A 57671-nucleotide genomic window follows, 5' to 3' on the forward strand; every position below is an offset into this window, starting at 1 on the left:
CCTGCTCAAGTTCCTGCTGTCGTGCCTCCAGGGCCGCCAGCCGGGCCATGATGTCTTCCGTCGCCGGCGCTTCGTCGGCCGCGGCGGTGCCGAAGGCCAGGGCAGCGGCAAGGCCGATCGCCAGGCGATGTGAGCGTGACGGGCTAGGGCGACGGCGTGGCGCGGCCGGATGAGCTGCGTTCATGGGGTTCTCCAGGGTGTAGCGATGGGCGCCGGGCCGCGCGCTGCGACCCGGCGCCCTCCAGTGAAGCGGATCAGCGTCGTGTCGGCTGGACCGGCTCGACCTCGTAGGGGTTGCCGCCGAGGGCATTGGAGACGTACTCGATGGCGCGCTGCGCCTTGACGCTGTTGCCGGCCTCGTCGAGCGGCGGCGCGATCGCGGCAATGCCGAATCGGCCCGGTGAGACGGCGACGATGCCGCCACCGACGCCGCTCTTGGCCGGCAGTCCGGTGCGGTAGAGCCACTTGCCGGCGTCGTCATAAAGGCCTGCAGTCGACATGATGGCCAGGGTTTCGGGAACGTTGGCGGCCGACATGACCGCTTCGCCGGTGACCGGGTTGAGGCCGGCGTTGGCCAGCGTGCCGGCCATGACCGCCAGATCGCGTGCATTGACGTTGATCGAGCACTGCTCGGTATAAATGTCGGTGGCCTGGTCGGGATTGGAATCGATGTGACCGTAGGCGTACATCAGTCGACCGATGGCCACGTTGCGCTGATTGGTGGCAGCCTCCGACTCGTACACCGGCTGGTTGACCTCCAGCGTGCGCCCGGCGAATCGAGAGTGGAACTCGAGAATTCGATTCCAGATCTCTTCGCGCGACTCACCCGCGACCCGGCTGGTGGTGGCAATCGCACCGGGATTGACCATCGGGTTCATTTCCGCGCCCTTGTACTGCTCGATGGCGACGATGGAGTTGAAGACCTGGCCGGTTGCATCGACGCCGACGCCGTCCGGCGCGAAATCCGCACCTTGTTGCTCCATGACCAGCGCCATGGTGAAGACCTTGGAAATCGACTGTATGGAGACTTCCGATTCCACGTCGCCGGCGGTGAACACGCGTCCGTCCGGCGTGACCAGGGCGATGCCGAAGATATCGGAATCGACTTCCGCCAGGGCCGGGATGTAGTCGGCGTTGGCGCCTTCTTCGAGATCACTGAATTGCTGCAGGGCGTCGTTCAGCACCCTCTGGATCTGACGATCGGGCATCGCCGCGATATCGGCGGCGTGCAGCGGAGCCAGGAAGACCAGGCCGAGGAAAACGGCCGCGGTGGTTTGCCTGATCAAGGCAATAAGGTTTTGATGATGCATGTGCTTTTCTCCAGCAGGATGAGCGGATCAGAAACTGAACTTGAAAGAAAACTGGACGCGGGTATCGGTGCCGTCGGACCCGTCGTTCAACTCGAGCTTGCCGTGCAGAAATTCGGCCCCGACCATGACCCGCTCGGTGGGGTAATGGAGCAGGTTGACCAGGCCATAGTTCGACTTGTCGAAGGCCTCGGGTCGCTGACCGTCGGCGTTGTCGAGGTCGGCGCTGCTCCAGCCGATCGATGAACTCCAGCGCTCGCTCCACCAGCGGTTGTAGAACAGCAGCCAGCCGACGATGGGCACGGCGGTAGCCTGCAGTTGAGCATCGGGTGCCAGGTCGACGCCGCCGTCGTTGAAGTAGTTGGCAATGCCTCGGCCGTAGACGATCTGCCACAGCACCTGATCGCGGCCCACGGTATTGACGGCACCGGAGAGGTTGAGGCCATAGCCGAGTTCATCACCGGAGAAGTTTTCCTCGGTTTCGTCGTCCAGGGCCTCATAGCCCACCTGGCGGAGAATGCCCGCGGCCTGGAAATGGCCCCAGTCTTTCTGGAGGCGCCACTGCGCGGTCAGGTCAGGGAGTTCGTCCTTGCCGCGTACGTTCAGCCCCGGCGCGATGTCGGGCACCTTGCCGGAGTCGACCCCGGCAGACGGCGACTCCAGCGCGATGGCGAAGCGCTGATCGTCGGTGTTGAGGGGTGTCCAGCGCAGCTGAACGTTGCGGAAGAAGATCATCCCCGGCGGCCCCCAGTAATCGATCGAGTTGGGGAACACGTCCGGGTTCATGAACACGCTGTTGGTCTGCCCGGCGCCGAACTGGTTGAGTTCGGCCCAGGCGTGGCGCAGCCGGGGCGTGACCTTGCCCGCATCCGGTCCGACCCCGTAGAGTTCGAACTCGAGCTGGGTCTTGATTTCGCCGATGTCGGTCGGGATGCCGGCGCGCATGCCGAAGCGGGTCTGGCGGACGCTGAAGATGGTCTCGCCATCAGAGCCGCATCCAGCGTCGCCCGGGCAGTTGACCGGAATCTGCGAGGGCCGCAGCGTGTCGTTCCAGTCCGGTGCGACTCGATCGAAGTCGTAGATCGCATCGAGCATGATGTATCCGTAGAAATCGAAATCGATTTCCTGTGCCGAAGCCGGCAGTGCGGTAAGCGCCAGCAATGCGCCAGCGATGATCCGGTTTCGTGCTTGTGTGAACTTGTTTGCCGTATCCATAGCCTTGTCCTGATTGGTCAAACGCGAATCCCTGGCAGCGAGCCCCACGGATCCGTCCTGGCGCCCTTGCGCCGACGGCAATGCTACGGACCCCGGCAACCCGTTGGAAGCCGATAAAGCGTGAGTTGACAAACCTTTGCATTCACTTGGGCGGGCAGGCGAGTAGGGGTGGACGACAGCGCGTCGCGCCGTTCGCGTGCGGCTGAGAGTGTCGAGACGGAAAAAGCGAGGCAGCGGCACTTGGCGCGTCCGCAAGGCGGGCGTGGAACGGCAGGGAGGCCGGGTTGACTTTGGCGGGTGGCTCAGGTCCGGCTCAGCCAGTCCGCGTAGGCCTGCCGGGTGGCTTCGATGGTCTGCTCGATGTCGGTCAGGCGCTGGCGCTCAATGGGCGTTTCACGACCGGCATCGATTTCCAGCCGTTCCGCCTTTTGCCGAAGTTCCAATGCGCCGAAGCTCGCGGCTGTTCCTTTCAGGCGATGGGCAAAAGACTGGAGTTGGGGGCCATCTTCGCTCAGCCAGGCGCCGAAGCAACCGTCCAGCGACTCCCGTGCCGCCTCGCCAAACAAGGCCAGCATCTGCTCAGGAAAGCCGGGTCGGACTTTTTCCAGCGCCCGAATCTCAGCCAGCTGGCTCGGGCAGAGCAGCGGCTTGGTCACGCCTCGGAGTCCTTCGGATCGGTGATGCGCCGCAGGCAGTAGCCTTTCTGATAGACGCCCTCCAGCTGCCAGCCGCTGGAGCCGTCGAGACCAAATGTCTTGCGCAGTCGACTGACGTGCGTATCGATGGAGCGGGTCTCGACATTGCCGTTCAGACGCCAGACGTGGGTGAGCAGAGATTCACGGCTCAGGACTCGACCATTTCTGCGAAACATGAACAACATCAGTTCGAATTCGCGGTTGGTCGCCCGACAGGGGGTACCGTCGATACGGATCTGGCGCTGCCTGAGATCGAACTCGAATGGCGGCCAGTGTTCCAGCGTTCCCTTGTGCGGGTGCAGACGCCGCATGACCGACTCGATGCGTGCAATCAAAACCGTGGCTTCGACCGGCTTGGTCACGTAATCATCGGCCCCGGAATTGAGGCCGAGCGCGACCTGCTCGTCGCGATCGAAGTGGGTCACGAAGATCACCGGCGTCGTGACGTGGTCATGCTCGCGGATGGCGCGCAGGAACTCCAGTCCGTTCTCGTCGGGCATGTCCCAATCCAGGAGGATGAGGTCGACTGAATCCGGGCCCGATCGGCGCCGGAACTCGGCCGTTGAATGAAACGCCAAGCCCGTATATCCAGCCCGCGTCAGCATCGCTTCGAGCAGCGCAGCGTTGACCGGGTCGTCGTCGATCACCCCGATCACCCAGTCCTGGATCTTGTCCGTCATCGTCTCGATCGGCTCTGTCATCGTGGAGCTAATCCTTGTTCCTCAGCTATCGAGGATCTTAAAAAACAGGCCCGACGGCAAGGCCAAAGGGGCTTTTGGACCTGAACGTGAATGTTATCGACGCTTCGACCGTATATCATAAAAGTCGGGCACATCTTGGCGTTAAGCCCACGCGCATGATCATCGATAAATCCTGTTCGGGTGGAAACGTGTGCACGGGAATGTTGTACGAATTCCCGATTTCTCAATATCCTACTCCGCGGATAGCGATTCGACCAGTTCGTGCTGGCGTGGTTTACGTTTGTTTACGCTTGTTGGTTTGTCTGCGAGCTGCAGGCTGCATTCTGATCCTGCTCTCGACGATGCCCGCTGGGGCACAGGAGCCGCCGGAAAGCCCGGTTCCCGGCGACGATGCCTACGTCGAACGGGCGACCCGCCTGCTGCAGCAGGCGGTGGAGGCAGGCGACAGCCTTGCAACCGCCCGCGCCCAGCTGGCCCTGACGGAGCACATGTATTCGCGCGGCCTGTGGGCCGAAGCGGCCGCCCATGCAGATCTTGGGCGAAACGCGGCGCGCCTGGCCGGCGATGAAACGCTGCTGCCGGAACTGGAGCATTTCATGGCGCGGGCGCTGCTGAGGATGGAGCGCTCGGCCGAGGCGACGCGCTTGTATCTTTCGCTGCTCGATCGCGCCGAACAAACCGGCGACCAGGCGCTTGCCGCAAGGGCGAGTCTGTCGCTGTCGTCGTTGCAGGGACGCGCGGGGGATCTCGAGTCGGCGCAAAGATTCGCTGAATCGGCCCTGCAGCTGACTGGTGTCGTTGATCTGCCCGATCTGCGCGCCCGCGTTCTGATCAACCTGGCGCGTATTGCGCTTCTCCAGGATCGTCCGGAACAGGGCCGCGCCCATCTTGCCCAGGCGCAGGCGCTTGCCGCCGAAGAGTTGACCGACCAAACCCGATCTTCGCTGCTTATGGCCGAGCTGAACATCGCCGCCAACGATGGCGCAACCGAGCGCGCGCTTGCCATTGCCCGCCGCACCGTGGCCCTTGCCGAAGATCTTGACAGCGTGTTTTTCCAGGCCTTTGCCCTGTCCCAGCTTGCTCCTTTGCTTTGCCGTAGCGGACAAAGCGAGGAGGCGATTGTTCACTTCGAGCGCTCGGCAGCCCTGTTCGAGCAAAGCGACGCGCCGGTCGAGCAGAGCGAAACGCTGATGGCGCTGGCGCAGTGCCTGCATGACATCCAGCGCCACGAGCAGGCTTACGCGAACGTGCTCGCATCCCGTTCTCTGCTCCAGGAGGCTCACAGCCGCCAACGCAGTGATTCGATGCAGGCCAGTCTGGCCGCGTTTCAGAGTGAGCGGCAGCTGCGCGAGCTGGCGCGCCTGGGTGACGAAGAGCAATTGCTGCGCGCGCGCGTTTCCGAGCAACAGCTGCGCATCAGCCTGATGGTGATTGGCCTACTGCTTCTGGGGGCGCTGGCCGGCGTGCTCTGGATGCGCAATCGCAGCATTGCCCAGCAGCGCGCAGCGCAACAACAACTGGAGCAGACGCGCATCGACCTGCTGGCGCGCACCAGTCACGAAATCCGCAACCCGGCGCAAGGCTTGATCGGACTGCTGGAGCGCCAGTCCTCGAACGACCCCCGCCGCGCTGAAGACCCTGATCACCGCTCTGCGCTGGCCGCGGCGCGCATGATTCAGCACCTGGCCAACGATTACCTCGATCTGTCCTTGCTCGAGCAGGGCAAGCTGCGCATCTGCAGCGATGCCCGCTGTCGCCTGAGCGAACTCATCGAGCATGTCCGCCAGCTCGCCGAGTCTTTTCTCGGCGAGGTCATGCCGGCGCTCAACGTCACTGTGGCACCCGGGCTTGCTGATTGGATTCATGCCGACGCCGATCGCCTGATGCAGGTCTTGCTCAATCTCGTCATCAATGCCGCGCGCTACGGCGGGGATGATGAAATCGACCTGATCCTTGATCAAAGCGACGACGGTAAATGCTTGATTATCAGGGTCGAGGATCGTGGGCCCGGCCTGGGCAATGCCGACACGCAGCTGTTCGATCCGTACGTGCGCGGTGAAGCAAGCGGAGAGAACGTGCGCGGTAGCGGGCTTGGATTATCCATCAGCGCGCGCATCATCGACGCCATGGGTGGTCGGATGCGGGCCTGCAATCGAGACCGCGGCGGTGCCCGCTTCGAGATTCGGTTGCCGCTCCGGGTCGCAGAGCCGACCCCGGAAGAAGCGCTGCCCGATCGGGCCGGAGACGCTCCTGCGGCCGGATGCCCGCGGGTGCTGCTGGTGGACGACGACCGTTTTGCCCGGATGGGAATCCGGGCCGTGCTGGACAGCTTCGGCTGCGAGACATACGAGGCGGCCGACTGGTCGGCAATGCAGCCGCTGGTCGAGGAACACGATCCCCCGCTGGTTCTGCTCGACCGTCATCTGACCAATGAAGACGGCCTGGAGATTGCGCGGCGACTGCGTGAGCGCGATCGCCGAAACGGTCGCAGCCGGCGTCGCATCGTCATGATCAGCGGCTCGCAACGTCCGAGCGATCTTGATCAGGATGATCTCCTGGACGACTGGTTGATCAAACCCGTCACGCGCGCCCGCTTTGCGCTAGTGCTCAAAACCCCGCCGATTGATTGAAACGCCCACGGTCAATGCCTGGCGCCGGCGTTGGTTGCGTCTGAATTGACAAGACTTGACATTCGTTCTCGCGATTAGTCAATAGACTCAAGGCTTTCATCGATGGAAGTGGTCTATGGACATTCAAGAGATTCTGAAAACCGGCGCCCAGGCGTTTCAGTCCCAGCTCGCCGGCGGGCAGGCTGGATCGCTCTCGCTGGACAAGATCATGGATGCCCTGGCCGGCCTGATGCCGGGCAAGGGTGAAAATGTCGACCTTGCTGCCTTGGTCGGAAACATGCAAAGCGGTGGACTGGCTTCGCTTGCCGAGTCCTGGCTGGGCGACGGCGGGAATTCCGCCATCGGCACCGAGCAAGTGGCTTCGATGTTTGGCAGCGAGGAGATCCAGGCGTTCGCCGCCAAGCTGGGTCTTGACCAGGGCACCGCGCTGGAAGGTCTCAAAGGCGCACTGCCGCAAATGATCGATCAGGCCTCCAGTGGGGGCACGCTGGATTCCCTTGGCGGGGTCACGGGGGTAATGGCCATGGCCGGCAAGCTGTTTGGTCGCTGATCGTGCCAAAAGCGAAAAATTGCCGGCGCCGAAGGCTGCTGATGGGTGCGGTTCTGTTGCTCGCCAGCCTTTCGGCCCATGCGGAGTTGCACTGGCCGCAGGAGATTTCGGCGACCGAAGGCGTCATTGTGGTCTATCAGCCCCAGCCGGAAAAACTCGACGGCAACCTGCTCGAAGGCCGTGCCGCGGTGGCGCTCGAACTGAACGGGCGAGAAGAGCCGATCTTTGGCGCGATGTGGTTCAGCGCGATGCTCGAGACCGATCGAGATGCCGGCACGGCGAGCGTGCATGAGGTCAAGGTCACCCATGTGACCTGGCCCGACTCCCGGGATGCCGATGAACAGCGCTTTACCTCGATTGTCGAAGCCGCGGTGCCTGAAAGCGGCTTTCAAATTTCGCTGGAGCGGCTGACCGCCAGCCTCGGAACCGCGGAGCTGGTGCTCAAAAGCCTGGAGAACCTCAATACAGATCCGCCCGAAATCATATTCCGCGAGGAACTGGCGGTGCTGCTGCTCTACGACGGTCAACCGCGCATGGCCCAGATCGACAACAGCCCTTACGAGCGCGCGCTGAATGCGCCGATGGTGGTCGTGTGCAAGCAGCGTGGCAACGAGTGCTGGTTGTCGAGCGGGACCCTGTGGTATGCATCCAGCAGTCCGCTGGGGCCATGGACGCCCACCGATGCGCCACCGCGGGATCTCAAGGAGATGATGCCGACGCCCGATTCATCGGAAGATGTGCCGGAAACCCATCCTGCCATCGTGGTGGCGACCGAGCCGACCGAACTGATCGTGACCGTTGGCAAACCCGAATGGACGGCGCTGACCGGCGGCGATCTGCTCTACGCATCCAACACCGAATCGCCCTGGTTGCGAGAAATCAGCACCGGCAATATGTATTTGCTGCTTGCCGGGCGCTGGTTCCGCTCCCGGAGCAACGAGGGACCCTGGGTGTTCGTGCGGCCGGATGAATTGCCCGCCAGTTTTGCCGCGATCCCCCCGGCGTCCGATATTGGCGGCCTGCGCACGTCCGTCGCCGGCACGCCGGAAGCAGAAGACGCCGTGCGTGACGCGGCCATCCCGCAAACGGCTGCCATCAAGCGCAGCGAGGCGTCCTTGACGGTCGAGTACGACGGCGAGCCGAGCTTCGAGACCATCAAGGGCACGGACGTGGCCTACGCCGTCAACACCGGCGCCCAGGTCCTGGCCATAGACAACAACTACTATGCCGTGGATAACGGCGTGTGGTTCGCGTCGGATTCACCCTCGGGTCCCTGGGCGGTGGCCGATGAAGTGCCACGCGAAAAGATCGCCACCATCCCGCCCACCTCTCCGGTCTACAACACGACCTATGTCGAGATCTACCAGTCCACGCCCGAGGTGGTTTACGTGGGCTATCGGCCAGGCTATCTGTGGTCGTATCCGTTTTATGGCGTGCCGGTCTACGGAACGGGCTGGTACTACCCGCCTTATTACGGTCGGCGATACTATCCGCGGCCGCCGACCTGGGGCTTCAATGTCGGCTACAACCCCTGGAGCGGCTGGAATTTCGGTCTTTCCTACAGCAGCGGCTTTTTCAACTTCGGCATGAGCTGGGGCGGTGGTTACAGCGGCGGATATCGGCCCTGGCGCTGCTGCGGTGGCTGGTACGGTGGTGGCTACCGCGGCCCGACCATCATCAACACCGGCAACATCAATATCGGCAACAACATCAATATCGGTAACCGCGCCCGGATCAGCAATCGTCTGGCCGGCAGCGGTCAATTGGCCGGAGCGCGTATGGATCGGTCCAGGAACATCTACAACCGGCCCGAAACCAGGAACCGCCTGGCCGATCGCAGCGCTGTGACCCGCGACCTGCGCCAGGCGCGCACATCCACCGGCAGAGACAACAACGTGTTTGCAGACCGCTCGGGTCGGGTGGCCCGGGTCGACGGCGGCAAATGGCAGACCCGGGAAGCGGGTTCGTGGAAAGACACCGGCAGCGTAGCCGATCGGCGCCCCGGAAGAGGCCCGGTGACCCGTCCGGCAACGCCACCGGGTAACCGTCCGACAACGCTGGGTACCCGGCCCACGACCCGACCCACGACCCGACCTGCTGGGCCCGGCGTCCGTCCGGCGCCGCGCCCCTCTCTCAATGTCCGTGACCTTGACCGGGCCAACCTGGCGCGCCAGCGCGGCGCAGCCTATGAGCGGGCGCGACCGATGCCGCGTGGGGGCGCCGGAAGGCCGATGCCGCGAAACATGGACATGCGGTCGAACCGGCGCTGAGGTTTGCGCTGCACGACGCCCGGTTTTTATTTCATTCATTTCCAAGGTGACCCGATATGCGTATCGTCAAAGTTTGTTTGCTTGTTCTGAGCCTTTTTCCCCTGATCGCCCTGGCCCAGTGGGAGGCCGGATCCTCCGACCGAGAGGGCCGTTGGGAAGCCAGTTTCGGGCTGTATCTGACCGGATCGGAGAGCGCCGATGGTCTCAACGAGTCGTCGGTCGATATCGATGACGGTCTCGGTTTCGGTTTCAGCACCGGCTACAACTTCACCCGCCACCTGGCGCTGCATTTTGACGCTTCCTGGTTCCGGGCCGACTATGACGCCGTTCTCAATACCGAAAACGAAGGCCTGGTGGGCATCAACCACCGCCTGTCGGCCTTCAACGGTCAGCTCAAGGGCGTGTGGAATATCTTCGATGCCGCCTTCACCCCCTACTTGCAGGCCGGGATCGGCTGGACCTACCTGGACTCCAACGTCAGCGACGGCACGCCGTCGACGGGCTGCTGGTGGGACCCCTGGTGGGGCTATATCTGCAGCGACTTTTACTCGACCTACAGCGACACCAGCTTCAGCTGGAACCTGGGTGCGGGTCTGCGCTACGAGTTCAGAAACGGCATGTTCGCGCGGGCAGGATGGGAGCAGATCACCATCGACGGCGGCCAGGGCGTGGATCCCCGGTTTGATGCCTACCGTTTCGAGCTGGGCTGGCTTTTCTGAGCGCAGACACGAGCCGTCTGATCGGGTGATGTGCGCTCGCGCTGCGAGAGTATCGCCTCGGCCAGGGCGCTGGCCGCGGCAATGAAGATGCCGAGCCCGATCAGAACGTAGACGATGGTAAACAGCCGTCCCAGGGTCGTGACCGGCACCAGATCGCCATAACCGACGGTGGCGATGGTCATGACCGCGAAGTACAGGGCATCGAGATAGGGCCAGCCCTCGACCAGCGAGTAGAACAGCGCGGCCAGGCCGATGATGGTGAAGGTGAATCCCATCAGCCCCTGAACTCGTCCATCGCGAAACGCAAAGCGCAGGCCGCGCACCAGGCTGCGCACGGGCTGGCTCAAGACACCGCCGGTTTTTGTTCCGGCTCGGCTGGATTGGGTTCGGCCGACCCCTTCGGGCTACTGCCGAAGCGCTCGCGCATGGCCTGAACGACGACGTAGAGCATGGGCGTCATCAGCGTGACCAGCACCATGGCCGCGATCATGCCCGACATCACCGTCACCCCCAGGCTGACCCGGCTGGCGGCTCCGGCACCCGTGGCGGTGACCAGCGGGACCACGCCGAGGATGAACGCCAGGCTGGTCATCACCACCGCCCGGAAACGCAGAACCGCGGCTTCGCGCGCGGCCTCGACGATGCTGCGGCCTTCCTTGTGCAGCTGCATGGCAAACTCGACGATCAGGATCGCGGTCTTGGTGGCCATGGCGACCAGCAGTACCAGGCCGATCTGGGCGTAGATATCCATCGGCAGGCCGGTCATGCGCAGCGCCAGGAACGAGCCCAAAAAGGCCAGCGGGACCGACAGCAGCACCGCGATGGGCAGCGTCCAGCTTTCGTACAGGGCGACCAGAAACAGGTAGGCGGCCAGGATGGCGAGCGCAAACAGCAGCACGATCATGTTGCCGGCCTCGATTTCCTGCAGGGTCTGGCCGGCCCAGGCAAAGTCGAATCCGCCGGGTGACTGGGCCAGCAGTTCTTCCATGGCCATGACCGCCTCCATGCTCGACACACCGGGCGCGGGTTCGCCGTTGATGGTCACGCTGCGGTAGAGATTGAAGCCCTCAAGACGGGTCGGTCCCTCGGCCGGGGTCAGCTGGGCCACGGTCGAGATGGGCACCATCTCGCCGGACGCATTACGGCCCTGAAAGTTGCGCAGGTCCTCGGGGCGCAAGCGAAAGCGCTGCTCGGATTCGAGCATCACGCGATAGGTCCGGCCGAACTGGGTGAAGTCGTTGACATAAATACCGCCGAGCTGGGCCTGCAGCGTCTGGAAGACTTCGCCGAAGTTCAGGCCCAGCAGCTTGGTCTTGTCGCGGTCGACTTCCAGTTCGTACATCGGCACGTTGGCGCGGAAGTTGTGGCGCACGCGCGTCAGCGCCTCGTGCTCGTTGGCCTGGGCGACGATTGCGTCGGCGGCTGCGGCGACCTCGGTGGGCGAGGCCCGGGCGGTATCCAGCAGCCGCATGTCGAAGCCGGAAACCACCCCGAGACCGGGGATGGCCGGCAGATTGAATACCATGGCCCGGGCTTCGGGAATCGACCACAACTGCCCGTTCAGGCGCCTGACCACCGCTGCCGGCTGGAGCGCCTCGTCTTCACGTTCCGCCCAGTCCTTGAGCACGACCACGCCGAAGCCCATGTTGGGTCCGCTGCCGCTCATGATCGAGTAGCCGCTGATGGCGATGACGTCGCTGACCGCCGGATCGGAGCGAACCATTTCGCTCAAGGTCTCCATGACCGCGGCCGTGCGATTGCCCGAGGCCGCGTCCGGCAGCTGCACGTCCACGAACAAAAAGCCCTGGTCTTCCTCGGGCACGAAGCCGGTCGGGGTGCCCATGGCCAGCACCACCACGACGGCGAGAATGCCGACGAAGACCGCGCCCGTCACGGCGATCCGGCCCAGAATCCGGTCGATCAGCCAGCGATAGCCCCGGCTCAAGCGGTCGATGAGAAACTCGACCGGCTTGAGCCAGCGGATCGGTTCGGCACCGCTGCGCAGCAGCAGCGAGCTCAGCGCCGGCGACAGGGTCAGGGCGTTGACCATGGAGATCAGCACCGCAAAGCAGATCGTGACCGCAAACTGGCGAAACAGCTCGCCGGTGATGCCGGGCAGGAAGGCCACCGGGACGAACACCGCCAGCAGCACGAGGGTGGTCGAGACGATCGGGGCGGTGATCTCGCGCATGGCCTGGGAGACCGCCTGCCTGACGTCCATGGATTTTTCGTGGATCAGCCGATCGACGTTTTCGATCACCACGATCGCATCGTCGACCACGATGCCGATCGCCAGCACCAGTCCGAACAGGGTGATCAGGTTGACCGAGTAACCCATCGCCGCCATGAAGGCAAAGGTGCCGATCAGCGAGACCGGGATGGCGATGGTCGGAATCAGCGTTGCGCGCAGGCTTTGCAGAAACAGAAACACCACCAGCACGACCAGGGCAATGGCTTCGTACAGGGTGTGCACGACCTCGCGGATGGACTCGTCGATAAAGCGCGTGCTGTCGAACAGGATGGCGTATTCCAGGCCGTCAGGGAACAACGCTTCCTGACGCTCCATTTCCGCGCGTACCCGTTCGGCGACGTCGAGGGCATTGGCGTCGGGCAGCTGGTAGATCACCAGGAAGGCGGTGTCGCGACCGTTGAGCTTGGAGGTCGCGGCGTAGGAGCGCGCACCCAGCTCGATGCGGGCAATATCGCGCAGTCGCACGACCCGGCCGTCCGGCGTGCTCCGGATCACGGTCTGGCCGAACTCGCCGGCTTCGCTCAGACGACCTTCGCTGCGGATGTTGAAGGTAAAGACCTGGTCGGGCGGCGCCGGCTCCTGGCCCAGGGCGCCGGCGGCGACGATCTGGTTCTGCTCGCGCACGGCGGCGTTGACGTCGGCGACCGTGAGCCCGAGCTGGTTCATCCGCTCGGGGTCCAGCCAGATGCGCATGGCGTACTCGCTGGTGCCCAGCACCTGCGCTTCGGCCACGCCGCGGATGCGGGCGACGTTTTCCACCAGGCTGGTGGTGGCGTAGTTGCTCAGAAACAGCGCGTCGAGTTCGGGCCGTTCGGAGAACAGGTTGATGCCCAGCAGCATGTTGCCCGACTGCTTGCGCACCACCACGCCCTCGCGCCGGACCTGCTCGGGCAGCTGGCTTTCGGCCAGCGTGACCCGGTTCTGGACGTTGACCTGGGCCATGTCGACGTCGGTGCCGGTGGCGAAGGTCACGGTGATCGAGGCCGCCCCGTCGCTGGTGGCCGCCGACTCGAGATAGATCATGCCCTCGACGCCGTTGAGGCGCTGCTCGATCGGGCGAACCACGGCATCGGCCACGGTCTCGGCGCTCGCGCCCGGGTAAACGGCCCGGACCTGGATCTGCGGCGGCGCCAGGTCGGGGTACATGTTGACCGGCAGCGTCTGCAGGGCCAGCAGACCGGCCAGGGTGATGAGAATGGACAGGACGAACGCGGACTTGGGCCGGTTCAGAAAGAACTCGCTCACGGTGTTGCCCGCTCGACCGGGGCCAGCAGGCCGGTGTCGTTGTCCCAGTCATAATGCGCGGTCTGGACGGCATTGCCGGCGCGCACCTTCTGCAGCCCCTCGACGACGACCAGCTCGCCCGGCTCGAGACCCGCGGCCACCACCGAGGCGACGCGCAACTCGCGCTCCAGGGTGATCTGACGTTCGGCAACGGTTTGATCCGGCTGCACCACCAGAACGAACTGGCCGAGCTGATTGCGTCGGACCGCCTGTTTTGGTACCAGCAGGGCCGGCTGCTGCTCGCGTGTTTCGATTTCCACCGTTGCGAACAGACCGGGGACGAGCTCATCGTCAGGATTGGGGAAGCGGGCGGTGATCTGGGCGGTGCCGGTGGTTTCGTCCACCGCGATATCGACGAAATCCAGCTCGCCGGGCCAGGCATAGGGCTCGTCGTCTTCCAGCAGCAGGCGAATCTCGAACTGATCGGCCGCCAGCCCGAGATTGCGCTGGCGGATCAGTTCGCGGAACTCGCGATCGGTCAGCTGGAAGCGGGCCACGATCGGGTCGGTGGCCAGCAACCTGACCAGCGGTCCGGACGCCGGCCCGACGACGTTGCCGACCGTGGCGACCGTGTCGCCGACGCGGCCATCGATGGGTGCGCGAATGATGGTGTAGTCCAGATTCAGGCTGGCCTGGGCCAGGGCGGCCTCGGCCGCCGTCAGCGCCGATTGCGCCTGGCTGGCGGCATCGCGCAGCTTGTCGATATCGGCCGCCGAAAGAAAACCGCGATCGGCCACCTCCAGCCCGCGCGCCAGGTTGCGTTCGGCCAGTTCCAGCGCGCTGCGGCGCGCTTCCACCTGGGCTTCGGCCTGGCGCATCTGGTCGCGCAGCGGCTCATCCTCGAGCCGAAACAAGACGTCGCCGGCGCGCACGCGCGCGCCCCGATCGAACAGCACCGCAGTGACCTCGGCGTTCACTCGGGCCTGGACCTGCACGGCTTCGACCGCCTCGGTCCGCGCGCTGACGCGCCATTGGCGATTGAGGTCCACCGGACGAATTTCATAAACGCCGACACCGACGGGCGGGGGCGGCGCCGGATCCTCGGCGGAACCGCAACCGTTCAGCAACAAACACGCGCTGAATAACAGGGGCAGGGTGGATTTCATGGTTGTCGGGTTTCCGGGGCGGGTCGTGGCTGTGAAGTTGACGGGTTGTTGAGCGCTTGGCCAACGGCGCGCTTGCCTAGCCTGCAGCGCGTCTGGCTCGGGCGCTCGCCGAAGGCTCGGGCATAGTCGATCGCGAACTGTCCCGGGTGACCGAAGCCGAGATCAAAGGCGATCTGCTGGATCGAGGCGTGGCCTTTGCCGGAAATGAGGCGACGGCGGGCGGCGTGCATGCGCAGATTCTTGATGTGGGCCGCCGGTGAGCGGCCCAGCAGTTCATTGAAGGCATAAAACAGCAGCCGACGGCTGGCAAAGGTGGCTTCGCACAATTCGGTGATGCTGGGCGGGCGATCCAGCCGGCTTCGAATCATGTCTTCGGCCCGTCTGACGATGCGGCGTCGATGGGCCAGGCTGGCCCGAAGCAGTCTCGGCCGCGCACCGGTCTGGGCGAGGGCAATGACATGCCCGGCCAGTCCCCCGGGCCCGAAGCTCGCTGCGCCGGAGTGGGACGAGTTGAAAGACAGCAGGTTCATGAGAAGCCGTTCCATGCGCGCAGTGACCCTGGGATCGGATACGTGTAACCACTGGTGCAGCAGGGTGTCGGGCTCGACCTGGTATTCGGCCTCGATGATTCGGCTGGCCTGCTCGACCGGGATCGAGACGGCGAATTGACAGTGCCCCGGCTCGATCTGCTGGAAGACCTCGCCGCCGGGGTCAAGCAGCAGCAGGCTGCCATCCTCCAGCTTTTGCCCCCGGAACCGGCCGCCGGCGCAGCGTCGGGTAATCGGTGTAATCGTCCAGCGCTCGCGCGAGCGTTGTCCCGAACACACCAGTTCACGGTTCACGCTGCTGCTGAAGACATCGCATGAATCGACCTGAGCAATCGCAAAGGCCGCCTCCAGCGGTCCGGGGCGCGATTGGGTGATTTGGCCATTGAATATCTCGCCCAGCGCGGCCTGGAGTTGTTCGACGGAAGAAAGATGGATGCGCTGGACTGAGTTCAAGCGGGGAATCTCATCAAGTGAATTGCTGCTTCAACCCCGCATCTTACTCAAACTGGGAGCAACATCCAATCGTTGAACAGGCAGTCAGGCAGCCAGGCGAAGAGTTTGCATTGTTTGACTTTGTGTGTTGGTCAGCGCGCGTTATGGTTGAAAGTCTTGTCAGCGGGGCCGTCGACTAGCAGGAGTTCGTAAGGGCGCAAGGGACGCTGATGAGATAAGCCGCCACGCGATGCAGTACGCGGGCTGACCTGAACATTTCATCGGCCTGTAGTTGCCTCATAAGTCCGTCGCCCCTTGATGTTTTTGCTACCTAACGTTGAACTCCCGGCTTTTTGCGCGCGAACTCCATTCCGGCTGATGGGGTTGGCGATGCTTTTTATTTTGCTGTCTGACTCGACGGCTGCCGAGAATGCCAGCTGGACAGGGGTCTGGGACACACAGTGGCGCAACGGCGGCGCCGTGATGGAACTGCGTCAGGAAGGCGATCGGGTCGAGGGGTTCTACCCGGGTTTCGAAGGCGTGATGCAGGGTCGGGTGGACGGCAAACAACTTTCCGGCACCTGGACCGATGCTGCCGGGCAGGGCGTTTTCACCTTTGTCATGTCGCCTGACCGGCAAAGCTTCATGGGACGATTCGGTACCGGCGAGTGGTGGACCGGCATGCGGACCGAAACCGACATCGCCGACACCTTGTTCGGCCGGCTGGATCTTTCGAGCCCGCAGGCGACCTTGCGGTCTTTTCTGCAGGCCGGCGCCCGGGCCGGAGAGGGACGTAGCGACCGGCTGGGTATCGTCGTTCCCTTGCTGGATTTTTCGGCTTTCGAGGAGTCCTTGACGGCCTATGACCGCATCGACCTGGCGCGGCTGCTTTTCCAGGTCATCGACCGTTTGACTTTTCGGGTCTGGGAGCTGCAGCGCGACGAAGACCTCGCCGACGAGGTCGAGTACGCGGCAAATCTGACCCAGGCAGGGACCAATCTGGCCTACACGCTGCGATTTCGTGCGTCATCGGATTCGGACAGTGGCGAAAGAACCTGGCGGCTGGTCGTGCCGCCGGAGGCCGAAATGCGCGCCGCGCTGGAGGAACTGCTCGTCAGGCACGACGGTGTCTTGCCGCATGCGCGTGAACATCACGCATTGCAATCGCCCCGCGACACCATGCGCACGTTTGTCGAACAATGGGACAACGCCCGTAACGGCAACGGGGAGCTGTTCCTGAAAACCATGGACCTGTCGCAGATCGCCGAGGCCGTGCGCCAGGAAGAGGGCGCGCTGCTGGGCGAGTATCTGATCGAGGTGCTGCACCGGATCGGTTTGCCGCTGCGCCAGGAGATTCCCGATGATCCGAATCGGCGCGGTCCGTATGTTCATTTCGTCCACCCGGTCGGTGTTGTCGAGATTCATCCCATCGAGCAAGAAGATGGGTCCACCCGCTGGCAGTTCAGCGCCGAAACCATGGCCAGCGCGCGTCAGCTGTTCATGGCGCTGGAGGACATGCCGCTGGCCGACACCTCTCGACGCGGCGCGTCGACGCCGTTTTTCGAGATTCGCAATCAGGTTCGATCGGTCCACCGCGATCTTCTCAACGAAGCCGGACCCGGGGTCGAACTCTGGCAGTGGTTTGCGCTGATCCTTTGGTTGCTGGTCAGTATTCCGATCAGCTGGTTATTGACCGGGATGGTCGCCAAGCCATTCCAGCTTGACGAGAGCGACGAGAATCGGGTGCTTTCTCCGAAGGTTCGTTTTTTCTGGCCTCTGCGGCTGATCTTCATCGCCGGCATCGGCATGCTGGCGCTCAAGATGCTGGGGCTGCCGCAAAGCGTGGACATCCCGCTGCGCGTTGTGATCGGGGTGACACTGTCGATTGCCGGTGGCTGGCTTGCCTATCATCTGGTCGACAAGATCAGCGACGTGCTCGAGGCCCATTCGCAGCGTTATCGCTACCGCGACGAGATTCTGCGCTCGCTGGCCATCTCCATTGTCAAGCTGGCGGTGATCATTGGTGCGGTGCTGTTTCTGGCCGAGATCCTGTCGCTGCCCTATCAGGGCGTGATCGCCGGTCTCGGGATCGGTGGCCTGGCCGTGGCGCTGGCTGCACGCAGCACGCTGGAAAACCTGATCGGTGGTCTGACCCTGTTTGCCGACAAACCGGTCGAGGTGGGCGACCTCTGTCAGCTCGGAGAGCATCTGGGCGTGATCGAGGGCATCGGTTTGCGCTCGGTCAAGGTGCGATCACTGGCCCGAACCGTGGTGACCATCCCCAACGCCGAATTCGTCAACCTCAACATCGAAAATCTCAGCCGCCGCGACCGCATGCTGTTGCGCACCACCGTCGGCTTGCGCTACGAAACCAGCCCGGACCAGCTGCGCTGGGTGTTGACCGAGATTCGCCAGTTGCTCTTGCAGCATCCAATGGTGACGCCTGAACCGGCCCGGGCGCGGTTTCTTGGTTTCGGCGACCATTCCGTGGACATCGAGATCTTTGCCTACATCAAGACCAACGATTTCAACGAGTTTCTCGGCGTGCAGGAAGATATCTTTCTGCGCCTGATCGAGATCGTCGAGGAATCCGGTACCGGCTTCGCGTTCCCGTCCATGGTCAACTACCTGGCCAGCGACGGGGGCGTGGACGACGAGCGGGCAGAACGCGCTGAAGCGATCATGCGCGAACTGCGCGAGGGCAACGAGCTGCCTTTCCCGAATTTCGATGTGCAAACCCGCAAGAAAATGCGCGACACGCTGGACTATCCGCCGGAAGGTTCGGTCGACTTCGAGCCACAAAATGATGCCAGCGCTTAAAGGACGCCTGACGAGGAAAACCCATGCTCAAAACCGTGAAAAATTCTTTGCTGCTGTTGCTGGTAGGCGCTTTGGCTGGTTGCGCTGGCCAAACCACTCAGGGCGATAACGAAATGGCTGAAGTCAGTGGACAGGTCTTTTACGTCGAGCGGATCGCGGCACCGCCCAACGCCCGACTGGAGATCGTGCTCGAAGACATCAGCCGGCAAGACGTTGCCGCCGAGCGCCTGGGTGAAATGGTGATCGAGCCGGCGGGCCAGCCGCCGTATGAGTTCAGCATCGAATACGATCCGGCGCAGATCGATCCACGCCACAGCTACCGGGTCGCTGCTCGCCTGTACGACGGCCAGGATTTGCTGTTTACCAGTGACACGGTTCACCAGGTTCTGACCCGGGGCTTTCCGGCAACGGCGTCGGTGCGGATGCGCCGGGTTGCGCGACGCCCCGACCAGCTGCTCGGCGCGATTCCGGCAGCTTTCGCGGGGACGCTGCCCTCCGCCGGCCCCGGGGTCGAGACGCAGATCCATCTGCTGGAAAACGGGGTGTACTTCATGCGTGAGACCCATCTGGATCGCGACAACGGCACCTTTGACGACATCGGGCGGTACCTGGTTTCGTCGGATCGAAAGCAGCTTTCGCTGCACGGGGGGCGCGAAGCGCCGCTGCGTTTCGCCATTGAGGGGCCGGATGCCCTGGAGATGCTCGACCGCGACGGCGCACGCATTGATTCCGAACTGAACTACACCCTGGAGCGCAAGCCGCAGCTTGCGCTGCCGGAGCCGCGCCTGCTCATGGGGGGAAAGTTTCGCTATCTGGCCGGTGCCGGGCGTTTTCGGGAGTGCCTGACCGGACTTGACCTGGCGGTGGCCGCTGAAGAGGACAACCGTGCGCTCGAAGAGGCCTACCTGGAGGCGCGGGAAGAACCTGGCGAAGAGCTGAAGGTGAGCCTGGAAGGCCGGATCGAGCAACGGCCTTCGGCTGAATCGCCGGAGCCGGTCATGACGCTGGTGCCGGAGCGATTCATCGGCGTCTGGCCTGGCCAGGATTGTCCGCCCAGGGCGCATGCTGCGAGCCTGGAGAACACCTACTGGCGACTGGTGCTGTTGCGCGGCTCCGGCGTCGAGCGGTTCCCGAACCAGCGCGAACCTCACCTGGTGTTTCGCGACACCGGTGAGGTGGGCGGCTCGGACGGCTGCAATCGCCTGAGCGGTCGCTACCGCTCGACGGGTGGCAGCATCGAATTTTCCGAGCTGGTCACGACCCGCAGAATGTGCGCCCAGGGCATGGAGCAGGCCGAAACTTTTGTCCAGACGCTGAGCGTTGCCAATCATGTCAGGGTGATCGGTCAGCACCTGGAAGTGCTTGACGAGGCAAACAACCTGTTGATGCGCCTTGAGGCCCTCGCGCTATGATCCCTTCATTCTTCCACCCAGGTATACAACCATGAGACAACTCATTTTTCCCGTTCTGGCCGCGCTGCTGCTGACCGCCTGCGCCAGCTCACCACGTATCGAAACCATGAGCGCGCCCAACGTGGACTTTTCCGGCTACTCCAGTTTTGCCTTTGTCGATCCGCTGGGGACCGACCGGGGTGGCTATGCCAGCCTGATCTCGCAGCAGCTGACCTTCTCCATTCGCCGTGAAATGGAGCTGCAGGGCTTCGAGTATGCCGACGATGCCGACCAGGCCGATCTGCTGGTCAATGCCTACACCCACCTCGATGAGCGCATCCGCACGCGCGAGGTGGCCGACCCGTTCATCGGGCCGTCCTACTGGGACTATCGCTACGGTTTCTATACCGCCTGGCCGGGCTACTCGGTGCGCACCGAAGTGCAGCAGTACACCGAGGGCACGCTGACCATCGATCTGATCGATGCATCCAACAACGTGATGGTCTGGGAGGGCAATGCCCGCAACGAGATCAGCGAGAGAACGCGGCGCGACGCGGCGCAGGCCATCGATCAGGCCGTCGCCAAGATCTTCGAGCGGTTTCCCTAACCCATGCCGTTCGCTTCCGATAACCCGGCGATTCGTACCCGGCGACCATGAAGTCTGCGGGCCAATTGTTCCAGACCGTTGCCTCGAACCGTGTGTTCGGGGTCTCACTGGTCCTGGTCGCCGCTTTTGGTGCCTGGGGCCTGATTGATCCCGATGGCATGAGCGGGACCTCGCTGGGGTTCACGACCTTCATGCTGACCAGCATCGGTTGGTACTGGCTCCTGATCAGCACCGGTTTCCTGATCCTGGCCGCTTTCCTGGCGTTTGGGCCCTATGGCGGGGTCAAGCTGGGCGCCGACGACGAAGAGCCCGAGTTCTCGACCGTTTCATGGATCGCCATGCTTTTTGCCGGCGGCATGGGCGCCGGCCTGATCTTCTGGGGCGTGGCCGAGCCGCTGTACCATTTCCGTGAGCCGCCTGGCATGCCCGGGGGGACCGCCGAGGCCGCCCGGACTGCGTTTGTCTTGACCAATCTCCATTGGGGCCTGCATGCCTGGTCGATCTACGGCATCTGCGCGATGGTGATCGCCTATTTCACCTTCCGCAAGAACAAAAAGCCGCTGATCTCGACGCCGATCGAATCGCTTTTTCCGGGGCGCACGGGTCAGCGGGTGGGGCAAGTCGCCAATATTCTGGGGGTATTCGCGGTGGTCTTCGGACTGGCCGGATCCCTGACCATGGGGACGTTGCAGATTCGTGCCGGGCTGGGTGAGCTGGTCGGTACGCCTTTGAGTTTCGGCATGTCGCTGGCCATCATGGCGGTGATGTACGGCACCTACATGACCTCCACCGCCGTTGGCGTCGATCGCGGCATCAAGCTGCTGTCCAACATCAACATGGTGGTGGCCGTGTTGATGGTGTTCTACATCGCGGTCTTCGGGCCGACCTCGTTCATTTTCGAGACCCTGGTCGACTCGATCGGCGGTTATTTCACCCAGTTGCCCGGACTGGCTTTTCAGCTTCTTCCGTTCGAGGGTCTTCAGGACTGGACGGCCAGCTGGACGCTGACCTACCTGATCTGGTGGCTTGCCTGGGGGCCTTTCGTGGGCATCTTCATCGCCCGCATCAGCCGGGGACGCACGATTCGCGAGTTCTGTGCCGGCGTGATCATCGTACCGACGCTGTTTTCGCTGTTCTGGTTTGCCGTCCTCGGCGGGGCCGGGGTGTTCATCGAGCTGTTCGGCGGGGGTGGTATCGCCGAACTGGTCTCGCAGGACGTCAGCCGGGCGTTCTTCGTTTTCCTGGACTTCTTTCCGCTGGGTCAGCTGCTGGGCTTCGTTGCCCTGTTCCTGATTTTCATCTTCCTGGTGACCTCGGCCGATTCGGGCAGTTTCGTGCTGTCGATGATGACCAGCGACGGCAAGCTCAATCCGCCGCTGTCCTACAAGCTGGTGTGGGGCAGCCTGGTCGCCATTTTGACCGTAGCCACGCTGTTCAGCGGATCGGTCGAGGTCGCCAAGGCGATGGCGGTGACCGGTGCCATTCCCTTTTCCGTGGTGCTGCTTTTGCAGGTGGTCGGCTTTCTGAGGGCGATTCGAAGCGAGCGGGGCGGACTCGAAGCACACGCCCAAAGGAGGCCCCGGTGAGCCGTTTTTGCGCCTTCGTCTCAGTCCTGGTCGGGCTGGCCATGCTCGGCGGTTGCAGCCGGGATGATGAGTCCCTGCAAGTGGGTGGAAAGCAGTCTCCGGAATACCAGATCGTTGGCGAGCTGGTCGCTGAACTGGCCGAGGAGGCCGGGATTCCGGTAGAGCGGCGGATTGGTCTGGGCGACAGCCGTTTGACGCTCGAGGCCCTCAAGCGCGGCGAGATCGATATCTATGCCGAATCGACCGGTTCCGGGCTGGCCCTGTTGGGCCTGGCCGAATCGGCCAGTGCCGATCCCGATGCGTCGATCCGTTTGCTGCGTGAGCGCTATGCTTCGCTTGGCCTGGAATGGAGCGATCCGGTGGGCTTTGAAAGCAGCCCGGTCCTGGTGATGCTGCGTGATCGGGCCCGACCCTTGCGCATTCGCAGTTATTCCGATCTCTCTGAGCAAGCTGACGACCTGGTCGTCGGGGTAGACAGCGAGTTTCGCCGGCGGCCCGTTGATGGCCTCGCGCCGCTGTCTTTGCGTTACGGGCTGCAGTTCGAGCGGGTCGTCGAGGTCGAAGCGCGCAACCGAGTCGAGCTTTTCGGCCGGCTCCTGGACGGTGAGATCGATGTCGCGCTGGTGCGCTCGGGTGATCCCGAGATTCCGCTGTTCGATTTGCTGGAACTCCGGGACGATCTTGATTTCTTCGCCGGTGGCGAAGTCGCACTGCTCTACCGTCTGGCTGCGCTGCAGCGATTCCCTGCGCTGGAGGGGGTCATGGAACAGTTGGCGGACGCGATCAACAACGAACAAATCCGCGCGTTGAGTCGCCGGGTCTCCATACGCGGCGAGGATCCAAGAGAAGTCGTACGTGATGAACTGATTCGTCGGGGCTTGATCGACGGCGAGGTCGGCAAGCGCGACCGGCAGGCCGTCAGCCTCGCCGTTTCGCCCAGCGCGAATGCCGACGGGGAGGCGGGCGCGCTGCTGCGGCAGCTGCGCCGTTCGTTCCCGACCAGCAACGTGAACCTGGTTCGCTCGGGCGATCCACTGGGTGCGGTCAAGGATGGCAGTGTGCGACTGGCGCTGGTCAGCGCGCCGGCCTTTTTTGCGCCGGGGTCGATCGACCCCGACCTCGGTCAGCCGCCGCTCAGGCCCGGTATCGAGGCCGTGGCCCTGGTCGGCACCAGCTATTTGCAGGCCTTCGCGCTGAATCCGCAGATCGAGCGTCTTGAACAGGCAAGCCTGATCGCCGCCGGACCGGAAGGCTCCAGCGGGTTCCGCGCCGCCCAGTCACTGATCGATGGATTGCAGCTGTCAGCGACCCTGGTGTCGGTGGAAGGAGACCGGCCGGAGACGCTGGCCGATGCCCTGATCAACAGCGGTGCGGACGTGGCGGTCCTGATGCAGCCGATCGGCAATTCGACGGCGCTGACGATGATGCGGCGCGGCCTGTCGCTGATCGAGGTCGACGGCTGGATCCAACGCAACAATCGCATCGTGTTCCCTTATCTTCAGCCGGCCCGGCTATCGCCAGCAGACCTGGCGCCGTTCCTGTCGGGTGACTCGGAAGGTTCCGAGCTCGCGACGGGATTCAGTCGCCCCATCGAGACCCTGGCCACTCAACTCGTGCTGGCGGGACCCGCACCAGCGGGCGAGGCCCGGCTTTCCACTCAAGGTCCGGGAGCCAGTTTCGATACGCGGCCCTTGCCGCTGACCGACCAGACGGTCGAACGCATCAATGCGGTGACAGCAGGCACCGAAGACATCTACCCGATCCTGCCCCAGGCGCGCGCACTGGCGCCACGACTGCCGCAGCCGCCGCAGTCCCTCAATCCGTCGCCAGCCGCATCCGGTCTTTCGGTTCTGGCTATCCTGTTGCTGATCTGGACGGCATGGTTGCTGCTGCGACCGACGCCAGTTGGGCGAGAATGACGCTGCACCGCGCGCCAAGGGTCCGATCGTGATTCATTGAGGTCAATGTCGATGTCGAAGTGGTTGTTGATGGCCTGCCTGATGGCGTTTGCCGTGGCCAGCCCGGCGCAGGATGAAGTCACGGAGCTGCCACTGAACGAGTTCAGACCCGCTTCCGGGGATCTCGACGAGATCGTCGAGCGACGGCGGCTCAGGGTGCTGGTGCCGTATGGGCGAACGCTTTACTTCATTGATGGCGGAACGCAGCGCGGCATCGCCTTCGAGATCATGCAGGGTTTCGAAGAGGTGCTCAACGAGCGTTTCGATCGCGATCATCTGCGGGTCGAGGTGGTCTTCATACCGACCACGCGGGACCGCCTGATTCCAGCGCTGGTCGAGGGTCTTGGCGATATTGTCGCGGCCAACCTGACCATTACGCCCGAGCGCGCCGAGCGGGTGGACTTCACCGTGCCGCTCGGCCGCGGCGTGCGCGAAGTGCTGGTCGCGCATGCCGGGGCAGAAGTGCCTGCAGGTTTGGAAGACTTGTCCGGTCAGGAGCTGTTCGTCAATCCGCAGAGCAGTTATTTCGAGCATCTGGAAAGTCTCAACCAGCGCTTCGCCGATCAGGGCCTCGCGCCCATCCAAATCAACGAAGCGCCCGACCATTTCGAAACCGAAGACGTGCTCGAAATGGTCAACGCCGGCCTGGTCGACTACACCTTTGCCGACAGCTACCTGGCCGCGTTCTGGCAGCAGGTGCTGCCGGATCTGCAGGTCATCGAAAACGTCAGCCTCAGCGACGGCAACGACATCGCTTTTGCGGTTCGACAGGACAGTCCGCAGCTGCTTGCCTTGGCGAACGAGTACCTCGCCACCACCCGCAAGGGCACCGCCACCGGCAATATCCTGTTTCGGCGCTATTATCAGAACACCAGCTTCGTCACCAACGCCACCGCCAAGGGCGAGCGCAATCGGCTGCTTGAGCTGGCCGAACTGTTTCAGCTTCATGCCGCCGAAAATCGCCTTGACTGGCTGATGATCACGGCGCAGGGCTACCAGGAATCGCGCCTGGACCACAGCGTGGTCAGCCCGGTCGGGGCCATCGGGGTGATGCAGGTGTTGCCGACGACGGCTGCCGACATGGGGATTTCGGACGTCACCGATCTGGAAGGCAATATCCAGGCCGGGGTGCGGTACGTGCGCTACCTGATCGACAGTTTCTTCGATGATCCGGACATCGAACCGGCCGACCGGGTATTGCTGGCCCTGGCCTCCTACAACGCCGGCCCGGGCCGGATTCGAACCTTTCGCCGGATCGCGGCCGAGCGTGGTCTTGACCCCAATCGCTGGTTCAACAACGTCGAGCATATTGCCGCTGAAAAGATCGGTCGCGAGACCGTGCAGTACGTGTCCAATATCTACAAGTACTACACCGCCTATCGCCTGGTCGAGGCGCAGGGGTTGCTGCAGTGACCCGCGGTGGAGCGGGCGCGGCGAGCGCTCTGGTTGCGCTTGTGCTGGTCTTGCCGGCCACGGCCGGCGCCGGCCCCAATCTGCTGACCGATCCGTTCCAGCTCTCGCTGGGCACTTTCATCCTCGATGTCGACCCGAGCGTGCGCCTGGATGGCGAGACGCAGACGGGCACCGACGTCGACTGGAAGCGCGCCTTCGGTCTTGGCGACGCCGCGCGCTTTCGCGTCGACGGGGCATGGCGTTTCAGCGACAGGCACAAGCTCAGAGCCAGCTGGTTCAGTGATTCGCGCGATCGCACGGCGAGCTTCGATCGTGAGGTCGCCTGGGGCGATGAAACGTTTGCCGTAGACGCCGAGGTTCGCGGCAGCCTGGATTTCGATATCTACCAGCTGGGCTATGAATACTCGTTTCAGCAGACTTCAAGGTATGAGCTGACCGCTTCGGCGGGGCTTCATGTGACCGACATTCGGGCAGCGCTTGCCGCCAGCGCAGCCGTTGACGCTTCGGCGCAGGGTGCTTTCAGCTCCGATATCGGCAAGGCGACCGCGCCGCTGCCGGTGCTGGGGCTGGCCGGGCTATGGTCACTGCCCGGTAATTTCTGGCTGAATGCAAGAGGCGAATACTTCTATCTGGCGCTCGGCGACTACGAGGGCCGGATTCAGAACTACCGGGTGGCCTTGACCTGGCAGCCCCGAACCTGGCTCGGGCTGGGGTTGAGCTATGACTACTCGTCGCTGGAAATCGATATTGATCGCACGGCGTTTACCGGCAAGCTGGACTGGACCTACCGCGGACCGATGCTTTTCTACAGCGCCAGTTTTTAGCCTCGCGTTGACTTAGAGATGCCGCGACCGGATCAGGCTGCCGAAGTTCAGATAGATTGAACTCTGGCCTTCGCTCGAGCGTCCGTAGCCCAGGAAAATCGGACCCAGCGGCGTGGACACACCCAGATAGAGCGCGCCGGAGTAGATCAGGTCGTTGAGCTCGAAGTCGGCCCGGCGTTGCCAGACGTTGCCCGCTTCCAGGCTGATGCCAAGGTAGGTCGGCAGCGAAAACAGCTGATTGACCTCGCCCATGCGGCGCATCAGCAGGGTGCGGGCGAGAAACAGCTGCGGTCCGCCCAGTTCGCGCTCGCCGTAGCCCGACAGGTTGCCCAGGCCGCCGAGAAAATCGACCGCCTGCAGGGACACTTCATCGCTTCTTCCCGATACCGCGCGCACCCCGGCCAGCAACAGGTAGCGGTCGAGTGAAAAGGCGCGGGTCAGATCGAAACGCAGAACCTCGGCGGTGGTCTCTGAACCCAAGGCGGGCTGGTAGAACTCGACCCGTCCATCGAGCAGCGTGCCGCGGGTCGGAAAGGTTGCATCATCGAGGCTGTCCCTGACGATGCCCAGCGCGGCAAAGCCGTAATCCTGGCGGACCCGCTCTGCGCCGATCCCGCCGGAGCCGATTTTTCGCGACAGACGGTCTGCGCCGCGCTCGAGCCGAACGAAGGTCCGGGTGCTGGTGTTCCAGTCGTTGCCGAGCTCGGCGCCAAAACGGCCCCGGCTCCAGCGCAGGCGGGCGAGTTCCGTGCGTTGATCGTCGACGAACAGCGGCTGATCGAGGGCGCGCGCGCTGGCATAAGGCTGAACGTAGGCGCGCGCCTTGCGGCCGAAGGGAACCCGCCAGGCGGCGGCCAGCTCGTTGAGTTCGCCCAGCGCCAGGCGCACGCGCCATTCGGCACCCGGGCGGATGTCGCTGGCCATGCGCGCCAGGGCTTCGAGCTGGTAGGTGCTGCCGCCGTCGAAGTCGTCACTCAAGCGCAAGCCCAGGCGCAGAAAGTTGGGGCCCCAGCTCTTGTCCACGGGCGTAACGTGGAGCACCAGCCGGCCCTGCTTGTCCTCCAGCCGGTAGATGATGCGCTCGTAGTGACCCTCACCGTAGATCTCGCCGATGCGGGCTTCAATGCGCTCAGGATCGGCCGGGGCACCCAGCAAAGGCCGCAATCGATCCTCGACCAGGAAGGCCGAGCGGCTCAGAGACGGATTCACGGCAATCCGGTCGATGGGGCGATCCGCCTGCCACTCGGGCCGCGCCCGGCCCTCGAATGCGGCCAGCCGGCGCGCATCGGCGGCAAATGGCTGCAGCTGCTCCACGTTGGCGTTGGCGGCCGCCTCGCCCAGCGGGACGGCCTCGCCGGCGCGGTCGAAATCTGCCGAGCCGATGTCTCTCAGGACGGGGCGGATCAGCACGTCGTCGTCTTCGAGCAGCTCAAGCGTGCGCTGGGTCTGGCGCTCCATCAGGATGGAGATGACCTGCATGGTGACCGAGGCCGGCGACCCCATTTCGTCCTCGTCGGCCAGCCCGGAGCCGACGTCGACCACGATCAGGCGCGTCGCGCCCATGGCCCGGGCGACGTCGATGGGCACGTTGTCGACCACGCCGCCGTCGACCAGCAGCCGGTCGCCGATGCGCAGCGGCTGAAACGCGCCGGGCACCGACATGCTGGCGCGCACAGCGTCGACCAGGTCCCCGGATTCCAGCACCACCGACTCGCCGCTGACCAGATCGGCCGCCACCGCCCGGAACGGGATCGGCAGCCGATCAAAGTGATCGACGTGGCTGACGTGCAGCAGCAGTTCGCGCAGCAGCAGGCCCAGATTCTGGCCCTGGATCAGGCCTTGCGGGATGCGCAGGCCGTCGCGGCCGATACCGATTTCCAGCGACGAAGGAATCAGGGCGGCGTCGGCCTTGCGCTGCGGGCTCAGCAGGGTGCGATCGGGCTGATCGCTGAGCGCGCCGGCCCAGTCGATGCGCTCGACAATCGCCTCGATGTCGTCGGCCCGGTACCCGCTGGCGTAGAGTGCGCCGACAATGGCTCCCATCGAAGTGCCGGCGATCACGTCGACCGCGATGCCCTGTTCCTCGAGGACCTTGAGCACGCCCACGTGAGCCGCCCCGCGCGCGCCGCCGCCGCCGAGCACCAGGCCGATGCGTTCTGACTCGGCTATTGCAGAACAGCTCAAAAGAGCGAGCGTGACCAGAAACAGCAAGCGGGCGCGAACACGGGTCATGGCCGGGGTTTAAAAAATGCGCGCGGGCACAGCCTGCCATTATTAGCAATCGCCGGCGTGGTCTCAAGCGCTGATCCGGGGCCTGCAGCTTTTAGTCTTCGCTGCCGGCTTTCTTGAGCCGGTAGAGGTGGTCCAGCGCCTCGCGCGGGCTCAACTCGTCGGGATCGATCGCTGACAGTAGTTCGCGCAGCGCATCCGGCGGGCTCTCCGGCGTCTCGGGTGCGGTGTCAAAAAGTCCCAGCTGCGGGGAAGCCGCGCGCGCGGCGTCGTTTTCCAGCCGGTTCAAATGCTTCCTGGCCTGGGTGATGACGGGTTTCGGCACGCCGGCCAGTCTGGCCACCTGGAGGCCGTAAGACTGGCTGGCCGGGCCTGCGCGCACCGAGTGCAGGAACACGATGCGCTCGCCGTGCTCGCGCGCCGCCAGGTGGACGTTGGCGATGCCCTCGTGGTCTTCGGCCAGGCGGGTCAGCTCGAAATAGTGGGTGGCGAACAGGGTCAGGGCGCGCAGCTTGAGCGCCAGCTCGGTGGCCACGGCCCAGGCCAGGGCCAGGCCGTCGAAGGTCGAGGTGCCGCGGCCGATCTCGTCCATCAGCACCAGCGATTGGCTGCTGGCGTTATGCAGGATGTTGGCGGTCTCGACCATCTCGACCATGAAGGTCGAGCGCCCCCGGGTCAGGTCGTCGCCGGCGCCGATGCGCGAGAAGATGCGATCGATCGGGCCGATGCGCACGTTTGCCGCCGGCACGAAGCTGCCGGCGTGGGCCAGGATCACGATGAGCGCGGCCTGGCGCATGTAGGTCGACTTGCCGCCCATGTTGGGGCCGGTGATGACCAGCATGCGCCGGTCGGGATCCAGGCGGCAGTCGTTCGGTACGAAGGCCTCGTCCTGGACCCGCTCGACCACCGGGTGGCGGCCGTCGGTGATTTCCAGACCGGGCTGATCGTCGAGCTGCGCCCGGGCGAAGTCGAGCGTCTCGGCGCGCTCGGCGAAGGCCACCAGCACGTCCAGCGTGGCCAGGCCCGAGGCCAGCCCGGCCAGGTGACGGTGATGTCCGGCCAGGTCCTCGACCAGGTTCTCGTACAGCGCCTTTTCGCGGCTCAGAGCGCGCTCGCGCGCCGAGAGCACCTTGTCCTCGAAGGCCTTCAGTTCCTCGGTGATGTAGCGCTCGGCGTTCTTTAGCGTCTGGCGGCGGCTGTACTCGGTCGGCACCTTGTCGGCCTGGGCCTTGGAGACTTCGATGTAGTAGCCGTGAACCCGGTTGTAGCCCACTTTCAGGGTCGGTATGCCGGTGCGGTTTTTCTCCTGCTCCTCGTAGCGCAGCAGGAAGTCGCCGGCGTTGCGGCTCAAGGACCTGAGTTCATCGAGTTCCGTATCGAAGCCTTCGGCGATCACCCCGCCGTCGCGGATGACCATGGGCGGCTGCTCGACGATGGCGGCGCTGAGCAGGCCGAGCAGCTCCGGGCAGGGCAGCAGGATCTCGGCCAGCTCGCGCAGCATTGGCGCGGTAAAGCCGTCCAGGGTTTCATGCAGGGCTGGCAGGCGGGCCAGGCCCTCGCGCAGGGTGGCCAGATCGCGCGGGCGCGCGCTTTTGAGCGCGATCCGGGTCAACACGCGCTCGAGATCGCCGATGCCGGACAGCTGCTCGGCCAGGCCGGGGTGGGCGTGCTGCTCGAGCAGGGTGGAGAGCGCTTCGAGGCGGGCGTCAAGGCGGGCATGATCGCGCAGCGGATGGGTGATCCAGCGCTTGAGCTTGCGGCTGCCCATGGGCGTGACCGTGGCGTCCATCAGGCCGACCAGGGTGTGCTCGCTGCGCCCGTCGGGATGGACGTCGATTTCCAGGTGGCGGCGGGTGGCGGCATCGAGCACCAGGTGTTGACTGGCCTGGACGGCGCGCACGCCGGTCAGGTGGGTCAGCTCGCCGGCCAGCATTTCGCCGGCATAGTTGAGCAGGGCGCCGGCCGCGGCCAGGCCGGGTCCGCGCTGCTCCACGCCGAAGCCGGACAGGTCCTGAACCTGCAGTTGCCGGCACAGTTCGCGCTCGCCGCTTTGAGCGTCGAAATGCCAGGGCGGGGTCGGGCGCAGCGCGGCGACCAGCCCGGCGACGGGCAGCGCGAAGTCTTCGGGAAACAGGATCTCGGCCGGGCGCAGGCGCTCGAGCTCGGCGCCCAGTTCCTGGGCGTCGCTCGGTTCGGCAAACCGCAGCCGCCCCCCGGCCACGTCCAGCCAGGCCAGGCCGAAGCCCATTTTGGCCGGCGCGATGGCGGCCAGCAGGCGGTCCTGGCGATCATCCAGCAGCGCTTCCTCGGTCACCGTGCCGGGGGTGACGATGCGCACCACCTTGCGCTCGACCGGCCCCTTGGACTCGTTCGGGTCGCCGATCTGCTCGCAGATGGCGATCGACTCGCCTTTTTTGATCAGCCGGGCGAGGTAGCCGTCGACGGCGTGGTAGGGCACGCCGGCCATGGGAATGGGCTGGCCGGCCGACTGGCCGCGCGTGGTCAGGGTGATGTCGAGCAGCTTGGCCGCGCGGCGGGCGTCGTCGTAGAACAGCTCGTAGAAATCGCCCATGCGAAAAAACAGCAGGATGTCCGGATAGTCGGACTTGATCCGCAGGTACTGCTGCATCAGGGGCGTGTGCTGGGCGGACTTGTCGGCCATTGGCCTGCGCGGGACTCCGGAATTGATTATGCGACCGCAGACGGGGCAGATTACCGCAGATCGATTGGGACCGCAGCACGGGCGGGCAAGTAACTGGCGTTGCTTTTTGATCAGCGTTTATCTGCGTTGATCTGCGGTTTGTTCCCAGGGTCGGGTAGAAAGCAAGGCATCATATGCGCCATGGACATCAGACACGACGATGAAGCCCTGGCCATGCTGACCGCGACCGTGGCCGCCGAGCTCAAGGCTCACGGCCGGAGGCTGGCAACAGCCGAGTCCTGCACCGGCGGCTGGATCGCCAAGCTGTGCACCGACCTGGCCGGTTCTTCGGCCTGGTTCGAGCGCGGCCTGGTCACTTATTCCAACGAGGCCAAGCAGGAGATGCTCGGCGTCGGGGTCTCGGATCTGTACCGATTCGGCGCCGTCAGCGAGGAGGTGGCCGCGGCCATGGCCTCCGGCGCGCTGCGCTTCAGCCGCGCCGACTGCGCCCTGGCCGTGACCGGCATCGCCGGCCCGGAGGGCGGCACGCCCGACAAGCCGGTAGGCACGGTCTGTTTCGGCTGGGCGATGCCGGGCGATATCGTGGAGACCGAACGCCATCGCTTTAGCGGAGACCGCGAGGGCGTCCGGCGGGCCACGGTCGGCCTGGCCTTGCGCGGCTTGCTGGACCGGCTGGCCAGGCCGGGGCGGGTCTAGCGCCGATACGTTTTCTTACCATGCCGGCCGAGCAAAAACCAACCCGCCGCCTGTTTTTCGCCTGCTGGCCGGATCCCTCGGTCCGGCGCTCGATCATCCAGCGGCGGCGTCTTATCGACGGCTTGTCGGATCGTCGGGTGCCCGATCACAACCTGCATCTGACCCTGCTGTTTCTGGGCAACCAGCCCGCCGACCGGCTGCCGGAAATCCTGGCGGCGGCCGATCGCGTTCGCGCGCCCGGTTTTGAGCTCAAGCTCGATCGCTTCGGCTGGTTTGCCGGGGCAAGGGTGGCCTGGCTGGGCGGGCCGGCGCCGGATGCGGCCCGGGCGCTGGTTGCATGGCTGGGCGCAGCGATGGCCGAGCTGGGTCTGGGTTTCCAGCCGCGCGAGTTCCATCCGCACATCACCCTGTACCGCAGGGTCGCGCGCCGGCCGGAATTCCCCGAGCCGCCCGCGCTTGACTGGCCGATCGCCGAATTTGTCCTGATCGAGTCGATTCCGTCCCGGCCTTATCAGGTTTTGAGAACCTGGCCGCTTACCGTATGACCAAGCTGGCCGGCAACGCCAGGCGGGCGGGCAGGAAGAGGGCGCCGATCGCGGTAGGAAAACGCCGCGACCGAGCGCACAAGGCCCGGCTGGCGACAGGCCGTGTGTGATAATCGGCGCATCGCAGCGACACCGACTTGAATTAAAGAGGAACATCATCGTGGACGACAACCGTAAACGGGCGCTGGCCGCCGCACTTGGCCAGATCGAAAAACAATACGGCAAGGGCGCGATCATGCGCATGGGCGACGACACGGGCCGCAAGGACGTGCCGGTGGTCTCGACCGGGTCGCTGGCGCTGGATGTGGCCCTGGGCATTGGCGGGCTGCCGCGCGGCCGGGTGATCGAAATCTACGGCCCGGAATCATCCGGCAAGACGACGCTGACCCTGCACGCCGTTGCCGAAGCGCAGAAAGTCGGCGGCACGGCCGCCTTCGTTGACGCTGAGCACGCGCTTGATCCCAGCTACGCCGAAAAGCTCGGGGTCAACGTCGACGACCTGCTGGTCTCTCAGCCCGACACCGGCGAGCAGGCCCTGGAAATCACCGACATGCTGGTCCGCTCCGGCGCGGTCGACATCGTTGTGGTCGACTCGGTCGCAGCACTTACGCCGAAAGCCGAGATCGAGGGCGAGATGGGTGACTCCCACGTCGGTCTGCAGGCCCGCCTGATGAGCCAGGCGCTCAGAAAGCTGACCGGCAACATCAAGCGCACCAACTGCATGGTCATCTTCATCAACCAGATCCGCATGAAGATCGGGGTGATGTTCGGCTCGCCCGAAACCACCACCGGCGGCAACGCGCTGAAGTTCTACTCCTCGGTGCGCCTGGATATCCGCCGCATCGGCGCGCTCAAGCGCGGCGACGAGGTGATCGGCAACGAGACCCGGGTCAAGGTGGTCAAAAACAAGATGGCCCCGCCGTTCCGCCAGGCGGTCTTCGAGATCCTCTACGGCGAGGGCATTTCGCGCGAGGGCGAGCTGATCGAGCTCGGCGTCGAGCACGGGCTGATCAAGAAGTCGGGGGCCTGGTACAGCTACGGCGACGACCGCATCGGCCAGGGCAAGGACAACGTCCGCCAGTTCATGAAGGATCATCCGGACATGGCCGATGAAATCGATCGGCTGGTGCGCGAGAAGCTCCTGCCCAAGCCCGAAGCGGTCGAAGCCGCGGCCGCCGCCGAGGCGGCCGAAGCCGGCTGATGAACGAATCCCGGGCCGAGGCCAGCCCGGCGGATGTGCGCGAGGCCGCGCTGCGCCTGCTGGCGCGGCGCGAGCACTCGGTCCAGGAACTGACGCGCAAGCTCACCTGCAAGGGCTGGCCGCAACCGCTGGTCGAGCAGGGCATCGCCGAGCTGGCCGAGCAGGGCCTGCAGTCCGACCAGCGCTTTGCCGAAAGCTTTGCCCGATCGCGCGCCGAAAAGGCCTATGGTCCGGTTCGAATCCGCGCCGAGCTGTCTGAACGCGGCATTGATCGCTCGCTGGCGCAGCGGGCGCTGGCTGAACTGGACGTCGACTGGCTGGCCCAGGCTGCCAAATGGTTCCTGCGCCGCTACGGCGAGACCCGATCCGAGGATATGAAGGAAAAGAGCCGGCGCCGGCAGGCGCTGGCCCGGCGCGGGTTCGAAGAGTCGGTCATTCGCGAACTGACGGATTGAAAGTCGGGCGAAAGGCTACAATCAAGGGTTGAACCTGACCTTCGCTTTCGCGACAGCAAACCGATGAAAACCACCGCCGACATCCGCCAGGCCTTCCTCGACTTCTTCGCCGAGCGCGAGCACCGCGTGGTCGCCTCCAGTTCGCTGGTGCCGGCCAACGATCCGACCCTGCTGTTCACCAACGCCGGCATGAACCAGTTCAAGGACGTGTTCCTGGGCTCGGAAAAGCGCGCCTATACCCGCGCGGCTTCCTCGCAGCGCTGCGTGCGCGCCGGCGGCAAGCACAACGACCTGGAAAACGTTGGCTATACCGCCCGCCACCACACGTTTTTCGAGATGCTGGGCAATTTCAGCTTCGGCGACTACTTCAAAAAAGAGGCCATCGAGTTCGCCTGGGGTTTTCTGACCGGGACCTGCGGCCTGCCGCCCGAAAAGCTGTGGGTGACGGTTTATGCAGACGATGACGAGGCCGCAGAGATCTGGCTGAATCATATCGGCGTCGAGCCCGAGCGGCTGTCGCGCATCGGCGACAAGCCGGGCAAGCGCTACGAGAGCGACAACTTCTGGGCCATGGGCGAGACCGGACCGTGCGGTCCGTGCACCGAAATCTTCTACGACCACGGCCCCGAGATCCCCGGTGGCCCGCCCGGTACCCCGGAAGAGGACGGCGACCGCTACATCGAGGTCTGGAACCTGGTTTTCATGCAGTTCGACCGCTCGGCCGACGGGACCCTGCACCCGCTGCCGGCGCCCTGCGTGGACACCGGCATGGGCCTGGAGCGCCTGGCGGCCATTCTGCAGGGCGTGCACTCGAACTACCAGATCGATGTGTTCGAGCACCTGATCACAGCCGCCGCCCGCTTAACCGGGGCCACGGACCGCGATGCGCCCTCGCTGAAGGTCATCGCCGACCACATCCGCGCCTGCGCTTTTTTGATCGCCGACGGCGTGCTGCCGGCCAATGACGGCCGTGGCTACGTCCTGCGCCGGATCATCCGCCGGGCCATCCGCCACGGCTACAAGCTCGGCTGCGAGGACCTGTTTTTCTGCAAGATGGTTGGGCCACTGGCCGAAGTCATGGGCGAGGCCTACCCGGAACTGGCGCGCCAGCGTGACGACGTAGCCGCCGTGCTCGAGCGCGAGGAGCGGCGCTTCGGCGAGACCCTGGACCAGGGCATGAAGCTGCTCGAGCAGGCCATCGCGGGCCTGGAGGATGCGGTCATTCCCGGGTCGGTGGCGTTCAAGCTCTACGACACTTTCGGCTTCCCCATCGACCTGACCCGCGACATCGCCCGCGAGCGCGAGCTTGAAGTCGACGAGGCCGGCTTCGAGCAGGCCATGGAAGCCCAGCGCGAGCGCGCCCGCGCGGCCGGACAGTTCGGCGGTGGCGACGCCATGCCGGCCGATCTGGCCGCTGAGCTGCCGGCCACCGATTTTCTGGGCTACACGCAGCATTTCGCGGAGCGGGCCGAGCTTTTGGCAATTCTGGTCGACGGTCGTCCGGTCGAATGCCTGGAAGCAGGCCAGGAGGCGACCCTGATCCTCGATCGCACGCCGTTTTACGCCGAGTCCGGCGGCCAGGTCGGCGATACCGGTGTCCTGACGGCCGGGGGCTTGAGGTTTCGGGTCGCCGACACCCGCAAGCTGGCCGGCGTCTACCACGGGCACATCGGTCGCCTGGAGACCGGGGAGCTGGCCAGGGGCCAGGCGCTGGCGGCGCAGATCGACGCCGACCGCCGGGCCGACATCGTCCGCCACCACTCGGCCACTCATCTGATGCACTCGGCGCTCAGAACGGTGCTGGGCGAGCACGTCCAGCAGAAGGGCTCGCTGGTTGCACCCGATCGCCTGCGCTTCGATTTCTCGCACCACGAGCCGCTCAGCGATGAGCAGATCGCCGAGATTGAACGCATGGTCAACGCCCAGATCCAGGCCAACGCCGAGGCCGAAGAGCGGCAGATGGCCTACGACCAGGCGATCGCGGCCGGGGCGCTGGCGTTTTTCGGCGACAAGTACGGCGACGAGGTGCGGGTGCTGCGCTTCGGCGATTTCTCGACCGAGCTGTGCGGCGGCACCCACGTCGATCGCATGGGCGATATCGGCCTGTTCAAGATCATCGGCGAAACCGGCATCTCGGCCGGCGTGCGTCGAATCGAGGCGGTGGCCGGCCGGGTCGCAGTCGATTGGCTGCAGTCGCTGGACCGCTCCGTGCGCGAGGTCTCCGGCCGCCTCAAGGCCAGCCCGGAGCAGATGGCCGAGCGCATCGAACAGCTGCTGGATCGGTCGCGCCAGCTCGAAAAAGAGCTCGAGCGCCTCAAGGGCAAGCTGGCCTCGGCGGCCGGTTCCGATCTGGCCGGCCAGGCCGTCGACGTGGCTGGCGTCAAGCTCATCAGCGCCCACCTGGACGGGGCCGACCCCAACGGCCTGCGCGAGACCGTCGATCAGCTCAAGAACAAGCTCGGCTCGGGTGTGATCGTGCTTGGAACCGCCACGGATTCTGGCGTGCGCCTGGTGGCCGGCGTGACCCAGGACCTGACCGGCAAGGTCAAGGCCGGGGAGGTGGTCAATTTCGTCGCCGCCCAGGTCGGCGGCAAGGGCGGCGGTCGGCCCGATTTTGCCCAGGCCGGCGGCAGCGATGCTGCCGCGTTGCCCGATGCGCTGGCCTCGGTGCGCGGCTGGCTGCAGGAGCAGCTCTGAGCGCGGGCGACCTTGAAGCCTTGTTCGCTTTCGATCCCGGGCCTGTCCCGGTTATAATGGCGGGTCAGGTCGTTACTGGCCGGTGACCGCGTGTTTCGGAGAGGTGGCAGAGCGGTTGAATGCGGCGGTCTCGAAAACCGTTAAGGGTTTTATAGGCCCTTCGGGGGTTCGAATCCCCCCCTCTCCGCCATCACGTCAATAAATACAAAAGGTTGCAGTTAGTTTTAGGATTGTTCTACCTTCTGAGCTACCCTCCATGAAGGTGCCTAAACAGTAGCCATTCTGCTCGTTTCTTCGGTTGCTGTAGCTCAATCAGCTGGTCCAGCAGGCTGTCATCGCTCATTCCGTGCAGGTCGTCGGTGGTCAAGGCTCTGCCTCGGCATCACTTGCTGCCATGATTGCCCGAGGTGGCTGGCAGGGTTATCGGCAGACGGCGCGATTTAGTGTCGCGGAAGCCGCTCGGTTGGCCACGAAAGGCCCAGCGAATGGCTGGTTCTCCCGGGGGTAGTAGCTACGCTGCGGATTGGCCCGCCCGCAGCCTCGCAAGCAACGCCTCCTCCGCGGTCTCCTTGATCCGTTCCAGTTCGGTCAGTAGATCAATCAGCTCGTCTTCGCTCGGGTCGTGCAGGCTCCGGTCGGTCATGGAGCTCTCTCTGTGCTTGCGATGGCTCATGATCCCGCAAAACCCCGCAAAACCCCGCAAAACCCCGCAAATGGCGATCGGACCACGCCCCGGCGTGATGTAGGAAATTCGCGCGACCCGCTGTAGGAATTACCTCAGCGGTCAGTTCTTCCGGGCCACGCTGCGCTCTGCCAGACTGAAGCCGGGGTCCACGACTCGGATTGCGGTCAGGTCGAAAACGACAATCTCCCTACCGCTGAATGGGTGTTCCACGATCAAGCCATCGTGTCCGGCCTCGACCATCCTGCGCGTGAACTCAGCCGCCTCCGCTGCTGACGCTTCCTGTCCCGGCGTCTCTTCCGGGTCCATGACCGCCGGATTCCTCAGGGTGATCTCGGCCTTGATGACACGACCATCCTCGCCGGCGAAGGGTTCCGCCAGCCGGATGTCTTCCCAGAAGTAGATTCCACTGCCCGCAGCCGCCAGACCTGATGCGGAAGGGTGGTTATCCTCAAAGTCCACAAAGTCGGCTTTGGTGCCGTGATAGGCGGTGATGCTGATCATAGCCTCAGTCTACAGTCCGGCGAGACCGCACTGCGGGCAGAGGTCTGCTCGCAATCGTTCGTGCCCTGAAAGGGTCGAATTGGTCATGCGGTGACTAGCCTTTGCAGCACGCGTTTCAGGCGCTCACTGGTGCTCTCGCCAGCAGCGGACCATTCGACCGTCCGCTCATCCAGATACAGACGCCGGTTAACCTCGACCATCAGGGCGCTGACCCGCCCATCTCGGCGATAGCGCGACAGCGGCACCAGTGCTCCGCTGAAAGGCCGGTCGACGGCGACATTGAACCCCTCCCGCCGAAACGCAGTGATGGTGGCCTCCACCAATACAGCGGGTGTATGGAATTCGTCGGTGCCAAGGCAGATGTCGGGTCGGTCCGGGCTCTGGTCAGTCTCGTACGGCAGCGGTTGTGACGGGAAGCTGTGGCAGTCGATCAACAGGCACTGCCCGGTCCGGACGAGCGCCCTCTCGACTGCACCTTCGAGGCGTCGATGGTGTGGCCAATACCAGCGTTCCAGCAGGGCCTGACGCTCCCGCTCAGTGATGGGCCGCCGCAGCGGACGGCCCTCCGATGTGCGGTTGTAGATCACCCCCATGCCGCCGGCTGCCATGGGCTCATCACGGTCTTCCGGGAAGCGCTCGACATCGACCACCAGCCGGCTGACGGGTACCCGGATGACTCTTTCGTTCCCGAGGTCCAGACCGAACAGCTGCCCCGTGAAATGGTCGGTCATCCGCAGGACCTCCGTGGCCAGTTCCTGATCGCCCAGTACGAACTGACCCCGGACCTCCTCTGGAATGGCAGTGGCATCGTGCGGCAGGTGCCACACGATACCTTGAGGGGAGCGCGTCGGACCGTGCAGTCCCGGAGTTACAGCCAAAGGGTTCAAAGCCCGACTTCCAACTAGCTCTTCGGCTCGCTGTAGTAGGCTCTCGCCATCACCTCAAGCTCCAGCGGAAACATCTCATCGGCAATCTCCAGTGCGCCGAGGATTTGGCCATCTGTCACATTGCTCGGGCCCTCCATTGCCTTGATCGCTCGGAACAGGGCGGTCATGAAGGCATCCTGACGCGGCTTGCAGTTGGCGAACGTCCCCAGAACCTCCGGCCCCAAGACGCTTCTTGCTCGGGCGAAGAGGTCATCCAGTTGTGTCTGATCGTAGGTCATGGGCGCATCCTCCGCATCACTGCTCCTCGTTGGGACTGCCGTCCGCGTCCTGAGGGCCCGCGTGGTCGCCTTTGCCTGTCAGTCTTGAGTCCGAGTCTGTCGAATGATCGGACTGCGGCGGATTTGCCGGCTCCTCGGGTGGCCTGATGGCTAAATCCGGTCGTTTGAAGCCGAAAATGATTCGGCCACCGTAGAACGGATGATCCTCGCTCAAGGGTTGATTCAGTCTCAAAACCATGGGTGTCGTCTCCTTGAGTAGCAACTGCGGAACTTGCTGGATTGTCGATGGATCGATTCATTCGTCGTCCTCCAGCACCAGTGCTTCGGGTGCTCCGTCGGTTAGTTTCCGGCCTTCAGGCCACACTCGGCGACCAATCTCCCGCATCTCAGCCGGCGTTACGAAGCCGTCGTCGGCGATCCAGTGGTAGCGGTCCAGATAGTCGACCTCTTTTCCCTCGATCAGGGCCGCGGTAAGCAGGTGGATGGCGGCAGTGCGCTCGTCCAGCCCCTCCTGCCGGCATCCAGCAGACAGAACCCACGGGTGATCATCGTTCTCCACAAAGTCCACGAAATAGGACCACAGCAGCCAGTAGCCGCTGTTGTGCCGTTCGAGGCTGAAACCCTGTAGGCGGTTGTGCATCGGGCTCCATGCCCACTCCAGCGCGACCAGAAAGGTTTCCCTGACCGGCGTGTCTTCATCGATCGGCAAGTCTGCCAACTCCCGCCAGTCGGTGACGATCTCTAGCCCAGCCGGGGCTGGGGGCAGGGTCACGACCTCAACGATCCGCTGCTGGGGCAGCTGCTCGGGGCTCATAGGGACGGTGAATGGTTTATTCATGGTGATTTCCTCGTTCAAAAGGCCCTCTTTAGCGGTATGCATTTAACGTCCCCCGCAAGCTGGGGCAAATCGGGACGCGGCCCAGAATTGGCCGTTTTTTGCTATTCCGCGGATGCTCGCCAGCGCTTGGGTGGGAAGCTGTCGGTCTCAATCGCGTGGAACCGGATGCCGGGGCTGTTCTCCCACGGGCCACCCGTCCAGTCCGCGATGCTGATGCGATCGACGGGTATTCCTCGGGAGATCAGCTGATCCACCTCCTCGCGAAGCTCACCACCGCTCATGGCGGACAGACGGACCAGTTGGTCGTCGGTGCGGTGGCGGGGGAAATCATCGGAGAAGGCGGTCAGACCGCCGGGGTAGTGCTCTTCAAGATTGGATTTCAGCACGAACGCGCTGAGGAAGGCTACATCGATGGTCATGGTCATTTCCTATGTCGGAAACGCCCTGTTTAGCGGTATTCATTTAACGTCCCCCGCAAGTCGGGCTAAAGCGGGACGGGTCCAGCCAGCGCAGCCATTGAGGGGAAACCATCTGCCCGGGGTGGGCGAGTGCCTTCCGCTTTAGCTGAATTTATCGAGCGCCCGCAAGCTGGAGTGATTCAAATCGGCGCACGTGACGTAGTGTACGCCATTCGTTATCGCCGTTGCACCCCTAGGATCAAAACGTAATCATAAATCAATGACCGACCAATTATTTGATTGGCGAAGCTCACGAATGTTAATTGCAGACACAATTTCAATTTGACCTGAGTCAAGCCTTTCAGCATCGCTATATGATGAAATTGACACAGGCGCTGGTTTGATGCACGAACAGAGGTCCCCGCGGAGCAGCTTAAGAGCAATTTTTAAGCAAAATGCTCCTGAAACGCATAATTAAGAAGCGGTTAAGCTGCCTAACTATCTGTCGATCGTCAACTGCTTATGACGACGCCAAGGCGAGTTGCTCGATACTTCAGTGTCCTATGCACAAAACTCGATGTATAGATTGGCAGTGAAAAACTCATAATCAGCTTTCATAATTCTGTTGGTTCTTGATTAAGGTTTATCTAATGAATAAGATTGTGACAGATTGTAATAGCAATAAAGCTACTAAATTTCTCTACCAGATTCTGGCTGCCTGCCTTCTGCTCGGCGGTATTGGCTCTGTGGCTCTCGCCTCACAACCAAGAGGGTCGGCTGAATATTGGCAGATGCGCCTCCAGCGCGCTGAAAACTTCTTTGAAGATGGTGATTATAGAAAAGCTCTTGAGTTATATAAGGAAGTCGCCGAGTCAACTGCTTCTGCCCATGCGCAATTTCAGGTTGGCTGGATTCATCATAACGGTTTGGGTGTTGCGGAGAGCTGCATGGAGGCGGCGAGATGGTACACATTTTCTGCCAGTAATGGGCTTGCCGTAGCCGCTAATAACCTATTTGGAATTTATTTAGAAGGATGCGATGGAATAAACCCGAATGAGGCGCAAGCAATACGATATTTAAAACAGGCGGCCGATCTAGGAAGTGCTCGAGCTCAAGCCAATCTAGCTGAACTTTATAGGGTAGGTCACATTGTAGAAAAGAACCCATTCGCAGCTTATGAACTTGCAAGAAAATCAGTCGAGCAGGCTGATATCAAGGGCATGGTTACCCTTGCTGAATTTTATCGCAAAGGGGTAGGGGTTCCGCCTGATCCCGACAGAGCATTTAATTTGCTCCAAAGAGCAGCATCAATGGAAGTGAAGCAATGGGATCGATCCAATCGACAAGTAGCTCAATATGATCTTGCAATGATGTTTGATCTTGGTGATGAGATTCCGCAGAACCCTCAACAGGCCTTCTTATGGTATTCAATGGCGGTAAGTGGCCCTTTAGAACTGTATGCCGAAGAAGCTCGAAAAAGAATGCAAGAGTTGGAAGGCGAATTAACACAGGCAGAGATTGCACAAGCGCGCGACCAGATAAGGCTGGGCCAGAGAGCAACACTTATTGCTACAGACGAGCAACTGTACGAAGTTCTTGATTCCCACATCGATGATGGTCGAGAAAAAGCAGCAGTTTCTTTGGCTCGTGATCTTGCGCAAAAAGCTGATGCGTATGGAGAGTATAGGCTCGGTAGGATGTACCTTGATTCTTACGGAGAGCTCGACCGCAATCTTGATGAGGCTTATATCCTATTCCTCCGGTCTTGCAAGCAGGGTTATTGGGCGTCATGTTCATTTCAAGTTGAAACATTAATTCAGCAAGGCAGGAGGGAAGAGGCTGTCGATCTTCTAGGGCGTGTCTATGAGAAAATGCCAGATTCTGACAATGCCCGGTTGACCATCGCAAACCCGTTTTATTTGTTGGGTGATGTTGATACTGCTGAGCGTTTGGTTCGAGAAGTTTTGGTCTCCGATCCCATAAATGAAACCGCAAAGCTCTATCTACAACAGATTAAGAGCGAGACACGTTGAATAGTAGTAAGGTTCCGCTATATGCGCATTTGTTTTAAAGTTAATTGTTGTAAAGATAGAGCGAGGTTGGCCTTTCTCAAAGTTTGAGAATCGTGCATGACACTCTTTCCTCATCGACAGTCATCTGATCCAGATCAAACGATGCTGAGTCAACACCGGTAGACTGGTATCGGGGCTGCATTGCCTAGTCGCTATTTGACGAATCACTCCCGTGGTGATCGTTGAGCGAAAGGCCAGCGTAATGGCACTTCCGGCAATGCACTGAGAATCGATTGGGTGATGTCAGCTGACATGCCCGATTCGCTTGACGGGAGGTGGCAATGAGGGCGCAGCAGGGGACGATTCCGTTTTTCGAGCAGATCACTGGATTTGCTCCCTACCCGTGGCAGCGCAGATGCTTCCATCAAGTGCTCGCCGGCCAGACGCCAGCGGCGCTGACCCTGCCGACCGGTACTGGCAAGACCTCATTCGTGTTGCTGTACCTGCTGGCCCTTGCTCAGGGAGCTGCTCTGCCTCGACGGCTGGTGTACGTGGTGGATCGGCGTGCCATCGTTGACCAGACTGGGGCTCAGGTGCTCGATTGGATCGGATCACTCTCCAAGATTGAAGAAATTGCGGAACCCCTGAAGGCGATGGCGGCGTTCACCGGCATCGATGCGCCAGTGATCGAGACAGGGATACTCCGTGGCGGTTTGGCTGATACCGGGGAATGGCGGCTGGACCCGGCCAAACCCGCCGTGGTTATCGGCACCGTCGACATCGTCGGATCGAAACTACTATTCCGGGGCTATGGTGATGGTCGAAGCCGGAGGCCGTTGCATGCCGGCTTACTGGGTTTCGATGCAACGGTTGTTCTGGATGAGTCGCACCTGAGCGCCGCCTTCTGCGCCACCCTTTCCGCCCTTTCCCGGTTGAGCCAAACCCGTTTCGGAACATCGTTCCGGGCCGTGGCCATGTCGGCCACCCCGAATCAGGGTTCGGGCGAGTGTCTGCAGGAGGAGGACGCACAGTATCCGTCTCTGGGCCAGCGCATTCAGGCTTGCAAGACTTCATTGGTCCATGAAACCTCGTCTCCTGCCGAACGCCGCCAGAAAATGCTCGACCTTGCACTGGGCTACCGCTCCGGCTCGGTCCTGATCTTCCTTCGATCCGCACAGGAGGCACAGCGGTTTTCCCGCGACCTCGCACGGGCTTTGGGCGATGACGGTGAGGGTAGGGTCGGATTACTCACCGGAACCCTGCGCGGCGCCGAACGCCAGATGCTGACCGAGTCAGCGCTGTGGTCATGTTTTTCTGGTGCGAGCCCTGCAGACAGCGGCAGTATTTTCCTCGTTGCCACGGCTGCCGGTGAGGTGGGAATTGATCTTGATGCGGACCACTCCATCATGGACTTGGCCGCCATGGATTCAGTCATCCAGCGAATCGGTCGGGTCAATCGCAGTGGTCGACAGCCCCAGAGTGATGTCCACATCGTCTACAGCAGCAAGGACGTCGAGAACGACCCCAAGAAGGATGACTGGCGACATCGCTATGCCCGGTCGGCCCAGTGCAGCCTGCAGATTCTCAGCCAGATGGAATCCCTGTCTCCCATGGCGGTACAGGCGCTTGACCCAGAGCGTTGGGCAGAGGCTGCAACACCCGGGGCGAGGGCGGCACCGCCTGATCTAGGCAGGGTGGAGTTACTGGCGGCGACCAGCGCAGGGCTGGAGATCCCGCCGGTCGGAGTTCATTTGCGCGGCATCAGCGACGAGCCGGATTATGCCGAAACCCAAGTGCTCTGGCGCCACGATGTGCCCTTGCTGCTGTCTGTCGGCCTTGATGCTGCCCGGGACGCACTGGCTATGCATCGCCCGCGCCCGCAGGAGATTCTGAAGGTCCCGTCCAGATTCGCAGCGGCTGAGCTTGATGCGATCGCCAAGCGCTTGGGTGAGTTTCAATGCCTTGTGGTGTCTCCGTCCGGAGAGCTTGCGGAGATCACAGTCAGCCCGGACGACCGACAGTTGCAGCGCAGTCTCGCTTTTGCCACGGTGATCTTGCCGGTAGCCGTGGGTGGTCTGTCTCCGATGGGGTTTCTGGACGGCAAGTCTGCTGACAAGCCCGTTGAGGACTTGGCGGATGATGACGAGAACGTCCGCTTCATCGAGTCCGCTGCGGGGCTGCCGGATCGGCCCGTTCCTGAGTGGGTGGCTCACGCCGTGGTGTGGCGGATTTCACTGCTTGATGGCGATGAAGATGAGGTCTCGCGCTGGCTGGTCTACGCCCGGCGCCGCTTAGGCGATTTGTCACTGGATGCCGACAGCGATCTCTCACGGCTGGCCCGAAGCGTTCAGGGCCTTGATGAGCACAATGAGCGCGTTGGTCAGGCAGCTAGGCGTCTCGGTAAGGCCCTTGGGTTGGACACCCAGATCATTGAGGCGCTCGGAACCGCCGCTGGGCTGCACGACGAAGGTAAGGCCCGGAAGGTCTGGCAGCGAGCCGCGGGCAATACCACGGAACGCTCCATTGCCAAGAGTCGGCGAGGACGCTTTCGTCCGGCACTTCTTGGGGGTTTTCGACATGAGTTTGGGTCGCTCGCAACCGCTGACCGTCAGCTTCCGATCGATCCATCAGACAACTCTGTCCGAGACCTGACGCTGCATCTGATTGCTGCCCACCACGGCCATGCTCGGCCCGGGTTCCCGAACCAGCGTCAGTGGGACCGCGAGTTACCGGACGATCAGTGTCGTCAGTTGGCCATAGACACCGAGGAGCGATTCATTCGCCTGCAGGAGCACTATGGTCCATGGGTGCTGGCATGGCTGGAGTCTCTGCTCAAGGCGGCAGACGCATGGGTGTCCAGTGGCCGCGACGAGGGGGAGCATGGTCATGGACGTTGAACGATTCTCCATTGATCCCTGCAACCCCGGCGAGGTGCTGGCCTGCGCAGGCCTCGCGGCATTGGTCGCCAGAAGTGACCCCGGCGCCACTACCCGATTCAAGCGCAGCGGACGGAGTTGGGTCTTCGAGGTGGCCTTCCCGGAACAGAGGATTGCCTCCCTGTCGGACCTTGAGGCCGGCGACGATGAATCCCTCCTGCTCGGCGACATCCGCCTCGATTGGTGGCAGCGAGGCTACGGCCTCAACCAGCCGTTCAAGTTCTGGGCGGGGCAGCAGACGGCCAAGTCAGTGCTGACCAACCTCCTAACGGCGGCCCGAGACGGGCATCCGCGTGACTGGCTGGATTTTCAAGCACCAACCACCGGACGATTAGGTGTTGACCCGCAAGGCAGCTGGAATGCGCTGGAGCTGGGCTGGTCGCCGAATGAACATCAAGACATCCAGTACCTGTGCCGGCCCTTCGTCGAGCTGCTGGCCTTTATCGGGCTGCAGCACTTTCCGGTCCAAGGTCGGCGGGACACCGGCTTCCGCTACAGCCTCTGGCCTGATGTGCCTCTGCAACTGGCCGTGCTGGCTTTTGCGGGCTCATCCATCCACAGCCTTGGGTGCTGGCAGACCCAGATTGGCAGTGCCGGCAGCAACAAGATTCTGAAAACCGCCCTTCCGATTGGAGAAGACCATGAACGACATTAATCACCTGATTCAAGACCGCAACGCCGTGGCTATCTCGGTCTCGCAGAAGCTTGAGCCGATGGAGGGCAGGCAGTCGCCGATCTATCCGTCAACCTATCCCGCTGCAGAGAAACAGGGGCACCGGTTTGAGACCCCGTACAACATCAATCAGCTCAAGGACGGTCGGATGGTGGCCACGCTGGATTCCATTCAGAGTCAGGCCAATCGCATGGAGGCCGCGTTCGTCGAAGAATTGGCGCACGCGGTGCCGAATGTGACTGTGGCCGCCGGCGACCGGGTGGTGATGCTCACGGAACTGCCGCATCGTCTCGCCGATGCCGTGATTCGGGCCTCTGAGCTACATGATGCGATCCGCGATGCCTTCGAGGCCTATGATGCGGGTGATCCCTCACTGATCGCCAAGCTCGGCCCGACCTCGCTGGTCTACGGTGCATGGGACAGTCGTGACACCCGGGTCAAAATCCCCCGGCTGATCCGCAGTGAGATTCATGCGTGGGATGTGGATGTCTTTACCCGCTCAGCACAGTTTTCTGGCACCTTTTCCCGCGAAGAACTGGGTTTCACGGAGCAGGAGTGGAAGAAGGGCGCTGATATCGGGTTTGCCCCGACCCCCTCCGTGGATGCCCACGGCGGCGTGATGGTGAATGGTGACATCCAGCAGCTGGCCACGCTACATCTTGGGCAATGTCGCGCACTCGAACGAGCGACGCCGGGGCTTGGCACCTATGTTCTCGGGCTGGCGCTAGCGGGGCTTTGGACTGGCGGGCGCGAGTACACCCTGCGAACCGGCTGCTGGCTTGTTCCTGAGGGCACGCCAGAGGTCACGATCGTTGACCGGCTGGGACAGCGTACTGCGCTCGAATTGACCCCAGAAGCGGTTCTCGCCTTTCTCGATGGTCCTGCCCTGACCGCAGCCCGGCAGCTTGATGTTCCGCTGGAAGACGCACAGGCCATTGCCGCGAACTTTGACATCAAGGCCGGCAGGGCGCTGCTGAAGACCAAGGGCGAGACGTGACATGCCCGCCCTAGAACTCACCATCCGCTGGCTGGCCTCGGATGTGGGTGTGGCTGGCTACCATGGCGAGGACTGGCCACCATCGCCCTCAAGGGTCTTTCGGGCCCTTCTGGCCGGGTGTTGCAGACCGGGTGGTGCAGGTGAGCGCGGGATCGAAGCGCTAAGGCGGCTGGAAGCGGTGGCGCCACCGACCATCATCGGGCCTATGCCAGAGCGACTAGAACCCGTGGCATCGGCGGTTCCCAACAACGATGGCGACAAAAGCTTCAAGTTTCATCAGAAAGGTTTGGCCGCCAATGCCCGAAAAACCACCAGCAAGCTCAAGACCATACGGGCCCGACGCGGTTGGTCTGTGCAGGCCCCGGTTCACTACCGCTGGGAGTTTCTTGAGCCGGACCCCGATCCTGAGGCCTTTGAGCAGTTGGCCGAGGGCTTGACCATTCTGGGGCAGGGAACCGACCTTGTTGTCGCAACAGCAAAGTGGCTTTCTGAACCGGCTCGATCTGCCGGCCACACGTGGGTTCCTGATGAGGGTGGAGGTGACGAACTGCTCCCCGTGCCTTCTGCAGGTGAGATCGATCGGCTGACCACCAAATATCGACAGGACCGCAGCCGGGTTGCTGGGGTTCATGTTGGCAGTGCCCGGGAACTACCGCCCGTCATGGCCTCTTATCGTGATCCACTCTCACCGCCGGCCAGCCGCTGGCAGGGATTTGCTCTGCGCACCCTTGATGATCGCTCTGCACTGGCTTTCGAGGGCGATCAGGTGATGCGGGTGGCCGGAATGGTTCGCCATTCGATCGGAAACGCTGCGAAGCAGGCCGGGCTTGATCAGGACACTATCACCGAGATCATGGGGCACGGCGGAGCAGGGCGGTTTGGTGTTCTGCCCATCCCCAACGTCGGGCATGCATGGGCCGACGGATATATCCGCCGGGTCATGGTGCATGCGCCGAGGCAGGTTCCTGAGGCGTTATGGATACGCATCGTCAGTCGGCTGACCGCATCAGAACTGATCGACGAGAAAAGCCGAGAGGTCAGGGGCATGCTGGTGCCCATTGCCCGTGGCGATGATGATCGGCTGCTGTGGAGAGTGACAGATCGAGCGACCACATGGACCTCAGCGACAGCCGTGGTCCTGCCCGGGTTCGATCAGCGCCGCGGCAAGCCAAGACCGGAGAAGGTGGTCAAGCGATTGCTCAGCAAGGCCCGAATCCCAGTTGCTGCGGTTAGAAGGGTTGAGTTTCATCCTGCGCCGATACTGCCGAGCGTCACGCCCGCGGGCAGTGTGCTGGTGCCCCGGTATCTGAAAGGCTACCCAAGGAAGTTCATCACCATCGAGTTCCATCGGCCTGTTGCTGGACCGCTGGTATTGGGCGCCGGTGCAGGGGCTGGGCTGGGTTTGATGGTCCAAGTGCCGATTGGCGGTGGCAGGAAGCGTTAGATAGCGTCTTGGGGCTGAAGCGGTAAGTCTCAGCGAAGGTGCTGCCGCGGAAAGAGCTGGCCGAAAGGGCCTGCCTCGGATGCTGCCGGTAGGATGCGAGCGGTGCAGTGCCGCCCAAAACCCCCGCAGCGCTCGAATCGCGGTATGTTCATTAAAAATAGGAAGATAGAATCGCAAGGTCGGGGCATCCGTCTGACCCAGCAGTTTGGTTTGACGAAATCTGTTCAGCGCTCGAAAATAGGATCGCTGGGCCAATAGTTTTCGGCCCTGCAGAGGCGGCCCTAATCCCCGGCTTTTTGCCGGGGCCTCATTGAAGTCTGTGCGAGCGTCAGTCTGATCTGTATCTTGAAGATCTAATCCCCGGCTTTTTGCCGGGGCCTCATTGAAGTAAGTCAGGCAGGGTTTCACGCACACCGACCAGCGGGAACCTAATCCCCGGCTTTTTGCCGGGGCCTCATTGAAGTTCGTCGATCCGTGCTCGCCGCTGCAATTCGCGCTCGAACTAATTCCCGGCTTTTTGCCGGGGCCTCATTGAAGCACCATGTCGTGTTCTGGCGACCAGCCTTGCCGAGCCTCTAATCCCCGGCGTTTCGCCGGGGCCTCATTGAAGTGATGACTATCAAGCCATCGCGGTTCACTCGGTTGTGTACCTAATCCCCGGCTTTTTGCCGGGGCCTCATTCCGAAACCCGAGTTGCACACTCGGTCTACCCTGCTTCCTGCTTCACCCGCTGGACAGTCGATGGTGCTGCTCCAGCCAGTCTCGCCGTCTCCCTAACGCTGCAACCTTTAGCCAGCAGCTGCCTGATCTTGTCGTGCTTCTCTTGATCCACCGGCCGGCCCTTGTAGACGCCGCGATTCTTAGCGTTCGCGATCCCCTGAGCCTGCCGCTCCCGGCGTTGTTCGTAGTCCTTCCGAGCGATCGCGGCGAGCATGTCGAGCATCATCCCGTTGACGGCGTCCAGCATCTGGGTGGTGAAGTCATCTCCATCAGATTCCGCGAGCGCCTTGTGGCTGGTCGGCAGGTCCAGAGCGACCACGCGCAGGTCTCTACCTTCGATCTCGGCCCGCAGCTTGGTCCACTCTTTTCGAGGGAGGCGGCTGAGACGGTCTATGGACTCCAGCAGCAGGATGTCGCCTTGTTTTGCATCAGCCAGTAGCCTACGCAACTCCGAGCGCTCTGCTGTCGCCCCAGACGCGTTCTCGACGTAGGAGGCGGCGATCTTGTGACCGTGGCCGGCAATGAACTGCTCCAGACTCTCCCGGGCGCGGTTCGCGTCCTGATCTGCCGTGCTGGCGCGGAGGTAGGCTCGAATGAACATGATGGACTCCCTGTGCCGATTTGAATGTGCCGATAGCTACTGTACCGCTGTGGGCCTGAAAAAGCAATTATCGATACGGGCAAACAGGGGGTCTGAGGCGTACCGGCTCAGGTATACCCAAATGAGCATTAACGATGGTTGAGTTGTTTGGTCTGTCTAGAATCCGATTGGATGCCGAAGCATGGTTCCACTTTCGCCAGCACGAGAGATCGCTTGGAATTTTGATCGCTGCTCGACGACGCAATTTGAAAAGAACCCAATTTCGGTCTGATAATTTGCTTGCTCGTTTACTGCTTTCAGGTGAGTTAGTCTGTTTATCCCAGAAAAGATTTATCGATCTGCTTTTTTCTTAAGGTCGACCCTGATTTGCGAGTCCCCAGCGCTGATCTCAAAACTGTCCGAGAACAATACATCCTGTCCAGTGTCGCTAGACGACCTAGTCGCCCAGAAGCCACCAGTCAATTCCCAAGCAGCGCCCGTGGCTGCACCCGCAGATGTGGCACTCCACTGACCCAACGTCCCTGACACTTCCCAGTCAGAGTTGCCTGTTGGGTCCGACAGTAACAGACTGCCACCGTTGCTAATCGTGTGCCATTGGAGCTCGGCAGCACCGACATCTGTAAAAGATGCCAAGGAAAGGAGGCAAAAAAGCGAACAGAGTGAAAAACGAGCCATATGAAGATTCTTCAGCTGGAAGTTAGATTTATACGCCTGTGTTGTGCGGAGACCGGCTGAGATAAAACAGATTACTTCACAGCGTTTCACTAGACTTCCCTCTTAGAGCTTACTGCTCCTGCAGTGCTTGTTGCCATTTGATGTCCTCAAAGCTCTATTGTCTGGTCATTTCAAGTGTGCCAAAGCACTGAATGGCACCGGAGGCAGTCAGGCGGTTAGTCCAGTTCCCAGTAGCGGTTCCAAGTGGGCCAAATTGAAAATTAAAGCGCCACGCTTCAATAAAATGCTGCGTCTGCGCGTCAACCAATCCTGCGTTGATAATCTCCCGAGGGTCATCGATGTCTAACTCACTTCCTCGGCGCATGACAATAGTGTCCAGATAGCCGCCCAACAAGTCGGTGACCGTTACAGTGATATCAATCGATGCGCATCCTAGCGACGGGTCTATAGCCGGATCAGGCGTCATGACACCACTCCAGCTCCCCCAAAGCGTAGAATCGGGTGGAACAACAAAAGAATTGGGGCACGGAATGATGATTCCATCGGAATTCTGACACACCAGCTTCTCATCAAAAGTTTGATTGCTGAGCAGCACGTCCAAAATGAGGCTATTGGCAGCTAAATCGGCGGGGATAGTCAAGGTATCAACCCCGCTAACGGGGTCAACCTGACGCGTGATGCCGCTCAGTAGATTTTCCAAGGCGGTTATTCTGGAGGCATTTGCGTCTGCCGTAGCCTGTGCAGCGGCGGCAGCGGCTTCTGCCGCGGTGGCGTCTGCGTCCGAACCAGCTGGGCCCTGTGGTCCTTCGGGGCCTTGAGGCCCAACTGGACCTACCTCACCTTGTGGCCCGGCGGGGCCCGCTTCACCCTGCGGCCCGGCTGCGCCTTCAGGCCCGGCGGGGCCCGCTTCACCCTGCGGACCGGCTGGGCCTTCCGGCCCGGCGGGGCCCGCTTCACCCTGCGGCCCGGCTGCGCCTTCAGGCCCGGCGGGGCCCGCTTCACCCTGCGGCCCGGCTGCGCCTTCAGGCCCGGCGGGGCCCGCTTCACCCTGTGGACCGGCTGGGCCCTCGTTTCCGGAAAGTGCAAATGTTGCTACAGGTGCCGCTGTTACACGCTGTCGAGGATTCAAAACGACACCATCAACAGTTATTTCCAGCCAGCGCTCACCTGAAATAAAAGCGTCTCTTCCAAAATCCAACTCAACCTGAAACAGTCCCTCTTCAACTGGATGGCTCTCAAATAACTGAGTCTGGCCGACTTGGTTTCCATCAGAATCCGCGTCAAACAGCTTAAAGTGCAGATCAACCGAGCCCGAAAAAGGAGACCCCGCCGAGCGGAGCTGTCCTTGGTAGCTGATTGTTGATTGCTCAACAGCCGAAGCGCTCAGTACGATGCTGAGCGTAAAGAGAAAGACGAAAAGTTTCACTTGATGCTCCCTACCTACCATGCGTCACCCAGTGGATGCTGAAGGAAATCGACGCCACAGTCAAGTGTGTTTGCTGGCTCAGCACAGATGTGTCTTATCAACCCCTAAATCTCGCTGGCGGCTCCGGAGCTGTTCCATGTGTCCATTCCTTGCAAAATGTGTCTCGGAGCGCAAGTACCAACTCCCCCCACGCCTTGATCGTTTCCGGCAACCTCTCCGGATTAACTATGGTGGCGGCTGGCGAACTGCTGTGCCTGTGTGCGCTCATGAGACGATGGTAATGGTCTTGCCACTATTTGGCTACCTCTCACCTTCAGACACCGCTGTATTTTGCTGGGTTTGAAGGTCGACGTTCTTAAGCCTAAATCTATCCCGGAAAATTACATCTGGTTCTTCTAGAAATGCTGCCCAGAAGCCTCCCGTCATTTGCCAAGTTGCGCTAGCGAGTTCCTGTCCGCTGCTCGCATCCCATTGGGCAATCGAGCCACTCGCTATGTATGCTCCAGTTGCAGACTTTGCCTCGACCATCGTTCCACCTGATATGCCCGACCAAGCGATGCAAAAAGTCGGACCACAAGTCGGTTCAGCACTACCCGGAGGTGTGGCCAGCGCAGACAGAAAAATTACCCCAAGGGCTACCGCTCTCATCGGGAAGCCTCGGAAGCTAATTGTCGATCTTCTAGTAACAACGCTTCCAGTGCAGCGATGCGTTCTAGAAGCTCGGTATTCTGAGCTTCCAGTGATGCAATTTTAGTTGCCATTTCGGCATCCATCGATGTGCCAGCCAAACGGTCGGTCGAGCTTTCCGCCTCGAGCACATGATTTTGAGTAACTGCAGTTTCATCAGCACAGTCAAACACGCCTGTTGCGGTATTGAGGCGGCAGGTTAAATTGTCTACAACGAAGCGAATTCCACCGTTAGCCCTTACAGCGAATTCATTGGCTGCTTCGGAGTTGAAGAATCCGCCGGAGTCGTCAGCAAACAGGAAAACCCCGTTGTGGAGAGCATCAACAACTGCACCTCGACCGGCAGCAAAACTATACTCGCCAGCTGCAGAGTTCTCTCGGCCACCGGGGATCGCTGAGTAAGCCCCTATTGCTCTATTCGAAAAGCCACCGGCTACGGTAGATGAATTCGATTCCGCTCGGTTTTGCTGCCCCCCACCGATAGCTGAGCCATTACCTGAGGCTGTATTTATATAACCACCTGAAACTGTTGAGAAAATCTCTGTTGCCTGATTGACTGAACCGCCTCCGACAGCTGAACTTTCACCACTCGCAATATTGGTCACTCCGCCCCCTACAAACGATCTCAGACCAATGGCTTCATTCTGTTGTCCCCCACCTACCGTAGAGAGGGCGCCAAGCGCATTATTCTGGGCTCCCCCTAGCACCGCCGACCAATCGCTTTCGGTTCTGTTAGTTTGCCCACCCGCTATTGTTGAGAATAGGCCAATCGCCTGATTCGCTCCTCCGCCACCGACGGTAGAAATTTCTTGGCTTGCAACATTGTTTACTCCCCCACCAATGGATGCCCTAAAGCCGCTAGCAACATTGCCCTGACCGCCCACCACTACGGCTTGCACACCGGATGCGATGTTGTCAACGCCTCCACCAATAACCGTCCAAGCCTCTAATGATTGATTAGAAGAGCCTCCAGCTATCACGGACGAGTTCCCGGATATTGCATTGTCGGCTCCACCGCTGATAACCGAATCTGAGCCAGCAACGGCATTGCCCCGGCCCCCGCTTATAGTTGAGTCGCCGCCGCTGGCAGAATTATTGCGCCCGCCTCCGACGGTTGCAGCACCTACACTAGCGACATTGGCCACGCCTCCTCCAACAACTGATGCACCTCCACTGGCAGTATTGTTGAGTCCTCCACCAATTGTCGAGTCAATCTCTGTAGCCTTGTTTCCCCGACCTCCGGACACGGTGGCCGTCAGCCCGAGGGCTTCGTTATCCAGACCGCCCGAAACGACTGAGGCTCTCTCAGCTGTCCGATTGCTAAAACCGCCCCCAATCACTGATTCGTCGCCGCCAGAAATATTCTCGGCGCCGCCACCGACCGTTGATTTGTTGCCGCCAGCAATATTCTCGGCGCCGCCACCGACCGTTGATGTGTTGCCCAAAGCTTGGTTTCGGGCACCACCGCTGACCACTGTATCGAATCCCTCGGTGCGATTCGAGATGCCTCCGGATATCGCTGATAGTCTCCCAGCTGCTCGGTTATCATATCCTCCTGAAACAGCTGACCCCTCTCCAACAACATTCGGTAACCCGGCTACACCTCCACCCGCTATTGTCGACCCCGAGTGATTGTTCAAGACGAAATTCTCCTCGTGTCCACCAACAATGCTTGGTGGTCCGGCGGGGGATGGAGAGGGGACAACTCGGATAGCACTTCGGTTGTTAACCCTCACATCTAGCGTCGTAGCATCGGTTGTGCCGATAAAGGCCTGCTCGGAAGCCGTTCCGCTATTACCTGACAAAAGCCAGGCTGGAGGCCCCTCAGGAGCACCAAGAGCCCTCACCGCTAGCGGAACAGCGCGGACTTGCTGTCGGGGAAGTAATGCTTCGTTCTCTACGTAGATTGCCAGAAATACCGGGCCTTCGTCATAAACGCTGCCGAAGTCGAGTTCAACCTCGAATACCCCATCAGCGACGTCAACACTCGGCACCCCCACTGGTCCAGCCAGTAGTGTCCCGCCTTCCAAAGCGTCATACAGCTCAAACGCCATCGCAGCCTGACCCTCGAAGGCTCCGTCAGCGGTCTCAAGCTTCCCTTGATACTTAATGGTGGTATCTGCCCAGACAGGCGATACAACGACAAAAACCAAAGCTGCTGCCCACAATTTCATCACTGACTCCCATTTCAATCTGCCAACATATTCAGGGTAGATAATTAGTCAGGAGGTGTCGAGTGTCAAGTCTGGACGTTGACGGATTCGCAGTTGAGTGAATTTTATTCAATAATCAAGCTTTCCGTTGAGGGAAATCTTCGCTCCCTATTGGGGAGAGTAACGCTGACAGAATGTCTACCGCTGCGCTACTGGGATACCTCGATCCTTTCCGGCCACTGTTGGCACAGAAGGGCACTCGCGATATACTGTATATATATACATTTATGAGCCGCTAGTCATGGCCAATGGTTCAGCAGGACGCCCGACCAAGTACACACAGAAGCTTGCCGACGAAATCTGCACCCGTCTGGCCGGTGGCGAGCCGTTCAGCACGATCTGCCGGGACGAGCACATGCCGGCGTTCTGCACCCTCTGGCGCTGGGAGCGGGCTCATCCCGAGTTCAAGGCCCAGACCCGCATGGCGCTGGAGCACGGGACGCACTTCCTCGCCAGTGATTGCTTGCGGATCGCCGACAACACCCAGATGGACGTGCCCAACCGGAAGCTGATGGTCGACACCCGGATGCGTCTGATCGGCAAGTGGAACCGGAAGGGTTACGGCGACAAGGTCGAGGTCGAGGAAGTCAAGACCGTGCAAGACCTGACTGATGACGAACTCCGAGACGCCATCAAGCAGAAGTTCCGAGAAATGGCGGCGAAGGGTATCGACGTGCGGGAGATGGTGAACAACCTAACCTGAGTTGTCAGCGCTCACTCTCGGCCTTGGCGAGCAGCCTCCAGAACACCAGCAGCGTGACTCCGAAGCCGATCAGGAGAAGACCACCCAGTAGGAAGGGCAGCATCCAGAAGACAATCGACTGATCGGCGGCACCGGCGACAGACCATGCCTCGAACGCATACAAGCCGACGGACACTGCTCCAGTGATGATCAGGATGCCGCCCATCAGAAGTAGTGCGAGGGCCCGGACACTTTTGCTTCGATTGGTCATTCCTGATCTACACGGCTGAGATGGGTGGCGGCGCGTCGACGATCCGACTTGGGTCTAGCATCGCAGAAATGCGCCTGATTGGTCTGCCGGGCCATCGACCAGCGATAAAGGCATGAGTTTCAGTGATTGCGGCATGCTTAGGACCGGCAAAGATCGCCAGCCATCAACTCCTCCCGACACAAACCCGTCGGGCTTCCATGCGGCCAAGCGGACCGTGACCAACACTTGCAGATTACTCTCGATACGCCAGTTCCGGTAGCTCGTAGGTTAGAGACTCAAACGCCATCTCTATCTCACGGTTGCCAAGGTCGGCATCCATAATTTCGTCCACGATGGTGTCCATGGCCATTGCCGCTTCCCTGCTGACCGGGTTTTGGTCTTTGACGTATCGGGAAAGCTGAGCTTTGTACGACCACCATTCCGCCTCGCTTACTTCCCAGATTTCACGATTTTTGCCATACGGTGGTGCCGGGATGATGGGCTCGTACGCGCCTTCAGGGGAATATTTTTCAGAAAGCTGCGGCGGATGTCGCAGCGGGTTGTGGCCCGAATCTGTTAGACCCCTTAGGGGAATATCTTTGTTTAACCGCTCGGACAACTGTTTGCTCTCCTGACCTGTTTGGATGGACAAGTCAGGTGCATTAGATACCTGTCCCGGCGGACAAGTATCATGAATTACTCGGTGTTGCATTCGGCGCCGGTTCTTCTGTCTCGACGACTCGATATAGGCCCACTTCCGGAGGTCCTTCATGCGCTTGCTCACAGTCTGATCTGTGCAACTCGCATACTGCGCGATGGTCTCCTGAGTGGCATAACAGCCACTGCCATTCTTGCTGAACCGGTCGAAGTAGGAGATTACGCCCAGCACCTTCAGGTGCGAGCAAGAAAGTCGCCCATCGGCAAAGGCTCGCATGGGTATCGCCCCGAAGTAAGCTGTAGGTTTTTTATGCTTCGTCATGGCGCCCCCCGGAGTCTTCCGCGAGGTGAAGTCAACCGCCTGACCAATCCAGTTCCGCGGGGGATGATCAGGTCGGGCCGCGATCGCGGCCCACTGATCTCCGTCTGGTGCCCTGTTCGCAGCAGGGCCCGGCCTTCTCGTTTCTGGCTCATCCCGACGCCTCCTCTACCAGCACCCCGGCTGATGTGGTCGACGATTGGTCTGTTTTTCGGCAACTAACCGGTCTAAAACGCCACAGCGGGCATTGGGTGGAGGGACATGCCTCCACCTGCTGCCGCCACGTTCCCGGTCCGCCGATTGGGTCATAAATGCACTGCCGGCACATGGCGTTGATGGCTTGTGATCTGGTGCGGGGTAGGGTCATGCCGGCCCCTCATGCTTGGTTTGGCCGCCTAACTCGATGGCCTCAATTTGCGCCGGCGTAAAGGCGTCCCGACCACAGATTCTGATTGGCTTTGGCAGATTGCCTGACTTGATGTTCCGGTAAATGGTTGAAGGGTGCCTGCCCCAACGTTTTGCGATCTGCGGAATGGTCAGCGGATGCTTTATGGGCGGCATCCCAGTAACGGCGTTGTGCGTCATTTCGCTTGCCTCTGAAATTGATTGCAAGCGAAGATTAACGCCCGACTCTCTGGCGCCTTGACAGTTATCGGGTCGATTCGAGACCTTGTTTTGTCAAGCGCTGGGCAGCTTCTTTTACCGTGCGTCTCAGTCGGCCCTGCGCCGCCTCCCCTCGACGCTCGACATCCTTCCCAATACTGGGCGCTTTGATGCCAGCCTGCTCAAGAACCAACTTCACAAATTCACACGTCCTGTCCAAGTCTTCCAAGTCGTTGGATGAAGGGTCCAGTCCAGCATCCATGGCAATCTGAATTAAGGAAGGAATGAGGTATTGGTCCCGGGTATCTGTCTGCGTCCTCTGGGTATGAACAACACCGTTGATGCCGAGATGCGACCCCTGCTCAACATTCCTAATTGCCCGTTCGGTGGCTTCAAA

46 protein-coding genes, 1 tRNA gene and 1 riboswitch (2 of these 48 cut by a window edge) are annotated in these 57671 nt (G+C 62.0%); of the genes, 23 read left to right on the forward strand and 24 right to left on the reverse strand.

Annotation, left to right across the window (positions count from 1 at the left end):
* From G3I74_RS14505 to G3I74_RS14525, 5 genes are all read right to left on the reverse strand, one after another.
* On the reverse strand, positions 1 to 184 hold the 5' portion of the coding sequence (locus tag G3I74_RS14505; RefSeq protein ID WP_203594779.1) for a carbohydrate porin. The gene continues 1400 nt to the left of window position 1, outside the view; the window shows 184 of its 1584 coding nt (coding positions 1-184); its start codon is at positions 182 to 184; its stop codon lies off the left edge, out of view.
* A gap of 70 nt (positions 185 to 254) precedes the next feature.
* Positions 255 to 1310, reverse strand: coding sequence for a glutaminase A (gene glsA / locus G3I74_RS14510; RefSeq protein WP_203594780.1), 1056 nt, complete (start codon positions 1308 to 1310; stop codon positions 255 to 257).
* A gap of 27 nt (positions 1311 to 1337) precedes the next feature.
* Positions 1338 to 2522: a DcaP family trimeric outer membrane transporter gene (locus G3I74_RS14515; RefSeq protein ID WP_203594781.1), complete on the reverse strand. Its 1185-nt coding sequence runs from the start codon at positions 2520 to 2522 to the stop codon at positions 1338 to 1340.
* Between the two features lie 302 nt (positions 2523 to 2824).
* On the reverse strand, positions 2825 to 3178 hold the full coding sequence (locus tag G3I74_RS14520; RefSeq protein WP_164212321.1) for an Hpt domain-containing protein: 354 nt from the start codon (positions 3176 to 3178) through the stop codon (positions 2825 to 2827).
* Complete coding sequence (locus G3I74_RS14525) at positions 3175 to 3897, reverse strand: response regulator transcription factor (protein ID WP_203594782.1); 723 nt, start codon at positions 3895 to 3897, stop codon at positions 3175 to 3177. Before G3I74_RS14525 ends, G3I74_RS14520 begins: the two co-directional genes overlap by 4 nt.
* 362 nt (positions 3898 to 4259) lie before the next feature.
* On the opposite strand from G3I74_RS14525, the gene G3I74_RS14530 reads away from it, so the two are divergent.
* The 4 genes from G3I74_RS14530 to G3I74_RS14545 all read left to right on the forward strand — a co-directional run bounded on the left by G3I74_RS14530 (position 4260) and on the right by G3I74_RS14545 (position 10087).
* Positions 4260 to 6548: an ATP-binding protein gene (locus tag G3I74_RS14530; RefSeq protein WP_164212323.1), complete on the forward strand. Its 2289-nt coding sequence runs from the start codon at positions 4260 to 4262 to the stop codon at positions 6546 to 6548.
* Positions 6549 to 6663: 115 nt separating this feature from the next.
* Positions 6664 to 7098, forward strand: a complete 435-nt coding sequence (locus tag G3I74_RS14535) for a YidB family protein (RefSeq protein WP_164212324.1) — start codon at positions 6664 to 6666, stop codon at positions 7096 to 7098.
* Between the two features lie 41 nt (positions 7099 to 7139).
* On the forward strand, positions 7140 to 9368 hold the full coding sequence (locus G3I74_RS14540; protein WP_203594783.1) for a carbohydrate-binding family V/XII: 2229 nt from the start codon (positions 7140 to 7142) through the stop codon (positions 9366 to 9368).
* Positions 9369 to 9424: 56 nt separating this feature from the next.
* Entirely contained in the window at positions 9425 to 10087 is a 663-nt protein-coding gene (locus G3I74_RS14545) for a porin family protein (RefSeq protein ID WP_164212325.1), read from the forward strand.
* Here the strand turns inward: G3I74_RS14545 and G3I74_RS14550 are convergent.
* Genes G3I74_RS14550 through G3I74_RS14565 form a run of 4 tightly spaced genes read right to left on the reverse strand, consistent with a single transcriptional unit; the run spans position 10057 to position 15729 of the window.
* Positions 10057 to 10434 (reverse strand): potassium channel family protein, encoded by a 378-nt coding sequence (locus tag G3I74_RS14550; RefSeq protein ID WP_203594784.1) that lies wholly within the window; start codon positions 10432 to 10434, stop codon positions 10057 to 10059. The two genes, G3I74_RS14545 and G3I74_RS14550, sit on opposite strands and share 31 nt — an antisense overlap.
* Positions 10431 to 13583 carry a multidrug efflux RND transporter permease subunit gene (locus G3I74_RS14555; RefSeq protein ID WP_164212326.1) on the reverse strand — a complete coding sequence of 1051 codons (3153 nt, stop codon included), beginning with the start codon at positions 13581 to 13583 and terminating at the stop codon, positions 10431 to 10433. Before G3I74_RS14555 ends, G3I74_RS14550 begins: the two co-directional genes overlap by 4 nt.
* On the reverse strand, positions 13580 to 14728 hold the full coding sequence (locus G3I74_RS14560; protein WP_164212327.1) for an efflux RND transporter periplasmic adaptor subunit: 1149 nt from the start codon (positions 14726 to 14728) through the stop codon (positions 13580 to 13582). The genes G3I74_RS14555 and G3I74_RS14560 overlap by 4 nt, the downstream gene beginning before the upstream one ends.
* A complete protein-coding gene (locus G3I74_RS14565; RefSeq protein WP_164212328.1) occupies positions 14725 to 15729 on the reverse strand; it encodes a helix-turn-helix domain-containing protein in 1005 nt (334 codons plus the stop codon). The genes G3I74_RS14560 and G3I74_RS14565 overlap by 4 nt, the downstream gene beginning before the upstream one ends.
* Before the next feature lie 369 nt (positions 15730 to 16098).
* On the opposite strand from G3I74_RS14565, the gene G3I74_RS14570 reads away from it, so the two are divergent.
* From G3I74_RS14570 to G3I74_RS14600, 7 genes are all read left to right on the forward strand, one after another.
* Positions 16099 to 18528, forward strand: a complete 2430-nt coding sequence (locus tag G3I74_RS14570) for a mechanosensitive ion channel family protein (RefSeq protein ID WP_164212329.1) — start codon at positions 16099 to 16101, stop codon at positions 18526 to 18528.
* A 113-nt stretch (positions 18529 to 18641) separates the two neighbouring features.
* A complete protein-coding gene (locus G3I74_RS14575) occupies positions 18642 to 19940 on the forward strand; it encodes a YbaY family lipoprotein (protein WP_164212330.1) in 1299 nt (432 codons plus the stop codon).
* 31 nt (positions 19941 to 19971) lie between these two features.
* The gene (locus tag G3I74_RS14580) at positions 19972 to 20526 is read left to right on the forward strand and encodes a DUF4136 domain-containing protein (RefSeq protein ID WP_164212331.1); all 555 of its coding nucleotides are present in this window, start codon (positions 19972 to 19974) and stop codon (positions 20524 to 20526) included.
* A 47-nt stretch (positions 20527 to 20573) separates the two neighbouring features.
* Positions 20574 to 22112, forward strand: a complete 1539-nt coding sequence (locus tag G3I74_RS14585) for a BCCT family transporter (RefSeq protein ID WP_164212332.1) — start codon at positions 20574 to 20576, stop codon at positions 22110 to 22112.
* Complete coding sequence (locus G3I74_RS14590) at positions 22109 to 24031, forward strand: glycine betaine ABC transporter substrate-binding protein (RefSeq protein ID WP_164212333.1); 1923 nt, start codon at positions 22109 to 22111, stop codon at positions 24029 to 24031. The genes G3I74_RS14585 and G3I74_RS14590 overlap by 4 nt, the downstream gene beginning before the upstream one ends.
* Positions 24032 to 24082: 51 nt before the next feature.
* Positions 24083 to 25483 (forward strand): MltF family protein, encoded by a 1401-nt coding sequence (locus G3I74_RS14595; protein WP_203594785.1) that lies wholly within the window; start codon positions 24083 to 24085, stop codon positions 25481 to 25483.
* Positions 25480 to 26307: a hypothetical protein gene (locus tag G3I74_RS14600; protein ID WP_164212335.1), complete on the forward strand. Its 828-nt coding sequence runs from the start codon at positions 25480 to 25482 to the stop codon at positions 26305 to 26307. The genes G3I74_RS14595 and G3I74_RS14600 overlap by 4 nt, the downstream gene beginning before the upstream one ends.
* Positions 26308 to 26319: 12 nt before the next feature.
* On the opposite strand, the gene G3I74_RS14605 is transcribed toward G3I74_RS14600, so the two are convergent.
* A complete protein-coding gene (locus G3I74_RS14605) occupies positions 26320 to 28539 on the reverse strand; it encodes a patatin-like phospholipase family protein (protein ID WP_164212336.1) in 2220 nt (739 codons plus the stop codon).
* A gap of 91 nt (positions 28540 to 28630) precedes the next feature.
* Complete coding sequence (gene mutS, locus G3I74_RS14610) at positions 28631 to 31198, reverse strand: DNA mismatch repair protein MutS (protein WP_164212337.1); 2568 nt, start codon at positions 31196 to 31198, stop codon at positions 28631 to 28633.
* 180 nt (positions 31199 to 31378) lie between these two features.
* Here mutS and G3I74_RS14615 point away from each other — a divergent pair, with 180 nt between their 5' ends.
* From G3I74_RS14615 to G3I74_RS14640, 6 genes are all read left to right on the forward strand, one after another.
* Positions 31379 to 31894 carry a CinA family protein gene (locus tag G3I74_RS14615; RefSeq protein WP_164212338.1) on the forward strand — a complete coding sequence of 172 codons (516 nt, stop codon included), beginning with the start codon at positions 31379 to 31381 and terminating at the stop codon, positions 31892 to 31894.
* A 20-nt stretch (positions 31895 to 31914) separates the two neighbouring features.
* The gene (gene thpR, locus G3I74_RS14620) at positions 31915 to 32439 is read left to right on the forward strand and encodes an RNA 2',3'-cyclic phosphodiesterase (RefSeq protein WP_164212339.1); all 525 of its coding nucleotides are present in this window, start codon (positions 31915 to 31917) and stop codon (positions 32437 to 32439) included.
* Positions 32440 to 32599: 160 nt separating this feature from the next.
* Positions 32600 to 33640: a recombinase RecA gene (recA, locus tag G3I74_RS14625; protein WP_164212340.1), complete on the forward strand. Its 1041-nt coding sequence runs from the start codon at positions 32600 to 32602 to the stop codon at positions 33638 to 33640.
* A complete protein-coding gene (locus G3I74_RS14630) occupies positions 33640 to 34095 on the forward strand; it encodes a regulatory protein RecX (RefSeq protein WP_164212341.1) in 456 nt (151 codons plus the stop codon). The genes recA and G3I74_RS14630 overlap by 1 nt, the downstream gene beginning before the upstream one ends.
* 63 nt (positions 34096 to 34158) lie before the next feature.
* Positions 34159 to 36792, forward strand: coding sequence for an alanine--tRNA ligase (alaS, locus tag G3I74_RS14635; RefSeq protein WP_164212342.1), 2634 nt, complete (start codon positions 34159 to 34161; stop codon positions 36790 to 36792).
* Positions 36793 to 36889: 97 nt separating this feature from the next.
* A tRNA-Ser gene (locus G3I74_RS14640) sits at positions 36890 to 36982 on the forward strand.
* Positions 36983 to 37303: 321 nt separating this feature from the next.
* Here the strand turns inward: G3I74_RS14640 and G3I74_RS16135 are convergent.
* The 6 genes from G3I74_RS16135 to G3I74_RS14665 all read right to left on the reverse strand — a co-directional run bounded on the left by G3I74_RS16135 (position 37304) and on the right by G3I74_RS14665 (position 40406).
* Complete coding sequence (locus G3I74_RS16135; RefSeq protein ID WP_275401561.1) at positions 37304 to 37435, reverse strand: hypothetical protein; 132 nt, start codon at positions 37433 to 37435, stop codon at positions 37304 to 37306.
* Between the two features lie 141 nt (positions 37436 to 37576).
* Positions 37577 to 37978: an ADP-ribosyltransferase-containing protein gene (locus G3I74_RS14645; protein WP_164212343.1), complete on the reverse strand. Its 402-nt coding sequence runs from the start codon at positions 37976 to 37978 to the stop codon at positions 37577 to 37579.
* 83 nt (positions 37979 to 38061) lie between these two features.
* Positions 38062 to 38805 carry an N-formylglutamate amidohydrolase gene (locus G3I74_RS14650; protein ID WP_203594786.1) on the reverse strand — a complete coding sequence of 248 codons (744 nt, stop codon included), beginning with the start codon at positions 38803 to 38805 and terminating at the stop codon, positions 38062 to 38064.
* Positions 38806 to 38879: 74 nt separating this feature from the next.
* The gene (locus G3I74_RS14655; protein ID WP_164212345.1) at positions 38880 to 39143 is read right to left on the reverse strand and encodes a hypothetical protein; all 264 of its coding nucleotides are present in this window, start codon (positions 39141 to 39143) and stop codon (positions 38880 to 38882) included.
* Positions 39144 to 39438: 295 nt separating this feature from the next.
* Positions 39439 to 39999, reverse strand: coding sequence for a hypothetical protein (locus G3I74_RS14660; protein WP_164212346.1), 561 nt, complete (start codon positions 39997 to 39999; stop codon positions 39439 to 39441).
* A riboswitch (SAM riboswitch) is annotated at positions 39989 to 40067 on the reverse strand. It overlaps the preceding gene by 11 nt.
* Before the next feature lie 15 nt (positions 40068 to 40082).
* Complete coding sequence (locus tag G3I74_RS14665; protein ID WP_203594787.1) at positions 40083 to 40406, reverse strand: hypothetical protein; 324 nt, start codon at positions 40404 to 40406, stop codon at positions 40083 to 40085.
* Positions 40407 to 41029: 623 nt separating this feature from the next.
* Between G3I74_RS14665 and G3I74_RS14670 the strand changes: the two genes are divergently transcribed.
* The 5 genes from G3I74_RS14670 to csb2 all read left to right on the forward strand — a co-directional run bounded on the left by G3I74_RS14670 (position 41030) and on the right by csb2 (position 48441).
* Positions 41030 to 42412: a tetratricopeptide repeat protein gene (locus tag G3I74_RS14670; protein WP_164212348.1), complete on the forward strand. Its 1383-nt coding sequence runs from the start codon at positions 41030 to 41032 to the stop codon at positions 42410 to 42412.
* A 320-nt stretch (positions 42413 to 42732) separates the two neighbouring features.
* Positions 42733 to 45288: a type I-G CRISPR-associated helicase/endonuclease Cas3g gene (gene cas3g / locus G3I74_RS14675; protein ID WP_164212349.1), complete on the forward strand. Its 2556-nt coding sequence runs from the start codon at positions 42733 to 42735 to the stop codon at positions 45286 to 45288.
* Positions 45278 to 45982 (forward strand): hypothetical protein, encoded by a 705-nt coding sequence (locus tag G3I74_RS14680; RefSeq protein ID WP_164212350.1) that lies wholly within the window; start codon positions 45278 to 45280, stop codon positions 45980 to 45982. The genes cas3g and G3I74_RS14680 overlap by 11 nt, the downstream gene beginning before the upstream one ends.
* Positions 45969 to 46997 (forward strand): type I-G CRISPR-associated RAMP protein Csb1/Cas7g, encoded by a 1029-nt coding sequence (cas7g, locus tag G3I74_RS14685; RefSeq protein ID WP_164212351.1) that lies wholly within the window; start codon positions 45969 to 45971, stop codon positions 46995 to 46997. The genes G3I74_RS14680 and cas7g overlap by 14 nt, the downstream gene beginning before the upstream one ends.
* Before the next feature lies 1 nt (position 46998).
* On the forward strand, positions 46999 to 48441 hold the full coding sequence (gene csb2, locus G3I74_RS14690) for a type I-G CRISPR-associated protein Csb2 (protein WP_164212352.1): 1443 nt from the start codon (positions 46999 to 47001) through the stop codon (positions 48439 to 48441).
* A 706-nt stretch (positions 48442 to 49147) separates the two neighbouring features.
* Here csb2 and G3I74_RS14695 read toward each other — a convergent pair.
* The 3 genes from G3I74_RS14695 to G3I74_RS14705 form a co-directional block, all read right to left on the reverse strand.
* Positions 49148 to 49762, reverse strand: a complete 615-nt coding sequence (locus tag G3I74_RS14695; RefSeq protein WP_164212353.1) for a recombinase family protein — start codon at positions 49760 to 49762, stop codon at positions 49148 to 49150.
* A gap of 829 nt (positions 49763 to 50591) precedes the next feature.
* Positions 50592 to 51863, reverse strand: a complete 1272-nt coding sequence (locus G3I74_RS14700; protein WP_203594788.1) for a collagen-like domain-containing protein — start codon at positions 51861 to 51863, stop codon at positions 50592 to 50594.
* A 644-nt stretch (positions 51864 to 52507) separates the two neighbouring features.
* Positions 52508 to 54025 carry a hypothetical protein gene (locus G3I74_RS14705; RefSeq protein WP_203594789.1) on the reverse strand — a complete coding sequence of 506 codons (1518 nt, stop codon included), beginning with the start codon at positions 54023 to 54025 and terminating at the stop codon, positions 52508 to 52510.
* Between the two features lie 979 nt (positions 54026 to 55004).
* On the opposite strand from G3I74_RS14705, the gene G3I74_RS14710 reads away from it, so the two are divergent.
* Positions 55005 to 55466, forward strand: coding sequence for a terminase small subunit-like protein (locus G3I74_RS14710; protein ID WP_164212356.1), 462 nt, complete (start codon positions 55005 to 55007; stop codon positions 55464 to 55466).
* 4 nt (positions 55467 to 55470) lie between these two features.
* On the opposite strand, the gene G3I74_RS14715 is transcribed toward G3I74_RS14710, so the two are convergent.
* The 4 genes from G3I74_RS14715 to G3I74_RS14730 form a co-directional block, all read right to left on the reverse strand.
* Entirely contained in the window at positions 55471 to 55671 is a 201-nt protein-coding gene (locus G3I74_RS14715) for a hypothetical protein (protein ID WP_203594790.1), read from the reverse strand.
* Positions 55672 to 55948: 277 nt separating this feature from the next.
* Entirely contained in the window at positions 55949 to 56674 is a 726-nt protein-coding gene (locus G3I74_RS14720; protein ID WP_164212358.1) for an HTH domain-containing protein, read from the reverse strand.
* A 360-nt stretch (positions 56675 to 57034) separates the two neighbouring features.
* Complete coding sequence (locus tag G3I74_RS14725) at positions 57035 to 57256, reverse strand: helix-turn-helix transcriptional regulator (protein WP_164212359.1); 222 nt, start codon at positions 57254 to 57256, stop codon at positions 57035 to 57037.
* Between the two features lie 64 nt (positions 57257 to 57320).
* Positions 57321 to 57671 carry the 3' portion of a hypothetical protein gene (locus G3I74_RS14730; RefSeq protein WP_164212360.1) on the reverse strand. It continues 306 nt past the right edge of the window, so the window shows 351 of its 657 coding nt (coding positions 307-657); the start codon falls outside the window, past its right edge; it ends in the stop codon at positions 57321 to 57323.

The sequence above is a fragment of the Wenzhouxiangella limi genome (assembly GCF_010499265.1).
Classification (GTDB): Bacteria; Pseudomonadota; Gammaproteobacteria; order Xanthomonadales; family Wenzhouxiangellaceae; genus Wenzhouxiangella; species Wenzhouxiangella limi.

Excerpts from the sequence above, each read along its gene's own strand:
- G3I74_RS14670 (WP_164212348.1), top strand. The coding sequence starts at position 41,030 with ATGAATAAGATTGTGACAGATTGTAATAGCAATAAAGCTACTAAATTT.
- alaS (WP_164212342.1), top strand. The coding sequence starts at position 34,159 with ATGAAAACCACCGCCGACATCCGCCAGGCCTTCCTCGACTTCTTCGCC.
- G3I74_RS14645 (WP_164212343.1), bottom strand. The coding sequence starts at position 37,978 with ATGATCAGCATCACCGCCTATCACGGCACCAAAGCCGACTTTGTGGAC.
- glsA (WP_203594780.1), bottom strand. The coding sequence starts at position 1,310 with ATGCATCATCAAAACCTTATTGCCTTGATCAGGCAAACCACCGCGGCC.
- G3I74_RS14535 (WP_164212324.1), top strand. The coding sequence starts at position 6,664 with ATGGACATTCAAGAGATTCTGAAAACCGGCGCCCAGGCGTTTCAGTCC.
- G3I74_RS14615 (WP_164212338.1), top strand. The coding sequence starts at position 31,379 with ATGGACATCAGACACGACGATGAAGCCCTGGCCATGCTGACCGCGACC.
- G3I74_RS14595 (WP_203594785.1), top strand. The coding sequence starts at position 24,083 with ATGTCGAAGTGGTTGTTGATGGCCTGCCTGATGGCGTTTGCCGTGGCC.
- G3I74_RS14580 (WP_164212331.1), top strand. The coding sequence starts at position 19,972 with ATGAGACAACTCATTTTTCCCGTTCTGGCCGCGCTGCTGCTGACCGCC.
- G3I74_RS14575 (WP_164212330.1), top strand. The coding sequence starts at position 18,642 with ATGGCTGAAGTCAGTGGACAGGTCTTTTACGTCGAGCGGATCGCGGCA.
- G3I74_RS14710 (WP_164212356.1), top strand. The coding sequence starts at position 55,005 with ATGGCCAATGGTTCAGCAGGACGCCCGACCAAGTACACACAGAAGCTT.
- G3I74_RS14530 (WP_164212323.1), top strand. The coding sequence starts at position 4,260 with ATGCCCGCTGGGGCACAGGAGCCGCCGGAAAGCCCGGTTCCCGGCGAC.
- G3I74_RS14630 (WP_164212341.1), top strand. The coding sequence starts at position 33,640 with ATGAACGAATCCCGGGCCGAGGCCAGCCCGGCGGATGTGCGCGAGGCC.
- G3I74_RS14665 (WP_203594787.1), bottom strand. The coding sequence starts at position 40,406 with ATGACCATGACCATCGATGTAGCCTTCCTCAGCGCGTTCGTGCTGAAA.
- G3I74_RS16135 (WP_275401561.1), bottom strand. The coding sequence starts at position 37,435 with ATGACCGACCGGAGCCTGCACGACCCGAGCGAAGACGAGCTGATTGAT.
- G3I74_RS14560 (WP_164212327.1), bottom strand. The coding sequence starts at position 14,728 with ATGAAATCCACCCTGCCCCTGTTATTCAGCGCGTGTTTGTTGCTGAAC.
- cas7g (WP_164212351.1), top strand. The coding sequence starts at position 45,969 with ATGAACGACATTAATCACCTGATTCAAGACCGCAACGCCGTGGCTATC.
- G3I74_RS14695 (WP_164212353.1), bottom strand. The coding sequence starts at position 49,762 with ATGTTCATTCGAGCCTACCTCCGCGCCAGCACGGCAGATCAGGACGCG.
- G3I74_RS14570 (WP_164212329.1), top strand. The coding sequence starts at position 16,099 with ATGCTTTTTATTTTGCTGTCTGACTCGACGGCTGCCGAGAATGCCAGC.
- csb2 (WP_164212352.1), top strand. The coding sequence starts at position 46,999 with ATGCCCGCCCTAGAACTCACCATCCGCTGGCTGGCCTCGGATGTGGGT.
- mutS (WP_164212337.1), bottom strand. The coding sequence starts at position 31,198 with ATGGCCGACAAGTCCGCCCAGCACACGCCCCTGATGCAGCAGTACCTG.
- G3I74_RS14715 (WP_203594790.1), bottom strand. The coding sequence starts at position 55,671 with ATGGGCGGCATCCTGATCATCACTGGAGCAGTGTCCGTCGGCTTGTAT.
- G3I74_RS14655 (WP_164212345.1), bottom strand. The coding sequence starts at position 39,143 with ATGACCTACGATCAGACACAACTGGATGACCTCTTCGCCCGAGCAAGA.
- G3I74_RS14545 (WP_164212325.1), top strand. The coding sequence starts at position 9,425 with ATGCGTATCGTCAAAGTTTGTTTGCTTGTTCTGAGCCTTTTTCCCCTG.
- thpR (WP_164212339.1), top strand. The coding sequence starts at position 31,915 with ATGCCGGCCGAGCAAAAACCAACCCGCCGCCTGTTTTTCGCCTGCTGG.
- G3I74_RS14680 (WP_164212350.1), top strand. The coding sequence starts at position 45,278 with ATGGACGTTGAACGATTCTCCATTGATCCCTGCAACCCCGGCGAGGTG.
- G3I74_RS14515 (WP_203594781.1), bottom strand. The coding sequence starts at position 2,522 with ATGGATACGGCAAACAAGTTCACACAAGCACGAAACCGGATCATCGCT.
- G3I74_RS14720 (WP_164212358.1), bottom strand. The coding sequence starts at position 56,674 with ATGACGAAGCATAAAAAACCTACAGCTTACTTCGGGGCGATACCCATG.
- G3I74_RS14725 (WP_164212359.1), bottom strand. The coding sequence starts at position 57,256 with ATGACGCACAACGCCGTTACTGGGATGCCGCCCATAAAGCATCCGCTG.
- G3I74_RS14605 (WP_164212336.1), bottom strand. The coding sequence starts at position 28,539 with ATGACCCGTGTTCGCGCCCGCTTGCTGTTTCTGGTCACGCTCGCTCTT.
- G3I74_RS14585 (WP_164212332.1), top strand. The coding sequence starts at position 20,574 with ATGAAGTCTGCGGGCCAATTGTTCCAGACCGTTGCCTCGAACCGTGTG.
- G3I74_RS14540 (WP_203594783.1), top strand. The coding sequence starts at position 7,140 with ATGGGTGCGGTTCTGTTGCTCGCCAGCCTTTCGGCCCATGCGGAGTTG.
- G3I74_RS14525 (WP_203594782.1), bottom strand. The coding sequence starts at position 3,897 with ATGACGGACAAGATCCAGGACTGGGTGATCGGGGTGATCGACGACGAC.
- cas3g (WP_164212349.1), top strand. The coding sequence starts at position 42,733 with ATGAGGGCGCAGCAGGGGACGATTCCGTTTTTCGAGCAGATCACTGGA.